This window comes from Mesorhizobium sp. CNPSo 4661, assembly GCF_057784215.1.
On record NZ_JBWGIO010000009.1, the window covers coordinates 109,853 to 166,255 of the forward strand.

Consider the following 56,403-nt stretch of genomic DNA (forward strand, 5'->3'; position numbering starts at 1 on the left):
AAGAGAACTGTCATTCCATATTTGAAAAAATGGAAACTTTATTCCGGGAGGAGGAATGGAGGTTCGTCTTGACGGCAAGGTGGTGCTGGTCACCGGCGCGACGCAAGGCATCGGCCGGGCGATCGCGGAGACGCTTGCGCGCTCCGGCGCTGAAGGTCTCGTCATTACCGGCCGTGACAAGTTGCGCGGCGCAGAGGCTGCGGCGGCTATTTCGCGGATGGGCACCCCGACAGTCATTGTTCCGGCCGATCTCGCCGACCCCGCTGCGCCGGCGCGGCTGGTGGAATTTTGCATTTCCCACTTCGGCCGCATCGACGGCCTGGTCAACGCCGCCGGCCTGACCGATCGCGCTTCCTTCGTCGATGCCACGCTCGACGATTGGTCGTCGCTGTTTGCCGTCAACGCCCGCGCGCCCTTCTTCCTGATGCAGGCGGCGATCGCCGACATGACGAAGCGTGGTCAGGGCGGCTCGATCGTCAACATCCTGTCGATCAACGCACATTGCGGCTCGCCGGAGTTGGCCGTCTATTCCGCCACCAAGGGCGCGCTGGCGACGCTGACCAAGAACGCCGCCAATGCCCACCGCTTCGACCGCATCCGCGTCAACGGCATCAATGTCGGCTGGACCGACACGCCGGCCGAACGCGTCATGCAGGCCGAGACTCTCGGCCAGGGTCCGGGCTGGCTCGACTCCGCAAACGCGACACAGCCCTTCGGCCGGCTGTTCTCCGTGACCGACATAGCCAATCTTGCCGTCTTCCTGCTTTCCGACGCGGCCGGCCCGATGACCGGCGCGCTGATCGACCAGGAGCAATGGGTGATCGGAGCCAACCGGTGAGCGCCGAGAACCTCAGCCCAGCCCTGCTGGAACGTTTGCCGTCGGAGGTCCGCAGGCCGGCTTACGATCGCGCCGCGCTGAAGCCGGGCATCGCCCATATCGGCGTCGGCGCTTTCCACCGCTGCCATCAGGCCGAATACACCGACGACCTCCTGGCCAAGGATTTCGGCCGCTGGGGATTGGTAGGCATCAACATAAGGCCGCCTTTGCTTGACGACACGCTCGGCAAACAGGACGGCCTCTACACGCGGCTCATTCGTCAGGACGACGAGGTCGAGGCGCGCATCATCGGCAGCATCGCGCGCGTCGTCGACAGCCAGGACAATGCGGCGCCGGCGCTGGAGGTGCTCGCCTCGTCCGACATCGAGATGGTCACCATGACGGTGACCGAGAAGGGCTATTGCCACATCCCGTCGAATGGCGCGCTCGACCTCGACCATCCCGATATCGTCCACGATCTCGCCAATCCCGAAACGCCGCGCAGTGTCCCCGGCATCCTGGCAAGAGCGCTGGAACTGCGCATGGCCACGCATCGCCGGCCGGTGACGCTGCTGTCCTGCGACAACATCCCGACCAACGGCATCATCCTCGGCAACGTCGTGCGCACATTCGCCGAGCGGCGCGGCAGGAGGCTGGCGGACTGGATCGAGGCCAATGTCGCCTTTCCCTCGGCCATGGTCGACCGCATCGCACCGGCGACGACCGAGGCCGATATCGATACGGTCGAGCAACGCTTCGGCTACCGCGACGGCGCCGTGGTGGTGGGCGAGCGCTTCCGCCAATGGGTGATCGAGGACCGCTTCGCCGGCTGTGTGCCGCGCTGGGACCGCGTCGGCGCCACCTTCGTCGACGATGTCACCCCGTTCGAGCATCTCAAGATGCGCGTGTTGAACGGCGCCCAGACGACGCTGAGCTATCTCGGCGTTTTGGGCGGCTTCGAGCACACGTTCGAAGCGATCGCCGATCCGCTGCTCGCAACCTTCGTCCGCCGCATGCTGACCGAGGAAACCCTGCCGACACTGATGCCGGTGCCCGGCATCCAGCCGACGGCCTATATCGAGCAAAGCCTGTCTCGTCTCGCCAACACCGCGATCCGCCATCGCAACCACCAGATCGCCACCGACGGCTCGCAGAAGATCGTCCAGCGCCTGCTCAATCCAATCCGCGACCGCCTGGCGAAGCGCGAGAGCATTACGCTGCTCTCGGTCCCCGTCGCCGGCTGGATGGCCTATCTCATCAAGGCATCCGCGCGTTTCGGCCGCGCCTGGCAGGTTTCCGACCCCTTTGCCGACAAGATTGCGGCGATCGCCGACCGCATCGGTTCGGACAGCAAGGCGCTTGTCGATGCGATCCTTGCGATCGACGCCATTTTCGACCCGTCCCTGGCCGTCAACGCGACATTCCGGGCCCATGTCGTCGCTGGGCTCGACGGCCTGCTTTCGGGCGATCCGATGGGCTTTGTCGGACAAGTCTGCGCTGGGCCAACCGATGCGCGGTTGAAGCAGCCGGCTCGATCTGCATAGTTGGGAATTGGGAGGGAACATGAAGCTTGGACTGCTGACAGCACCGTTTCCGGATACGCCGCTCGGCGAGGTCGTCGACTGGGCGCGCTCTGTCGGTTTCGAGGCACTGGAAATCGCCTGCTGGCCGAAGACGTCCGGCGCCAGCCGCCGCTATGCCGGCACCAGCCATATCGACGTAGACATCTCGGCGGCACAGGCCAAGGACATCGCCGCCGAGCTCGCTGGCCGGGGCATGACCATCTCCGGTCTCGGCTTCTACCCCAATCCATTGCATCCCGATCAAGCGCATCGCCAAGCGGTGATCGACCACCTGAAGAAGGTGATCGTGCTGGCGAGCCGCATGGGTGTGCCGCTCGTCAATACCTTCTGCGGCGGCGACGCCTCGAAGACTATCGACGCCAACTGGGAAGACGCCCAAAAAGTCTGGCCGGCGATCATCGCCCATGCGCGCGAGCATGGCGTGAAGCTCGCCTTCGAGAACTGCCCGATGATCTTCAGCTATGACGAATGGCCGGGCGGGCACAACATTGCCTACTCGCCCTATGTCTGGCGCCGCATCCTCGAGGCCTGGGGCGGCGACGTCGGCATGAATTTCGACCCCTCGCACCTCGTCTGGCAGATGATCGACAAGGAGCGCTTCATCCGCGAGTTCGGCAAGAACATGCTGCATGTGCATGCCAAGGACCTGATGATTGATCATGATGGTTTGTACGAGCGCGGAATCCTTTCGGCTGGCATAGGCTGGCAGGTGCCGCGCATGCCGGGGCTTGGGGATATCGACTGGAGCAGGATTTTTTCGGGCCTCTACCGGGCCGGCTATGACGGGCCGGTCATCATCGAGCATGAGGACCGGCGCTTCGAGGGGACGGATGAAAAGGTCAAGCGCGGCTTCCTGCTTGCCCGCGACGTGCTGCGCCCCTTCATCAAATGACGACAGCTTGGCGCCGACCGCGTCGGCGCCCAGGAATTGAACTGAAAAAATTGAACTGAACGGAAAAGATCAATGTGGAGGAGTACTGAAATGAAAAGACATCTGACCGTGGCCACGCTCCTTGCCGGCGCCGCCTTGCTTGCCTCGGTGGGCGCCTCGGCAGCCGCCGGCAAATACACGATCGGCATTTCCAACACGGTGCAGGGCAACGGCTGGCGCGAGGAGATGATCTGCGCGATGAAGGCGCAGGCGCTCGCTTCGGGCGAGGTGGCGAAGCTCAACATTGCCCACCGCAACACCGACGCCGCCGGCCAGCTCGAGGACATCCGCAACCTGATCAGCGCCAAGGTCGACGCCATCGTCGTCAACCCGGCCGATCCGGCCGGCATCAAGGCGGGCCTCGAGGAAGCCACCAAGGCCGGCATCGTCGTCGTCGCCGTCGACCAGGCAGTGACCGAGCCGTCCGCCTACATCATCTCCAACAACCAGGAACAATATGCCTATCTCGGCGCTAAGTGGCTGTTCCAGCAGATGGGCGGCAAAGGCGAAGTGTTCTATATGCGCGGCGCCGCCGGCGCTTCGGCCGACTCTGATCGCGACAAAGGCTTCAAGAAGGCGCTGGCCGAGTTCCCCGACGTGAAGGTCGCGCAGGAAGTGTTCACCGGCTGGCAGCAGGACCAGGCCAAGCAGCAGATCCTCTCCTTCCTCGCCACCGGCACCCCGATCAACGGCATCTGGACTTCGGGCATCGACAACGTCATCGTCGACGCGCTGGTCGAGCAGCAGGCGCCGATGGTGCCTGTGGTCGGCGCCGACAATGCCGGCTTCGTCGGCCAGTTGAGCTCCGTCAAGAGCCTGGTCGGCGCTGCGGTCACCAATCCCGGCTCGATCGGCGGTGCCGGCGTGACGCTGGCCCTGCAGATCCTCGACGGCAAGAAGCCGGCGCAGCAGACCGTGCTGGTCAATCCGGAGCTCTGGGAGAACGCCACCGACGCAGGCAAGGCCAAGCTGAAGAGCGTCGTCGACCCCTCGCTCAGCCCCGAATGGCCGGTGTCGATCTCGATCCCGGACTGGACGACCTACACCAAGGACCAGATCATCGCCTGCAAGGGCCCGGGCGAATAAGCGCCTGATCCGAACGCAAGCGCGAGGACGCCGGACCAAGGTCTGGCGTCCTTGCCATTTGATTTGGCACGCATAATTTGAGCCGTTAGACCGAGAACGCTTTGACCACTAACCCTCTCCTCGACGCCACCGGCGTAGCGAAGAACTACGGCGCGGTTGCCGCGCTGCGCAACGCCTCGCTATCCGTTTTGCCGGGCGAAGTGCATGCGCTGATGGGCGCCAACGGCGCCGGCAAGTCGACGCTGGTGAAGATTTTGACCGGCGCGCTCAAGGCGGACGCCGGGCGCATCCTGATCCGCGGCCAGCAGCTCGACGTCCGCTCGCCGGCCGCCGCCCGCCGCGCCGGTCTGCTGCCGGTCTACCAGGAACCGGCGCTGATCCCCGACCTCGATGTCCTGTCCAACCTACGCCTGACCGGCACGCCGGTGGAACCCTTCCGCGCCTGGGTACGCGAGCTCGGCATTCCCGACCTCGATATCCGCGAGACGGCGCGTCACATCCCCTTGGCCATCCTGCGCGTGCTCGACCTGGCGCGAGCTCTTGCCGTCGAACCCGACGTGCTTCTGCTTGACGAGATGACCGCGGCGCTGCCCGCGAACCTCGCCGAGAAGGTGCTGGAAGTCGTGCGCCGCCAGGGCGACGCTGGCCGTTCCGTCATCTTCATCTCGCATCGTTTCGTCGAGATATCGGCGCTCTGCGACCGCGCCACCGTTTTGCGCGACGGCTCCACGGTCGGTGTCGTCGACATCGAGCCGGGCGTCGAGGAAAGAATAGTCGAGATGATGCTCGGCACCCGCATCGAGAAGACACGCGTCGCCGCGCGCGCGGCAAACGATGTGGCGGTTGCCGCCGGCGGCCGCCCGCGCCTGTCGGTCCGCAACCTAGAGCTCGGCACCAAGCTCAACGACGTCTCCTTCGATCTCGCCAATGGCGAGGTCGTCGGCGTGTTTGCGCTCGAGGGCCAAGGCCAGGACGAGCTCTTCGCAGCGCTTGCGGGCTCGATCCGTCCGACCGGCGGCACGATCGACGTCGACGGCGCGCCGGTGAAATTCTCGCATCCGAGCGATGCCATCCAGGCCGGCATCGCCTATGTGCCGGGCGACCGCGCCGAGGCCTTGGCCATGCAGCGCTCGGTACGCGAGAACATTGCGCTTCCCTTCAGCGCCGCGCTGCGCAAATGGGGACCGATCCGCATGCGCCGCGAGCAGGTGGTGGTTTCCAGCGCCATCGCCAGATTGCAGATCGATACCCGCGCCCAGGGCGAAGTGCAGCGTCTTTCCGGCGGCAACCAGCAGAAGGTGACGGTTGCCCGCTGGATCGCGGCCAACGCCCGCACCATCCTTTGCTTCGACCCGACGCGCGGCATCGATGTCGGCACCAAGCAGGAGATCTACAAGCTGCTGCGCGAGCTCGCCGGCCAGGGCAAGTCGGTGCTGTTCTACACATCCGAGATGGAGGAGGTGCAACGTGTCTGCGACCGGGTCATCGTCATCTTCGGCGGCCGCGTCGTCGACATTTTCCCGGTCGAGCAAGCCGACGAGCCTGCGCTGATGCGCGCCGCTTACGGCCTGCCGCGCGGCGCCAAGGCCGATGTCGGCATCCTTGCCGACGTCAAACCCGGTTCGAGCGCCGAGGCCACGCCATGAGCCGCTTCTTGCGTAACCAGGGTTGGGTCGCAGGCCTCTTCGCCCTGCTGATCTTTCTGTTCGTCGTCACCAAGCTGATCCAGCCAGGCTATGGCAGCGGCGACTTCGGTTCGCTGGCGCGGGCGGTTCTGCCTTACGCCTTTGCCGTCGCGGCCCAGACCGTCGTCGTCATCGCCGGCGGCATCGATCTCTCGGTCGCCGCCATGATGGCGCTGACCAGCGTCACCGCCGCCTCGATGATGAATGGCGCCAGCGAGGAATATGCGCTCTTCGTCGTGCCTTTCGTGCTGGCCATGGGGTTCGTGCTCGGCGCGTTGAACGGCGTCCTCATCGTCGTCACCCGGGTGCCCGACATCGTCGTCACCTTGGCCATGCTGTTCGTGCTGCAGGGCGCGGCGCTGCTTGTGCTTGAAGCGCCCGGCGGCGCGGCTGCCGAATGGCTGAAGGCAAGCGTCATCGGCACCGTGCCGATCCCCGGCCTGCCGGATTGGGCCGATGCCTGGGTTCCCAAGGCGCTGGTGCTGCTCGTCGTCTGCCTCTGCATCGTGTGGATTCCGCTCAGGCGCTCGCGCCTCGGCCTTTCCATCTACGCCATCGGCAGCAATGAGCTCGCCGCCTTCCGCAGCGGTGTGCCGGTGGCGCGCACCAGGATCGTCGCCTATGCGCTGTCCGGCCTGTTCGCGGCGCTCGGCGGCCTGTCGCTCACCGTAAGCACCGGCATCGGCGCGCCCATCCCCGGGCCCTACCTGCTCGCCAGCGTCGCCGCGGTGGTGCTGGGCGGCGTCGCGCTTGGCGGCGGCAAGGGCGGCCTGCTCGGACCGATCATCGCCGTCTTCGTGCTGCGGCTGGTGCGCACCGACCTGACGCTTCTGGCCATCGATCCGAACGTCACTGCGATCATCGAAGGCTTGATCATGGTCGCGGTCGTGATGTTCGGCGCCTTCATCACCATGCGGAGCCGCCCGGCGGGAGCAACGCCATGACCGACATCGCGACCATGCCCCAGCCTGTCTCACTCGGCCGCCGCATCAAGCGCTTCATGGCGGACCGGCCGCTCATCCCGCTGATCATCCTTTTGATCATCCTCGTGGTGATCCTGCAGGTGCTGCGCCCCGGCATCGTCAACGAGCGCTGGCTCGCCAACACGGCGAAGTTCGCCATTCCGCTGGCGATCCTCGCCGGCTGCCAGACCATGACCATGCTGACCGGCGGCATCGACCTTTCTGTCGGCACTGTGGCGACGATGAGCGCCTTCATCATGGCGACGCAGATCGTCAACCAGGATCCGACGGTGGCTTTCCTGCTGGCCATGCTGCCCGCCGTGCTGATCGGCCTCGTCAACGGCATCGGCGTCGGCGTGTTCCGGGTCCATCCGCTGATCATGACGCTCGGCACCAGCCTGATCGGCACCGGCTTCCTGCAGGTCTACCAGCGCACCGTGATCGCATCGGGCGCCAAGATCCTGGATTTCCTTAACTGGCTGGGCACCGGGGTGACCTACGGCTTCCCGAACGCCCTGTTGCTGTTCGTGCCCGTCGCCGTGCTGATCGTCTTCATGCTGAACCGCACCGGCTTCGGCCGGCTGCTCTACGCCGTCGGCGACAATGAGCGCGCGGCGCGCCTCTCCGGCGTCCGCTACTGGCAGGTGATCACCGCGCTCTACATCCTCTCCAGCCTGCTCGCCGGCATCACCGGCCTGCTCTATATCGGCCTGATCAAGGCGCCCTCGCTGTCGCTCGCCGAACCGCTGGTGCTGCCTTCGGTGGCCGCCGCCGTCATCGGCGGCACCTCGATCTTCGGCGGCCGTGGCGGCTACACGGGCACCATCATCGGCGCGCTGATCCTGACCGTGCTGACGACGCTGCTCACCATCCTGCAGATGCCCGAAGGCGGCCGCCGCATCCTGTTCGGCTTCATCGTGCTGTTCGTGACCGCGGCCTATCTGCGGATCGTCGAAGACCGGTAGAACCGGGCGAATGTGCGGGCACGGCTCACTCCGCTGCCTGCATCTGGCCGGCATCGATGATCGCCCTGATCTCGGAGCGGCATGAACCGCAATTGGTGCCGGCACGCAGCGTCGAGCCGATCGCCTCCAGACTGTCGCATCCGGCGGCGACCGCGGAAGCGAGCTGGTTGGCGCCGACATGGAAGCACGCGCACACGACGCGCCCGATGGCAGGCATGGGCACCGGCGAGCGGCCGGATAGAAGCGCATGGCGATCGGTCGCCGACAGCGGCTGGCGCTTGGCGAGCAGCGACACCAGCCAATCGCGCGCCGGCAGCTGGTCCGGGGCGGCAATCAGCAAGGCTTCCGCCATGGCACCGCCATCGTCGATGGCAGCCGCTCGATAGGCGAGCCCGCGCCGGTCAGTGTATTCCAGGAGCTGATCCCGCCGCTGGACGCCGAGCAGCTTGCGCGCCAGAAGAATGCCCTGGTCCGGCGGCTCGGTTCCGGTCAGCTCGTAGACCCAGCCGCCCTCGACCGCATGCCGGCTCCAGTGGACGAAACCCGTTGGCCTGAGATCGCGGCGGGTGATCAGCACGCCGGCCCATCCGGTCTCTTCCCGCACGATCCTGACCGGAACATGCTTGAGCTCCGGCTGACCGGAATGCGGATCGGTGACCGGTGAGGACAAAAGGCCTGCCGCGGCCTTCGCCGCGAACTGCCCGCTCCAATGCATGGGCAGGAAAGCCTGGCCGCGCCGCTGGGCCTCGGTCACGCGCACCCTGGCGCGGACGAAGCCGAAGCGGGTTGAAAGACGAGCGAGGTCGCCGTCCTTGAGACGGTGCGCGGCCGCATCGGCCGGATGGAGATCGACCGCCGGTTCCGGCGCGTTCGCCATCAAACGCGGCACGGTCCCCGTTCGCGTCATGGTGTGCCACTGGTCGCGCAGCCGGCCGGTGTTCAGGGCGAGCGGATAGTCGCCATCGACGGCGAAAGCCGTAGCCTCCTGCCGCACCGGCACGAAGCGCGCGCGGCCGTCAGGTGTAGGGAAGCGGCCATCGGCGAACAATCTTGTCTGCTGCTCGCCCCGCTCCGACACGGGCCAGTGGCGCGGCGCAAAGGTGGTGTAGTCCGCGTCGCTGAGATCAGCCAGGTCGCCGAGATCGAACAGGCGCTCGCCACTGTTCTCGAACGCCGAAAGCGCGGCATGCTCGCGGAAAATCTCGACCGGCGATTGGTAGCTGAAGCCATCGCCAAAACCCATGCGCGCGGCAACCTCGCAGACAATGCGCCAGTCGGCCTTGGCCTCGCCCGGCGGCGGTTGGAACGGCCGCTGACGCGAGAGGCGCCGCTCCGAATTGGTGACCGTGCCGTCCTTCTCGCCCCAGCCGGCGGCCGGCAGCAGCACGTCGGCATAGCGCGTGGTATCGGTGCGCGTCACATCCGAGACCGCGACGAACTTGCATTTGGACAAAGCGGCTCGTACGCGCGAAGCGTCCGGCATCGAGACGGCGGGATTGGTGCCCATCACCCACAGCGCCTTGATGCGCCCGTCGGCGACCGCCTGGAACATGTCTACCGCCTTCAGGCCGCCGCGCCGCGCGATGTTGGGCGCCTTCCAGAAGCGCGAGACACGGTCGATGTTGGCCGGATCCGCGAAGTCCATATGCGCGGCGAGCTGGTTGGCGAGACCTCCCACCTCGCGGCCGCCCATGGCGTTCGGCTGGCCGGTGATCGAGAACGGCCCCCTACCCGGCTTGCCGATGCGGCCGGTGGCGAGATGGCAGTTGATGATGGCATTGACCTTGTCTGTCCCGTGCGCCGATTGGTTGACGCCCTGGCTGTAGACGGTGACGGTCCGCTCGGTCCCGACGAAGAGATCGTAGAAGGCCTGGACATCGGCGGCTGCCAGCCCGCACCCTTTGGCGACGCGGGCGATCGACGGCGCGTCGGCGCCAGCGAGCGAAGCCGCGGCATCGAAGCCCGATGTATGGTCGCGAACGAAGCCGGCATCGATCTTTCCGGCCTGCGCGAGATGCGCCAGCAGCCCGTTGAACAACAGCACATCCGTGCCCGGATCGAGTGCCAGATGCAGATCGCACTCGCCCGCCGTGGCGGTGCGGCGGGGATCAATGGCGACGATCCTGGTACCGCGTTCGCTGCGCGCCGCGAGCATGCGCTGGTAGAGCACCGGATGGCACCATGCGGTGTTGGAGCCGGTCAGCACGATGAGGTCGGCGTGCTCGAAATCCTCGTAGATGCCGGGAACGATGTCCTCGCCGAAGGCGCGGCGGTGGCCGGCGACGGACGAAGCCATGCAGAGCCGCGAATTGGTATCGATGTTGCCGGAGCCGATGAAGCCCTTCGTCAGCTTGTTGGCGACGTAATAATCCTCGGTGAGCAATTGGCCGGAGACGTAGAAAGCCACCGAATCCGGCCCATGCTCGGCAATCGCCCGCGAGAACTTTTCGGCAACGAGGTCGAGCGCTTCGTCCCAACTCGCTTGCCTGCCGAGAACTTCCGGATGCATCAACCGGCCTTCCAGTCCGAGCGTCTCGCCAAGAGCCGAACCCTTCGAACAGAGCCGGCCGAAATTAGCCGGGTGCTCGGGATCGCCGCGGACGCTCGTCGTGCCGTCCGCGGCGACCTCGGCCAGCACGCCACAGCCCACCCCGCAATAGGGGCAGGTGGTCCTCACCTCGCGTGCCTCTTCCATGCCTCAGGCCGCTTTCGAAGCCAGCGCTTCGAGCGCGATGAAGAGCCGTTCGCCGTCGACCTTGACCGGGATCGTCCTGACCGAGCCCTCATCCGCGCCGAGCGCCTTGCCGGTTTCCAGCGAGATCACCCAATTGTGCAGCGGGCAGGTCACCGCCGCGCCATGGACGATCCCCTGGCTGAGCGGCCCGCCCTTGTGCGGGCAGTGGTCGTCTATAGCGAAGACCTGGTCGTCCGCCGTGCGGAAGACCGCGATCTTGCCTTGCGGAGTGGCCACGCAACGCGCGCCGCGGGATGGGATGTCCGAGAGGTAGCCTATGGCGATCCAGGTCATGCGGCATTCCTCGTCTTTGGCTGATAGGAATGCGCCCAGGCACCCCCCTCTGTCCTGCCGGCCATCTCCCCCGCAAGGGGGGAGATTGGCAGCTTGGGCGCTCCGCCCAATCCTGCAGCGTTGGAGATTGGCGAAAGCCGGGATGACATCCGATCTCCCCCCTTGCGGGGGAGATGGCCGGCAGGCCAGAGGGGGGTGCCTCGCTCAGACCTCTCCATCATTCCGCCGCCTCCGCGAACCCGACCGACGCCATCGGCCGGAACTCGTGCTTGTCCTTGCCGGAAACGCGCTCGGACCAGGGATCGACCTGCGCGAATTTCTGGCTGAAGACGAAGCGCTCGAAATAGGCCTGGCGCTTCTCGGCATCGTCCAGGATCTGCCGTTTGATCTCGGCGGTGCCGATGCGCTTGGCCCATTTATAGATGCGCTCCAGATAGCGGGCCTGCTCGCGATACATCTGGACGAGCGCCACGATCACCTCCAGCGCCTCATCCTCGCCCTTCACCAGGCCGAGCACTTCCGTGCCTTTGATATCGAGCCCCGCGGCACCGGCGAAATGGATCTCGTAGCCTGAGTCGACGCAGACCACGCCGACATCCTTGCAGGTCGCTTCGGCGCAATTGCGCGGACATCCCGACACCGCCATCTTCACCTTGGCCGGCGTCCAGGAACCCCACATGAATTTCTCGATGCGGATGCCGAGGCCGGTCGAATCCTGCGTGCCGAAACGGCACCAGTCGGTGCCGACGCAGGTCTTCACCGTGCGCAGGCCCTTGGCATAGGCATGGCCGGAGACGAAGCCGGCCTTGCCGAGATCGGCCCACACCGCCGGCAGGTCCTCCTTGCGGATGCCAAGCATGTCGATGCGCTGGCCGCCGGTCACCTTGACCATCGGGATCTCGAACTTGTCGACCACGTCGGCGATGGCGCGCAATTCGCTGGCGCTGGTCACGCCGCCCCACATGCGCGGCACCACCGAATAGGTGCCGTCCTTCTGGATGTTGGCGTGCACTCGCTCGTTGATGAAGCGCGACTGATAGTCGTCGGCATATTGGTCCGGCCAGTCGCAGACCAGATAGTAGTTCAGCGCCGGCCGGCATTTGGCGCAGCCGCAGGAGGTCTTCCATTCGAGCTCCTGCATGACGGCGGGGATCGTCTTCAGCCCCTTCGCCTTGATCAGGCGCCGCACGTCGTCATGGCCGAGGCCCGTGCAACCGCACATCGGCTGCACCGCCGCCGGATTGTAGGCTTCGCCCAACGTGAGCTTCAGGAGCTGCTCGACGAGGCCCGTGCACGAGCCGCACGAGGACGAGGCCTTGGTGTGGGCGCGCACGTCGTCGAGCCCGGTCAGCCCCTTGGCTGTGATCGCGCCGGTGATCTTGCCCTTGCAGACGCCGTTGCAGCCGCAGATTTCCGCATCATCCGCCAGTGCCGCAACGGCCGCCAAAGGGTCCGAGGAAGCGCCTCCCTGGAACGCCTGTCCGAAGATCAGCGTGTCGCGCATCTCCGATATGTCGGTCGCCTTCTTCTTAAGGTCGTTGAACCAGGCGCCGTCGCCCGTCTCGCCGAAGAGCACCGTGCCGATGATGCGGTTGTCCTGCAGCACGAGGCGCTTGTAGATGCCGGCGGATGCATCGCGCAGGATGATCTCCTCGCGATCCTCGCCATCGGCGAAGTCGCCCAGCGAATAGAGGTCGATGCCGGTGACCTTGAGCTTGGTCGGCGTGTCGGAATGGACGAAGCGCCTGTCTTCGCTGGCCGCCAGCCCTGCCGCCGCCACGCGGGCCATCTCGTAGAGAGGCGCGACCAGCCCGTAGACATGACCGCCGACCTCCGCGCATTCGCCGAGCGCCATGATGGCGGGATCGGAGGTGCGCATGCGGTCGTCGACGACGATGCCGCGATTGACCTCCAGCCCGGCGTCCTTGGCGAGCGCGGTGCTCGGCCGGATGCCGACCGCCATCACCACCAGCGTCGCCGGGATGGTCGTGCCGTCCATCAGCTCGACGCCCTCGACCTTGCCATTGCCGACAATGGCCTTGGTGTTGGCCTTGGTCATGACCTTGATGCCGCGCGCCTCGACCGCCTTCTGCAGCAGGTAGCCGGCGGCCGGGTCGAGCTGGCGCTCCATCAGCGTCGGCATGACGTGCAGCACGGTGACGTCCATGCCGCGTTCCTTCAAGCCGGCCGCGGCTTCGAGCCCGAGCAGGCCGCCGCCGATGACGATCGCCTTGGCGCGCGACTGCGCGGCAAGCAGCATGGCGTTGACGTCGTCGAGATCGCGATAGCTGAGCACACCGGGCAATTCCTTGCCCGGCACCTGGATGATGAAGGGAACCGAACCGGTGGCGATGATCAGACGGTCGTAGCTTTCGGTCACGCCGTGGTCCGACGTGACGGTCTTCGCGTCCCTGTCGATTGCGACGATCCGGTGGCCCTTGTAGAGGGTGATGCCGTGCTTGATGTACCAGCCGTCGCCATGGATGACGATCTCCTCGAACGCCTTCTCGCCCGACAGCACCGGCGACAGCATGATGCGGTCGTAGTTCACGCGCGGCTCGGCGTTGAAGATGGTGACGGCGTAGCGGTCGGGCGCTGCCTCCAGCAGGTGCTCCAGCATCCTGCCCGGCGCCATGCCGTTGCCGATGACGACGAGTTTTTCGGTCATGTCCGGTCTGCTCCGATCTATTCGGCGGCGTAGGAAAGGGACGCGTTGTCGACGGCGGCGGCGCGCTCCATCCGGCGGATGGTGAAGTGCATCCAGACGAGGCACGAGCCGACGATCAGGAAAAGCAGCATGAAGCAGCTCGACCAGACGCCGGTGAGGTCGTTCAGCACGCCGAAGGCGATCGGCAGGATGAAGCCGCCAAGGCCGCCGATCATGCCGACGACGCCGCCGACCGCGCCGACGCTCTGCGGATAGTAGACGGGGATGTGCTTGTAGACCGCGGCCTTGCCGAGGCTCATGAAGAAGCCGAGCACTGAGGCCACCGCGATGAAGGCGAGCGGGCCGATCTCGAAATGGAAGGGGATCGGCCCGCTTATGCCGCGCACGACATAGTCTGCCGAGGGGAGAGATAGAACGAGCGTCGCGACGGCACAAACGCTGAAGGTCCAATAGAGCACGGTGCGGGCGCCGATGCGGTCGGACAGCACGCCGCCATAGGCGCGGAAGATGCTGGCCGGGATCGAATAGGCGGCGCCGATCATGCCGGCGGTGGCGATGCCGAAGCCGTAGACGCCGATCAGGTAGCGCGGCAACCACAGCGACAGCGCCACGAATGCGCCGAAGCAGAAGAAATAGTAGAAGGCGAAGCGCCAGACCTGCAGGTTCTTTAGCGGTGCGAATTCCTGCCAGAAGCTTCTCGCCGGCATCGCCTTGCCGGCGCGACGCTCGCGGATGACCGGGTCGTCGCCGGTGGTGAACCAGAAGATGATCGCCATGACGACGAGCGCGGCGGCCCAGACCAGCGCAACCGACTGCCAGCCCCAGGCGAGCAAAACGAGCGGTGCCAGGAACTTGGTGACCGCGGCACCGACATTGCCGACACCGAAGATGCCGAGCGCGGTGCCTTGTTTTCCTGCCGGGAAGAAGCGCGACACATAGGCGACGCCGACGGCGAAGGAGCCGCCCGCGAGCCCGACGCCAAGCGCGGCCAGCAGCATCTGCGCGTAAGTGTGGGCGAAAGCGAGCAGGAAGGTCGCGACCGCCGCGGCGAGCATGGTGGCGGTGTAGACCAGGCGGCCGCCATAGCGGTCGGTCCACACGCCGAGCACCATGCGCACGAGCGAACCTGTGAGGATCGGCGTGCCGACCAGCAGGCCGAACTCGGTCTCGTTCAGCCCGAGTTCCTGCTTGATGCGAACGCCGATGATGGAAAAGATCGTCCACACCGCGAAGCAGACGGTGAAGGCGATGGTGGACATGACGAGCGCCTGCCGGGAAGCACTGTCCTGGCTGGGCGCGGCTGGGAGGTTTGCGGTCATGGTCGGCTCCGGTTTGCGGTGTGGGAGGCACCGCGTGTTGTGTTGATCAAAAATCGCGGCATCGGTCAGCGCGACGGGGCTTGCGCGGTCACTTGCGAACCCTCGCCTTCGGCCTCGTGGCTGGCGGGAAACAACAGCAGCGCGGCGATGAACAGCACCGCCGTCAGCGCGCTGCTCGCCAGGAAATCGCGGCGGGTGAAATCCTTGAGCGAAGGTCCGATCCGTTTCGTCATCGTCGTCTCCGGTCCAAAACGAAAAAAGCTGCCGTCCAGGCCCTCTCGCGTCCGTACATCCGGGATCGCGTGGTGACCTGAGCGGCAGCTTTGCCTGTGGCGCCCGCCATTGGACGCCTGTTCAATTGCCCACGAGGGGCCTGGTGATTTCAAAGCACGAAGCGTGCCAGTTTTACGCGGAAGCTGAATCTCAAGAAAAATCAATGCGGTATAAGTTTTGACCTTCGACCGCGCCGAGCGGCAACCCGGTCAAACATTGATCAATGGCTTAGACATGCCGCATAAATTTTGTGCAACGCACAAGATTGACGCGCAAATGATCAGGCGCGTTTCTGGTCGTCAATATAGGCGTCGATCCTATCCGGATCGAAGATCTGGCCGTCGAAGAATCCGTCAGGACCAAGCACGAGACTTGCCCCGGCGGAACCGACCGGCGTCGCGACCTTCAGCGCGCCCTCGACTTTGGCATTGGCGCCGGGCAGCGCGACGCCGAGCGGCTTCAGCGCCGAGCGGTAGAGGTCGGGCCGGTAGCAGTCGCGGGCAATGGCGAGGTTTTGCGGCGTGTGCGGCAACTGCCCCCAGCGCACCATCTGCGTGTAGAACCAGAGCGCGTGGCTCTTCCAGGGAAAATTCGCCGCCTTGTCGAAGGGCAGGAAGAAATCCTCGACGCGCCGTTCCGCGCCGCCGCCAAGCTGAAGCTGCCCGGTCAGGACAGGCATCTGGATCGTCTCCGGCTGCCCGAGAAAGGCGGGCCTTGCCATCAGCGCGGCCAGTTCGCCGCGGTTCGCGGGATCCTGGCACCAGCGGGCGGAATGATGCAGCGCTCTCAGCAGCGCCGCCAGCGCCTCCGGGTTTTCCTCAGCCCAGGCTCTGCGCGCGCCGATCACCTTTTCCGGGCTGTTGCGCCACAGCAGCGCCTTGACGGTGACGATGTGGCCGGTGCCCGACGCGACCGCAGCGCTGTTCCAGGGCTCGCCGACGCAATAGCCGTCGATGCGGCCGGCGACCAAAGCATCGGCCATGAAGGGTGGCGGTACGATGACGATCTCGATGTCGCGGTCGGGATCGATGCCGCAGGCGGCGAGCCAGTAGCGCAATTCGTAATTGTGCCCTGAATGCGGATGCACGACGGCAAAGCGCAGCGGCTCGCGGTCGGCGCCCGCCCGTTCGCGGATCAGCGCGCCGAGCGCCGCCCCGGCGCGCGCGGGATCGAGGTCAGGCACAGCGCCGCGTGCCGCCATGCCTTCCCACACGGCGTTGGAAACGGTGACGCAATTGCCGCCGAGCCCGAGCGAGAACGGCACGATGGTCTCGGAGGCAAGAGGCGTGAGACCTAGGCTGCAGGCGAGCGGCATCGGCCCCAGCATATGCGCGATATCGAAGTGGCCGATGGCGATGCGGTCGCGGATGTTGGCCCAGGAGGTCTCGCGTTGCAGCTTGAGCTCGATGCCCTCGCGAGCGGCAAAGCCCATCTCGGCGGCGACGACCAGGACGGCGCTGTCGAACAGCGGCATGAAGCCGGCGGTAATCTCGTGCGCCATGCTCATTCGCCCTCCAGTGGATCCAGCAATCCCGCCGCGGTCACCAGGCTCTGGGCGATATCGGCGATCTTGCGGTTCTGGTTCATGGCGGTCTTGCGCAAGAGCGCGTAGGCCGCCTCCTCGCTCAAGCCGCGCGACTTCATCAAAATGCCCTTGGCCCGGTCGATGACCTTGCGGTTCTCGAGCTCGCTGCGCGCCTCCTCCAGTTCGCGCGCCATGCGCGAGAAGGCGTTGAAGCGGCTGATCGCCATGTCGAGGATCGGCTTGATGCGTTCCTTCTTCAGCCCGTCGACCACATAGGCGGACACGCCGGCATCGACGGCAGCCTCGATCGAGGCCTGGTCGGAGCGGTCGACGAACATGGCGATCGGCCGCTTCACCGCGCGCGAGAGCTGGAACATGTTCTCCAGCATGTCGCGGTTGGGGTTTTCGAGGTCGATGACGATGACGTCCGGCTCGATCTCGGCAATGCGCCGGGCAATGCCAGCCACGTCATGGACCAAAGTAACATGGCGATGGCCGGCGTCCCGCAATCCGGCCTCGATGATCGAGGCGCGGATGCGGTTCTCGTCGATAACAAGGATGGTCAACGAACCGGCGGACATGCGCCTATTGTGCAGGTGGGCCGGATTTGTGCAATGCGGTAGTCGACTGGAGGGGGATTCCAGCCGCCCTCAGGGTGTGAACTGCGACGCTATCGCGCCCAACCCTGCGTTGCCGCTGCCGGCCGGGAATATTATAGGTGTTCCATCGTGCGCGAGGATATTCACACGACGGGCGTCCCAGTGCTCTGCGCTTCATGCGAGGCGCGGCACCGCGGCATATGCGGAGCGCTCAATTCCGAGCAGCTCGCTGCGCTCGCCAAATCGACGAAGCGGCACAAGGCCGAGGCCGGCAAGGAACTGGTGGGCGATTCCAGGAGCGTCGAGCGTTTCTCGAACGTGCTTTCAGGTGTCGTGAAGCTGACCAAGACGCTTTCCGACGGCCGCCAGCAGATCGTCGGCCTGCAATTTGCTCCCGATTTCCTCGGCAGGCCCTTCCAGAGCGAAAGCACGCTCACCGCCGAGGCCGCGACCGATGTCGAACTGTGCTCCTTCCCGCGCCAGACGCTGGAGCGCATGATGAAGGAACAGCCTAACCTCGAGCATCGCCTGCTCGAGCAGAAATTGCGCGAGCTCGATCAGGCGCGCGACTGGATGGTGGCGCTCGGCCGCAAGACGGCCGCCGAGAAGATCGCGAGCTTTCTCTTGATGATCGCGCGCAACATCGATCCTGCGGTCAGCCCGGAAGGCCGTGGTGCGGCTTTCGACCTGCCGCTGTCGCGGGCGGAGATCGCGGATTTCCTCGGGCTCACCGTCGAGACGGTGAGCCGGCAGATCACCCGGCTGCGCGGCGAGAAGATTATCCGCGTCGAGAACAACCGCCACGTCATCATCGACGACATGTCACGCTTGGCCGCGCGGGCCGGAGACTGACCCAGAGCATCCCTTTACGGATCGCCGAGCACCTCGGGCAGCACATGGTCGCGTTCGAAGGCGATATGGCGGCGCATCGATTCGAAAAAGGCGCGCAACATATAGCCGAACGCCTCGGGATTCTCGATCGGCCGCCCGTGGCCGTGGACCAGCAGTGCCTCGCTGAGATCGGCCGCGGCGCTTTCGTCTTCGAGATGCTCGAGCTTCAGCCGCTCGACGGTATCTTCCTCGCCGGTTCGCCGCGCAAAGACCGGGAAGACGACCTCTTCCTCAAAGCGGTGGCATTCACGCAATAGCGGCAAGAGGTCGGCCGCCACGGCGAGACACTGGAGCCGGTCGACGCGCGACGGCAAATCGTCAGCGATGCCTTCGAGTATGTGGCAGAGCGCAAGTTTCTGCACATGCGCCCGCCTCATATCCGCCGGGCTGCGCAGCGGTTCCGACCTTTCGCCCGTCATGATCGCTCCTCCGCTACGCTCGCTCAGGGTGTGGGCAAGGCGAGGGTGTCCTTGACGGGTTCTTCACGGACGGTGCGCAGCTCGTACCAGAGCGCGTTGAGGATGCCGACGGATGCGGCCAGTCCGAGGCCGAGGATCCAGGAAAAATACCACATGGTCAGAAACTCCTTTTGGATCAGTAGGCCGACGAGCCCGCTTTTTCGATGCTCTTCTCGCCGACCTTGCCCCACAGCACGCTGTAGACCCAGGCCGTATAGGCAAGGATCAGCGGCATGAAGATCGCCGTGGCGATCAGCATGTTGCGCAGCGTGGCGCGGCTCGACGAGGCGTCGAAGACCGCGAGCGAATGGCCGGGATTGCTGCTCGACGGCAAAAGGATCGGGAACATTGCCAGGCCTACCGTGGCGATGATCATCGCCACGCCGAGCTTCGAGGCGATAAAGGTCCACCCTTCGAGCCGCGCCTGGAAACCGGCGGCGGCAAGCAACGGCGCGACGACGCCGAGCCCGGGCACGATCCAGAGCAGCGGGTGGGCATGAAAGTTCGCCAGCCAGGCGCCGCCGTCAACCACCACCGTTTTCAGGAGCGGATTGGACGGCCCATCCCAGACGATCGGCGACGTCACGCGGTAGCCGCCGAGCAGGCCGAGCGAGACCAGCCCGCCGCCGCCGGCAAAGAGCGCCGCCGTGACGATTGCCGAGCGTGCGCCGATGGCGCGGGCGCGGTCGGCGACGCTGCCTTCCGCCTTGAAGGTCAGCCAGGCCGCGCCATGCGTCACCAGCATGGCGAGCGAGACCAGGCCGCAATAGAGCGCCAGCGGATTGAGCAGCCCGAAAAGGCTGCCTTCATAGATCGGGCGCAGGTCCGGCGTGAAGTGGAACGGGACACCCTGCAACGTGTTGCCGATGGCGACGCCGAAGATCAGCGCCGGCACGGCGCCGCCCACGAACAACGCCCAGTCCCAGCGCGTGCGCCAGGCGGGGTCTGGTCGCTTCGAGCGGTATTTGAAGGCCACCGGGCGCATGATCAGCGCCAAAAGCACCAGGAACATGGCGAGATAGAAGCCAGAGAAGCTGATCGCGTAGAGCGCCGGCCATGCGGCGAAGATGGCGCCGCCGCCGAGGATGAACCACACCTGGTTGCCTTCCCAGACCGGGCCGATGGTGTTGATCGCCACGCGCCGCTCGGCGTCCGTCTTGGCGACGAAAGGCAGCAGCGCGCCGACGCCCATGTCGAACCCGTCGGTCGCGGCGAAGCCGATCAGAAGCACGCCGAGCAATATCCACCAGATCACGCGCAGCGTTTCATAGTCGAAGAGAAATTCGATCATGCTCGTGATCCTTTCACTCTGCCGGTTGCATTGCAGGGTCGGCGCTCGGGCGCAGGTCATCGATGACCTTCGCGACCTCCGGCCCCTTGCGGATGGCGGCCAGCATCAGCCTGACCTCAATGACGGCGAGCACGCCGTAGACGAGCGTGAAGCCGGCGATGGTGAGCAGGAGGTCGCTCACGCCGAGCTCCGACGTGGCCAGGAAGGTCGGCAGCACACCGTCGATGATCCATGGCTGGCGGCCGAACTCGGCCACGAACCAGCCGACCTCGATGGCGATCCATGGCAGCGGCATGGCGATGAGCGCGGCGCGGAACAGCCAGCGCGGCGCTTCGGTTTCCCGCGTCGTGTGCCACAGCGACACCGCGAACAGCGCCAGCAGCGCGAAGCCGCAGGCCACCATCAGGCGGAAGCCGAAGAAGAGCAGCGGCACATAAGGCACCATCGACCAGGCCGCGTCCTTGATCTGCTGTTCGGTCGCCTGCCGCGGATCGGGCAGGTAGCGCTTGAGCAGCAGCGCGTAGCCGAGATCCTTGGAGCTGGCGTCGAAGGCGGCGCGGGCGGCGGTATCGTTGCGGTCCGCCTTGACCTTCTCCAGCGCGTCATAAGCGACCATGCCGTTTCGGATGCGGACTTCCGCGTGGGCGACGAGCTCGTCGATGCCGGCGATCTGCTTGTCGAACGAGCGCGTGCCGATAACGCCCATCACCCATGGGATGTGGATGGCGAAATGCGTTTGGCGATCGCTCTGGCTCGGGATGCCGAACGCCGTGAACGACGCCGGCGCCGGCTCGGTCTCCCACATGGCCTCGATGGCCGCGAGCTTCATTTTCTGGTTGTCGGTCAGCGCATAGCCGCTCTCGTCGCCGAGCACGATCACCGACAGCGCCGATGCCACGCCGAAAGCCGATGCGATCGCGAAGGAGCGCTTGGCGAGCTGGACGTGGCGTCCCCTCAGCAGGTACCAGGCCGATACGCCGAGCACGAAAGTGGCGGCGCAGACATAGCCGGCGGAGACGGTGTGGACGAACTTCGCCTGCGCCACCGGATTGAAGATCACCGCCACGAAGTCGGTGACTTCCATGCGCATCGTGTCCGGATTGAAGGCCGAGCCGACCGGGTTCTGCATCCAGCCATTGGCGATCAGGATCCACAGCGCGGAGAAGTTGGTGCCGAGCGCCATCAGCCAGGTGACGATCATATGCGCGCGCGGCGAAAGCCGGTCCCAGCCGAAGAAGAACAGCCCGACGAAAGTGGCCTCGAGGAAGAAGGCCATCAGCCCCTCGATGGCCAGGGGCGCCCCGAACACGTCGCCGACATAGTGCGAGTAATACGCCCAGTTCATGCCGAACTGGAATTCCATGGTGATGCCGGTGGCAACGCCGAGGGCGAAGTTGATGCCGAACAGCACGCCCCAAAACTTCGTCATGTCGCGCCAGATGGTTCGACGGGTCATCACATAGACGGTCTCCATCATGGCGATCAGGATGGAGAGGCCGAGTGTCAAAGGCACAAACAGGAAATGGTAGAGGGCCGTCAGCGCGAACTGCAGCCGCGACAGGTCGACGAGAAGAAAGTCGGACATGGGAGCATCCCTTCTGGATATCGCCTCATAGCGCCGATCGAAGATCGGTGACTTGATCTGGATCAATTCCTTTCCTCCCCGCATGTGCGAAAAACCCGGCCATGAGACCGCCCGCCGTTTCCGTGTCAGCCCGTGATCCTGCCGCCTCGACAGTGGGGCGTTTCCACGCGCTCGCCGCGGCCCGACAACTGGCAAAGCCAGGTTTGCGCCGGCTGCTCGCCCTCCAGATCGCCCGCACCGCGCTACGACTTGGCTTCGCCGCCATGGCGGCCATGGCGGTGGGCCGGCTCGTCATGGGGCAGCCCGTTGCCTCCTGGCTGGTCCCGGTCACGATTGCCCTTCTCGTGGCGGCCTGCCTCGCCGGGTTTGTCGCCGACCGGGCGCAGGCCTCTGGGGAGACTGCCGTGTCGATCGGCCTGCGCGAGCTGGCGGGCAAGCGGCTGGACGAGATGCCGGCGCGTCAGCTGCAGTCGCTTTCGGTCGGCGGCGTCATCATGTCGATGCAGCGCCACCCCGAAGCCATCGCCGCCCTTGTCGTCGGCCACCGCGCGGCAAGCGCAATGATGGCGGCCGGGCCGCTGCTTGCGGTGGCAACACTTTTCCTCGTCTCATGGCAGGCGGCCCTGCTGGTCGTCTGCCTGACGCCGGTGATGATCGTGTTCTTCGCGCTGATAGGCGACGCCATCCGCCGGCGCGCCAACGCCCAGGAACGCGCCTTCGGCCAGCTGGCCGGCCAGTTCGCCGACCGTATCCGCACCTTGCCCACGATCCTTGCCAATCATGCGATGGCCAGCGAGGAGGCAAAGCTCGCCCAACGCCTCGAAGCCTATGCGGGCAACACGATAGGCGTACTGCGCATCGCTTTCGCCAATGCCGGCATCATCGATTTCTTCGCCTCGCTCTCGATCGCGATCCTGGCCGTCTTTCTCGGTCTCGGGCACCTGAAGCTCGCGACGATCCCCGGCTTCTCCAATCTCGAACTCTGGCAGAGCCTGTTCATCCTGATGATCGCGCCGGAATATTTCGCGCCATTCCGGCGCTTCTCCGAGCAGTACCATGCCAAGGCCGAAGGACTGGCGGCGGCCGCGGCATTGGACCGGCTGCTCGACGCCGAGCCGGTCGCAGCGAAGTCCTTGCCGGTGCTCGACCAGTTGCGCCTGACGCTGCCGGCGCACGGCCTCGTCGCCGTCGTCGGTCCCAGTGGGTCAGGGAAATCGACCTTGCTGCGCCGCCTCGCCGGCCTCGAACGGGACGGCAAGCCGATACCGGGAACCCACCCGTTTGCAGCCAGGGAAATCGCCTGGGTTTCGACGGACGCCTATGTGCCTGAAGGAACGCTGGCCGGGGCCATTTCGTGGAACGCCGGCGCGCCGGACCGGACCCGGCTGGAAGATGCCGCCCGCGCGATCGGGCTGCTCGACGACGCGCTGCTTCCCGGTGGCCTCGATGCCAGGCTGGACAGAGGCGGCGCCAATCTTTCGGGCGGCCAGCGGCTGCGCATCGCAGTCGCCCGCGCGCAGCTTTGTGGACGAACCGTGCTGGCCGACGAGCCGACGGCCAAGCTCGACCGCGAGACGGCCGAGGCGGTGCGGCACATGCTGCTTGAGATTTCAGGTGCGCGACTGGTCGTTGTGGCGACGCATGACCGGGACCTTGCCGCGGCGGCGGACATCATGGTCGATCTCACCCGCGACGATACCGTCGAGGTGGCGGCATGAGCGCTGCATATCAGTCATCGAGTCGGACGTCATGGCGGCTGGCGACGGGCTTTGCCTTCGCCGCCCTGGCCTGCGCGATATTGCTCGGCGGGGTTTCGGCCTGGCTGCTCGGATCGGTGGCGATCGCCGGCCTGTCCGCCGCCGCCTTCACCTTCAACTTCCACATCCCTGCGGCTTTGATCAGGATGTTCGCGGTCGGCCGTACCGCGGCGCGCTATGGCGAGCGGCTGACCGGTCATAAGGCGGCGCTCGCCGATCAGGTGGCGCGGCGCGTCGAGCTCTTCGCCGCCATGGCGGCGGCGCCGGCCGTGCGCCGGGCCGGATGGCAGCTCGGCGACGATGCGCGCCTCGCCGACTATCTCGACGACGTCGAGGACCTCGACTACGCCAGGCTGCGCGCCGGGTTGCCGGCGCTGACGCTTGGCTGCGGCCTTACCGTCCTGATCGCGGGCTCGGCGGTGCTGGCGCCTTTGTCCCTGCTGCCGATCACCCTTTTGCTGCTTGCCGTCCTGTTCGCTGGGAACCGGGTGGCCAAGGCTGGCGCCATGGCATGGGAGCAGACCAGGTCGCGGCGTCGCGGAGGCGCAGGCAGGCTTGGCGCGGCCATGGCGTCAGCCATCCCGCTGAAGGCGGAAGGCGCTTGGAGCAGCGAATGCACTGAGGCCCTTGCCGCGCTCTCCCGCGCCGATGGTGCGCTGCTTGCGCTTCGCCGGTTGCAGGCCCTGCTCGACATGATAGCGGCGGCCTTCGGTCCGGTTGCCGGCATCAGCGTGATGGCGGCCGCATGGCATGTCGGCAGGCAGGGCAGCGAGCTTCTTCTGCCCATGCTGCTCGCCTTCTCCTGGCTGGCGCTGGGCGAAGCCATGAATGGCGCGTCGCGCATGCTGGTTGCCGTGCTTCGCCGCAACGCCGCCGGCGCCGAGATCGGCCAATGGACGCGCGGCGCCACGGCCGACAGACGCGAATTCGCGCCGGATGACATCAGGCCCGGCCTGCTTCGGCACGGCGCGATGCAGCGCCGAGCACCTGACGGCCGGGCGATCGGGGCGCCCATCTCCCTGCTTTTCGGAACGGGTCAGCCAACGATGCTGGTCGGGGCGAGCGGCTCGGGCAAGACCAGCCTGCTCAAGCAGATCGCCGGCTGGATCGGCGACGATGCCCTTGCCGCCGGCGACTGCATCCTGTCGGCGAGCGAGCGTCGGGCGCAAGCAGCGCTCGTCCTGCACGACGCGGTCATCCTCGAAGACACCGTCCGCGCCAATCTCTTCGCCGGCGACGTCCCGGACGCGGCACTCTGGCAGGCGCTGGAAGCCGTCGAGATGGACGGTCGTATCCGCGAGGCCGGCGGGCTGGACGCCTGGATCAGGCAGGACCGGTTCTCGCTCGGCGAGGTGCAGCGCATCAATCTCGCCCGCGCCTGGCTGTCGACCAAGCCGCTCATGCTGCTCGACGAGCCGACCGAGCACCTCGACGATACGCAGGGAGCGCGCATCCTCGAGCGGCTGCTCGCCCGCTCCGGCGATCGGATCGTCGTCGTCTCAACCCATCGGGCACCGCCGCTTCGCGGAGCCCGCACAATCGCATTGCGGCCGTGAATGCGATCCCCAGCAATCGATCGACAGAACGTGCTTGAAGCGCCTGATCCTCAGCCGCGCAGTTACCCTGCCGCCAGCTGTCAGGCCGCCGAGCTGCCCTGCTCCGCGTCCACGGCGTTCGGGTCGCCGGGCGCCGTCGCCCAGGCGAGCTCGACCAGCGTCACGGTGCGCCGTCCGGTGCCGTCGACCTGGCAGACGATCAGACCCTGTTCCTCGATATAGTCGAGCAGCCGCCGCGCGCGGCGCAGCGAATGCGAACCGTAGGCGCGCGCGATCGCCGCATCGCTCGGGCATGGCCAGCCTTCCTTGGCGGCGCGGGCGATCATCATGAACACGCCCTGCATGTCTTCGGGCAGCAGTGAAGCGCGCACGGACACGTCGCGCCAGGCGTCGTCCTCGGCCATGTCGGAGCCGACGCCGGCACGCGCCCGCGTCAGCATGCGGCGGAATTCCGAAAGATCGGGCACCACCGAGGCCAGCCCTTCGATGCGGCAGCGGACCACGAATTCCTGGTAGAGCACGCCGATGACGCGGAACCCGGCATCCGGCTCGGCCAGGATGGCGCGCAGGATGCGGTCCATCCGCTCGCGCCGCTCGGCGAGGTCCTCGGCGCTGGGCTGCGGCTCCGCCGGCTCGGGGCGGATGTCGAGAGGCGCGGCCTTGGCCGCCATCAGTTGGTCGAGCAGGTCGGGCGAAGGCCGCCGCTGCGGCCTGACCGTCTCCGGCGGCGGTGCCGCGAGGATGATCGAGCGCGCATCCTCCAGCATCGCTTCCGGCAGCGGCATCAGCCGCGGCGTGCCGTTGCGCGGGCTGGTTTCGGTCTGGCCGATGCGCACGCTGAGCGGACGGCGCGACAAGGCGGGCCCAAGCGCCATGAAGTGCCCGCGCTCCAGGTCGCGGAAAGCTTCGGCCTGGCGCCGCTCCATGCCGAGCAGGTCGGCCGCGCGCGCCATGTCGATGTCGAGGAAGGTGCGGCCCATCAGGAAGTTGGAAGCTTCCGCCGCGACGTTCTTGGCGAGCTTCGCCAGCCGCTGCGTGGCGATGATGCCGGCAAGCCCGCGCTTGCGGCCGCGGCACATCAGATTGGTCATGGCGCCGAGCGAGAGCTTGCGCGCTTCGTCTGAAACCTCGCCGGCGGCGGCGGGGGCGAAGAGCTGCGCCTCGTCGACCACCACCAGCATCGGATACCAGTGGTCGCGCGCGACCTCGAACAGCCCGCCAAGGAAGGCCGCGGCGCGCCGCATCTGGTTCTCGGCGTCGAGCCCTTCGAGGTTGAGCACCGTCGAGACGCGGTGGATGCGCGCCCGCTCGCCCGCCGCCTGCAGGCCGCGCTCGGTATGCTCCTCCGCATCGATCACCAGATGCCCATAGCGCTCACCCAGAGATACGAAGTCTCCTTCGGGGTCGATGATGGTCTGCTGCACCCATGGCGCGCTCTGTTCGAGCAGCCGGCGCAGCAGATGCGACTTGCCGGAGCCCGAATTGCCCTGCACCAGCAGGCGGGTCGCCAGCAGTTCCTCAAGGTCGAGGCCCGCCGGCGCGCCTGCGCTCGTCTGCCCCATCTCGATTGCAACCGTCATATTTCGACTCAGAACGCCTCCATGCGCGCAAGGGGCTTATCAACCGAAGTCCGGCGCGTCGAGGATGGCCGCGCATGGCTGGGGCGGTGTTCCACACCTATGGGCGGGTCAGGTCGTCCCACGGGCGGGCGTCAGTCCCTCCTTATGTGGCGAATGGCGGCAGGCTGTCGGCAATCACTCTGGTCGGACCACCATTTCTGTGGCGCCGGTCAGCCATTGGGGTATCATCTTGCCGGGACAGGGTTCATGGCAGGAGGAGGCCGATGGACGTTGCTGCCGAAATGCCCGTTGCTGCGTCGACGGTGCAAGACCTTGTAACGTTTGCCCTTTCGAAATTCCGCGCCGGCGACACCGTCTCGACGCGCGCCATGCTCGATGCCATCCGTCGTTCCGATCCGGCCTGCGACGAGAGCGACGATCACCTCGTCGAGCTAATCGTTATGGCGGCAATTGGTAAGACCATGGGCGTCGTCTTCGACCACCGCTCGCCGGACGAGCGGCTGCCGCTTTCTGAAGGTATTTCCCTGCGGGCCTAGGTGGTGGTGAGCGCTAGATCTGTTAAGATTCAGGTCTGAATCTCAACAGATTTAGCTGCCCAATGGATGCGGCATATAACCGACGAAACCGGCGATCTTCCAGCGTCCGCCGACCTTGCGGCAGAAATAGAGCGTCTGCCATTTGAGCCGGTCGACGCCGCCATCGGCCTTGGCGACCGAACCGTCGAACTTCTTGTGCAGCACCGCGCGGTCGCCGTCGACATCGATGTCGCGCATGTTGGTGGCACGGAAAAGCGCCTCGCGCAGCGGTTCGGCGAATTTGGTCGCCGCAGTTTCCTTGGCCTGCCGCAGCCATTCGTCGCGATAGACCTCCAGCCTCGGGAACTGCAGCCGCCAGGCGTCGGCATTGGCGAGGAAATGCGCATGCATGCCGAAGAAGCTCTCGGCGATGAAATCGTCCTCGACCATCGGCCAGTCCTGACCGAGGAAGGCATCGATGTCGCGCCGCACCAGCATCTCCCAAAGCGCATGGCGGTCGGCGTCGCCTTCCGGGAACGGATTCTTGTCGAAGGTCATGCTGAATCTCCCCTCACATGTGCACCGAACGGAAGCGGCGTCGAGCGCAGGATGCTCAGGCTTCTGTAATAAAGCAACATGGATTTCGAAAAAATGTTGCTTTCCGACATTGCCTCTATGAGGATCATGCCGACAAGCGTAGACGGCTATATCAACGGTCCCGCTCGATCGCCAAGAGGAGGCTCACTTTGCCCAAGCAATGTTTCGGAAAATCGCATGTTCCGCTCTCGCCCGCCGTGCGCGCCGGCGATTTCGTCTATATCTCCGGCCAGGTGCCGGTGGGCAGCGACGGGCTCGTGGTGAAGGGCGGCATCGCCGAGCAGACCGAACAGGTGCTGCAGAACGTCACGGCGGCGCTGGCGCTCGCCGGCTGCACCATGGACGATGTGGTGAAGACCACCGTCTGGCTGGAGGACGCGCGCGATTTCGGAACCTTCAACACCGTCTACGCAAAGCATTTCCCCAAGGATCCGCCGGCGCGCACCACGGTCGAGTCGCGCCTGATGATCGACATCAAGATCGAGGTCGAGGCCGTCGCCTATCGGCCGGTCTGATCGCCGGTCGGATCGCTTGGAGCAATTCCAGGAAAAGTGCTTAGCGGTTAGGTTCGGCGGCTTCGCCGTAGCCTTCCGTCCGCAATTGCGTGAAACAAACAGCAGGGAGAGCACCGATGCAGTTCGATCTCCTGATCAAGGGCGGGCGCGTCATCGATCCCGCATCGAACCTCGACGCGCAGCGCGATGTCGCCATCGCGGATGGCCGCGTCGCCGCAATCGACGCCGCCATCGATGCCGAGTCGGCTGGTGAAGTCGTCGATGCCAGGGACTGCATCGTCACGCCCGGCCTCGTCGACCTGCACAGCCATGTCTACTGGGGCGGAACCTCGCTCGGCGTCGATGCCGACCGGCTCGCCGCCAAGGGCGGCACCACCACCTTCATCGATGCAGGCAGCGCCGGCGCCGGCAATTTCCTGGGCTTTCGCCGCCACGTCATCGAACGCTCGAAGGTCCGCATCCTCGCCTACGTCAACATCTCCTTCGCCGGCATATTTGGCTTCGCCAAGACCGTGTCCGTCGGCGAATGCAGCGACCTCAGGCTTTGCGAGCCGCGCGAGACGGTTGCCGCGGTGCGCGAACACGCCGATGTCGTCGTCGGCGTCAAGGTGCGCTCCGGCAAGCATGCCGGCGGCTTGAGCGGCATCGCGCCGGTCGACCTCGCGCTCGAAGCCGCCGACAAGGTCGGCCTGCCGCTGATGGCGCATATCGATGAGCCGCCGCCCGGCCGCTCGGAAGTGCTGCCCAGGCTGCGGCGCGGCGACATCCTAACCCACTGCTTCCGGCCGTTCCCCAACGCGCCGGTCTTCGCCTCCGGCGCGGTGCGGCCGGACATGCGGCTGGCGCGCCAGCGCGGCGTCATCTTCGACATCGGCCACGGCATGGGTTCGTTCGATTTCGAGGTGGCGAAGGCGATGCTCGCTGAGGGTCTGGCGCCCGACGTCATCTCGAGCGACGTGCATCTCTACTGCGTCGACGGCCCGGCCTTCGACATCCTGGTCTGCATGTCGAAGCTGATGGCGCTCGGCATGCCGCTGGTCGAGGTGCTGCGCACGGCGACCGTGAACCCCGCGCAGGCGATTGCCCGGCCCGAGCTCGGTACGCTGAAGGTCGGCGGCATAGGTGACGTCGCGGTGCTGAAGTTGCAGCCCGGCCGCTTCACCTTCGTCGATGCTGTTGGAGCGTCATTGGTCGCGGATCAGCGCCTGGTCTCCAACGGCATCGTCATCGGCGGCAAATGGTGGACGAACGACGCGCCCGACCACAATGAGACCGAGCGCTTCGAGGCGCATGCGCATCACACCCATGTGGATGTGGCCGCGAGGCATTTTGGGCGGTGATTGGCCAATCTCCCCCCTCGTGGGGGAGATGGCCGGTAGGGCAGAGGGGGGCGCGAAGGATCGCGGCGGCCCAGGATCAAGGTTCCTCGCCCCACGAAGTGGGGAGAGGTGGCTCGGCAAAGCCGAGACGGAGAGGGGAGCGCCCTACGAAGGCTCCCTCTCCGTCCGCTTCGCGGACACCTCTCCCCCGCCCTTGGCGGGGGCGAGGAACCTCAGTTTTGAAACGCTGGCGGACAGCGCCCCCTCTGGCCTGCCGGCCATCTCCCTCACAAAGAGGATTACCCACGTCACCGCCTTGCATTACTCGGCTCCCCATAGACAGGCGTCGCAATCCCTTCCATCCGCGCCTTGAGCTGCAGCGCCACATATTTCGAGTAGAACCTCGACAGCGCCAGATTGCCGCCGTGGAACCACAGCGCTTCCTGCGCCGTCGGCTTCCACATGTTACGCAACTCGCCCTGCCACGGCCCCGGGTCGCCCTTCACGCCGGAGCCGAGGCCCCAGCACGGGCCGACCTTGTCGGCGACCTCGCGCGAGACAATCGCAGCCACCGTCTCGTTCATCGACTGGTAACCGGTGCAGCAGACGATCGCATCGACTTCCAGTTCGCTGCCGTCCTCGAACAGGATGCCGCTCGGCGTTAGCGATTTGATGCCGATGCCGCCCTTCACCTTGATCTCGCCGTTCAGGATCAGCTCGCAGGCGCCGACATCGATGTAGTAGCCTGAGCCGGTGCGGTAGGCCTTCATCAACAGCCCGGTCTCGTCCTCGCCGAAGTCGATGGCGAAGCCGCTGTCGCTGAGGCGCTGGTAGAAATCCGCGTCGCGCGCGCGGATGACGTCGTAGAGCGCGCGCTGGCCCTTCGGCACCAGCGCGAAGGGCGTGGAGGCGACGATCATGTCGGCCTTGTCGGTGGTGATGCCGCGCGCCAGCGCCTTTTCCGAGAAGATCTCGAAGCCGACATCCATCAGCGTGTCGGATTTCACCACGGTCGTCGGCGAACGCTGGACCATGGTGACCTTGGCGCCCGCTTCCCACAGATCGACGCTGACATCGTGCCCCGAGCTTGCAGCACCGATCACCGCGACGCGCTTGCCGCGGAACTTCTCGCCGGTGGAATACTGGCTGGAATGCAGAAGCTCGCCCTTGAAGCTTTCCGCTCCCGGCAATTCGATCTGCCGCGGCGGACCATAGGCGCCGGTGGCGAAGACGATGTGCTTCGGCTTCAGCGTGATGCGCTGGCCGACCCGGTCGACCACGACGGTCCAGATCTTCTCGGCCTCGTCATAGGCGGCGCTGATGCATTTGGTGGCCACCCAATAGTTCAGCTCCATGACGCGGGTATACATTTCCAGCCAGTCGCCCATCTTGTCCTTGGGCGTGAACACCGGCCAGTTTTCCGGAAACGGAACATAGGGCAGATGGTCGTACCAGACCGGGTCATGCAGCACGAGCGAGCGATAGCGGTTGCGCCAGGAATCGCCGGCGCGCGCATTCTTCTCGATGACCAGCGTGGGCACGCCGAGCTGCCGTAACCGGGCACCCAGCATGATGCCGCCCTGCCCGCCGCCGATCACCAGGCAGTAGGGCTGCTCATGCACGCCGAGATCGCGCGCCTCGCGCGCTCGTGCTTCCGCCCAGGTCTCGCGCTTGGGGTCGGCCTTGTGGCGGATGCCGAGCGGCCGCGCAGGTCCCTTCTGCTCTTCGAAACCCTTGAGCTCGCTCATCGCCGTGAACAGCGTGCGGCAGCGGCCATCCTTGAGCCGCAGGATGCCCTCGCCCCGCGCCACGGTCGTCTCGAACGTGAACCAGGCTTCGACGGTGCCGTCGTCAACGCCTGGGTCTCCAGACAGATGCCAGTGCGACGGCCGCGCTAGGTGGAGCGTGGCCTTCAGCATCTCGCGTATCGCCGCCTGCCCCTCCATGGTCTTGATGTTCCAGGTGAAGGTCAAAAGATCGCGCCAGTAGCAATCCTCCGCGAACAGGCCGGTCGCCGCTTCGATATCGCCGGCCTCGAGCGCCCGGCCGAATGCGCCGAGCCAGGTTGCCGCCTGTTGCGATGGTGCGATGTCGAGCATTTTTTTCCTCTCTGTTCGAATTTTTATCGAAGCCGGTGGCCGGTCCTCCCCTTCTCCCCTTGTGGGAGAAGGTGGATCGGCGCGTCAGCGCCGAGACGGATGAGGGGTGCTCCAGCGGAGTGAGACGCCGGCTTTCCCTGGAACACCCCTCATCCGACCTCGCTTCGCGAGGCCACCTTCTCCCGCAAGGGGAGAAGGGATAGTCGCTAATCTCCCAGCGGCTCCATCTCCTTACCCGTCCGATGGATCTGGGCGTTGTATTTGATCCGGCGCACCGTCTCGCGCGCCGGGCCGTCGATCCTGTAGGCGGTCGCCACCGCCAGAAGGTCGATGGCCGCCAGGAAAGCATAGCGCGACGCCGTCGGCTTCAACGTGTCGGGATATTCGGGAACAGCCATCGTCAGCCGCACGTCGCAGACGCGCGTCAGCTCGGTGTCGGGCGCCGTCACGCAGATCGCGTTGGCGCGGTAATGCTTGGCGAGCTCCACCGCTTCGATCACTTCCCGGGTACGGCCGGTTGCCGAAATCGCGATCACCAGGTCGCCAGGCTTCAGCGTCGAGGCAGTCATGCGCATCAGATACGGATCGCATTGCGCGCTGATCGTGATGCCGTAGCGGAACAGGCGGTATTGTGTCTCTTGCGCCAGCGCCGACGAGCTGCCGCCGAGGCCGAACACCGTCACCTGCCGCGCCTTGGCGATCAGTTCCGCCGCCTTCTGCAGCTGTCCCGGATCGATCTGCCGCTCCGCCTCCTGCAGCGCGCGCCGCGCCTCGCCGAACACCGCGTTCCAGAACGGCATGCCGCTGTCGCTGTTCGCGGGTTGTGGTTTGGTGCTCAGATAGAGCGCGCCGACGACGAGGCTCTGCGCCAGCTTCAGCTTGAAATCGCGCACGCCGTCGCAGCCGATGGCGCGGCAGAAGCGGGTGACCGTCGGCTCGCTGACCCCTGCGCGCTGGGCAAGCGCGGCGTTGGAAGCGCCGACTGCATATTTGACATCGTCGAGCACGACATCGGCGACGCGGCGCTCGGCCGGCCGCAGTTCCGCATAGCTGTCCTTCACCTGCGAGATGATATCGGGAAAGCGCCGGACATGGTCGTGTCGGTCGCCGTCCTCGTCGGTCGTTCGCAACGTCTGGCTGTCAGCTTCGGTCATTGGCCAGTCCTCCCCAGCCCGCTTCGGGACCTATCATCTTCGCGATTATCCGCCCGCTGGCCATAGGCAATCAACCGAAGCGAGTATGTAGGAAAGTAACACATATCGCAAGCGATCATAAAAGATCGATAAATCATACACTTAAATAAAGACTGATTGAAGCTGATTGCTTCCGTTCTTCGCCGCCGCTTGACAGTAAAGTAGGATAGTTACAGACTGATTTTGCGGACAGATGGGGCCTCGGCAACACATCGCGCAGTCTCCGAGGGGGAGCATGAGTACGGCAAGCGCAAGAACGCCGAAGCTCGGCGTGCAGGCAGCGACCAAGGTCTATCAAACGGCCTCCGGCGATCTTCTGGCGCTGGACCGCTGCAGCCTGGATATTCAGCCCAACGAGATCGTCTCGATCGTCGGCCCCTCCGGTTGCGGCAAGACCACGCTGTTGTGGTCGATGTCGGGCCTGCATCGCCTGACCGCGGGCGCGATCCTGCTCGACGGCAAGGAGGTCACCGGCCCGCGCCCCGAGATCGGCATCGTCTTCCAGGAGGCGAACCTTTTGCCCTGGCGCAATCTCGACGCCAACATCAACTTCCCCTTCGAGATCAAGGGCGAGAAACCCGACCGCGCCTGGATCGCGCATCTGCTCAATCGCGTCGGGCTCGATGGCTTCGGCGGCAAGTTCCCGCGCGAGCTTTCCGGCGGCATGCAGCAGCGCGCCGCGATCGTGCGCGCGCTGGCGCTGAAACCTTCGGTGCTCTTGATGGACGAGCCCTTCGGCGCGCTCGACAGCTTCACCCGCGAGGAGATGAACCGCCTCGTCGAGGAGATCTGGCTCGACACCCAGACCACCATCGTCTTCATCACCCACAGCATCGAGGAGGCGATCTTCCTCTCCGACCGCGTGGTGGTGCTGACGACAAGGCCCGGGCGCGTCGCCAAGGTCTACGACGTGCCGTTTCCGCGGCCGCGATCGCTGGAGATCATGGCGACGAAGGAAGTCTTCGACCTCACCAACAAGATCAAGATGGACATTGTCGGCGAGCGCGTCCGGCCGATCGCACCGGAGCGGCCGTCGGCCGAAATCGTGAGGATCAGGCCGTGAGCGGAGGTGACGCCATTCCGGAATTCTCGAAGGCCAAATCGGGAGATGGGCAGGACGTCAGCCTGACCAATCTTTCGGCCTTCGCCAGCGGCCCCGGCATCAAGTCCGGCGCCGAGGTGGCGGCGATCCTCGCCGTCGCGGTGGTGATCATCGGCGGCATCGAGCTGGCGCTGCGCATCTTCCACGTGCCGCAATACATCATGCCGCCGCCGAGCTCGATCGCCTATGCCTTGTTCGACGAGTTCCCGCTGATCGCGCCGCATCTCGGCTATACGCTGGTCGAGCTCGTCTCAGGCTTCGCCATCGGCGCCATCGTCGGCCTGGTGATGGCGGCGGTGATCACCCAGTTCCCCTTCGCCGAAAAGATCGTCGCGCCGTATATCCTGATCCTCGTCACCACGCCGATGCTGGCGCTGGTGCCACTGCTCATCCTGCGCTTCGGCTTCGGCTACACGCCGCGCATCATCGCCGTGGCCCTGGCCGCCGGCCCGATGGTGATGATCAATGCCGCGACCGGCTTCCGCCGCGTCGACAGCGCCAAGATCGCTTTGGCCCGTTCCTATGGCGCCAGCACCTTGCAGATCTTCTGGAAGATCCGTGCGCCGATGGCGCTGCCGATGATCCTGGTCGGCCTGATGATCGGCGCGATCTTCGGCCTGCTCACCGCCGTCGGCGCCGAGATGGTCGGCGGCGGCTTCGGCCTCGGCAACCGGCTCACCTCCTATTCGTCGATGATCCAGATGCCGCAATTCTTCGCGGTGGTGCTGATCCTGTCGACGCTCGGCATCCTGATCTACGTGCTCTTCTTCCTGATCGGCAAGAAATGGGCGAGCTGGGAGACGTGAGCGCGAAAGGATGAAGTCGCCCGGGAGGCGGGCGAAGGCAAGCAATCAACAAAAGGGGAGTGCCATGACCAACGACAATCCGATCCATTCCAACGTTCCGGCCGGCATCAGCCGCCGCTACTTCCTGCAGGTGACGGCGGCAGGCGTCGTGACCGCCACCGCGCTCGGAGCGTCCGGCCTGAAGGCCAGGGCGGCGGGCTATGAGAAGTTTACCTGGATCTCCCCGCGCGGCACGCTCGAAGTGTTGGACGACTATCCCTATTGGTCGGCCAAGAAGGCGGGCTATTTCGGCGACCTTAACACCGACATGCAGCCGGGCCCGTCGGATGGTACGGCGACGGTGAAGTTCGTTGATGTCGGCCAGGCCGACATGGGCTTCCCCTCGCCCGGCGTCTTCTCTTTCGCCATCCAGAACGGCATGAAGCTGAAGTCCGTCTTCCATATGGGCGCGCGCGACACCTTCAGCCTCGCCTTCCGCAAGGGCCAGGGCACCAACAACCTCAAGAACCTCGAAGGCAAGACCATCCTGCTCGGCTCCGCCGCCTGGCAGGCGATCGTCGATCCACTGCTTGCCGCCCAGGGCGTCGACATCAAGAAGGTGAAATATGTCGAGGCCGGCTGGCCGACCTGGGGCACGGCGCTCGCCGGCGGCCAGGGCGACGCGGCGCTGTCCTGGGAGGGGCTGCGCGCCGAATGGATCGCCAAGGGACTCGACTTCGAATACTGGCTGGGCGTCAAGAATTCCAAGCTGCCGGCCAACACTTTCGTCGTGCGCGCCGCCGACCTCGAGGACGCCGACAAGAAGGCCTTCCTGGAGAAATACCTGCGCGGCTGGGCGATGGGCCTCGAATTCGGCTACCAGAACCCGCGCGCCGCGGTCGAAGCGGTGTTCGAGCAGTTCCCGACCTTGGCCAAGAACCTCGGGCCGGAGCTTGGCACCACCTCGATCCTGCAGCAGATCAACGTGTTCCGCGGCGACATGGACAAGCGCGGCGGCTGGGGCTCGCACGACATGGCGAGCTGGCAGGGCTTCTTCGACGAGATCCTCAAGATCGGCCAGATCACCGCGCCGGTGAAGGCCGAGGACGTCTGCACCAACGACCTCATCCCGGCCGCCAACGACTTCGACAAGGCCAAGGTCAAGGCCGATGCCGACGGCGCAAAACTGTCGGAGGGCTTTGCCGCGCTCGACGTCGACAAGATCAAGGCGCACCTGTTCGACTCGGCGGTGAAGTGAGCAGACGCAATCGCGTAGGGTGGCGCATCGCGCCGCCCGCATCATCTTTCCGAAGAGCATGGGGAGGCTGACATGGCCGACAAGGTAAGTGTTCTGGTGGTTGGTCTGGGCAATATGGGCGCTTCGCATGCCAGCGCCTATCACCGCTCCGACGGTTTCGAGATCGTCGGCATCATGAGCCGGACCATCAAGAGCAACAAGAAGATCCCGAAAGAGCTTGCCGGCTACCCGCTCTATGAGGACTTCGACCTGGCGCTGAAGGAGACCAGGCCGGACGCGGTCTCGATCAACAGCTGGCCGAACACGCATGCCGAATACGCGCTGAAGGCGATCGCCGCCAACTGCCACGTGTTCATGGAAAAGCCCTTGGCCACCAACATCGCGGATGCCGAGAAGGTGGTGGCCGCGGCGCGGGCGAAGAACCGCAAGCTGGTGCTGGGCTACATCCTGCGCGTCCACCCGTCCTGGATCAAATTCATCGAGGTCGGCAAGACGCTCGGCAAGCCTTTGGTGATGCGCCTCAACCTCAACCAGCAGAGCAGCGGCACCGCCTGGCATTGGCACAAGAACCTGATCGACTCGCTGATCCCGATCGTCGATTGCGGCGTGCACTATGTCGACGTCATGTGCCAGCTGACCGGCGCCAAGCCGGTGCGCGTGCACGGCATCGGCGCAAAACTCTGGGCCGAGGCCGACAAGCAGAATTACGGCCATTTGCACGTCACCTTCGATGACGGCTCGGTCGGCTGGTACGAAGCGGGCTGGGGCCCGATGATGAGCGAGACGGCCTATTTCGTGAAGGACGTGGTAGGCCCCAAGGGCGCCGTCTCGATCGTCGCCGGCCAACAGGCAGGCGGTGCCAAGGATACCGAGGAGGTCTCCGATTCCGCCGACATCGACCGCCACACCAAGACCGACGCGCTGAAGATCCATTACGCGCAGGTCGATGGCGACAAGAACTTCTCCAAGCCCGACGAGATCGTCAGCATGGAGGACGAGCCTGGACATCAGGAGCTTTGCGACCGCGAGCAGGCCTTCTTCTTGCGCGCCATCCGCGAGGACCTCGATTTGACCGAGCAGATGGATGCCGCGGTCAACAGCCTGCGCATCGTGCTGGCGGCCGAGCAGAGCATCGCGGAAAAGCGCACTGTCGAGCTGGCCTGAGGGTTCTCGGTCAAGGGAGCGCCACGCCCCCTCATCCGGCCGCTTCGCGGCCACCTTCTCCCCGGTGGGGAGAAGAGATTGGCGCCGGCGCCGACAATCTCCTCTCCCCACCGGGGAGAGGTCAGCCGAGCGAAGCGGAGGCTGGGTGAGGGTGAGTCCGCCAAGCCATCCTTAGCCTTCAGCGAGAACCTAACGGGAGGAACACATGGCCGCGGTCTCGAAGAGCTTGCTCGAAACCTACACCCAGTCCGACGCGCTGGCACTCGCCGGACTGGTGAAGCGCGGCGAGGTTTCCCCGGCCGAGCTTGTCGAAGCTGCGATCACCACGATCGAACGCCTCAACCCACAACTCAATGCCGTCATCCATCGCCTCTATGACATGGCACGCGCCCAGGCCACGACGGTAGACAGGGATGCGCCCTTCGCCGGCGTCCCCTATCTGCTCAAGGAGCTCGCTTCGTCCTGGACCGGCGCGCCCCTCACCAATTCCTGCCGCTATCTCAAGGATTTCGTCGCCGATTCCGACAGCGAGGTCGTGCGCCGCATCAAGGCGGCGGGCCTTATCCTCGTTGGCAAATCCAACGCGCCGGAGAATGGCTGGTCGATCACCACCGAGCCAAAACTCTACGGCACGACGAAGAACCCGTGGAAGGAAGGCATCACGCCGGGCGGCTCGAGCGGCGGCGCCGCGGCCGCGATCGCCTCGGGCATGGTGCCGATCGCCGAGGCCAGCGACGGCGCCGGCTCGATCCGCGTGCCGGCTTCCTGCTGCGGCATTGTCGGCCTGAAGCCATCGCGCGGCCGCGTCAGCCTGGCGCCCTTCGGCGATTATTGGTATGGCGGCGCCTATTTCCTCTGCTGCTCACGCACCGTGCGCGACACCGCCGCCTATCTCGACGCGGTGGCCGGCGCCCTGCCCGGCGACGCCTACACGCCGCCGGTGCCGGCGGACAGCTGGCTCGGCCTCTCCGCTCGGGCGCCCAAAAAACTGCGCATCGGCTTTACCGTCACGCCGCCTAACGGCACGGCGATCGATCCTAACGTCAAGGCGACCGTGCTCTCCACGGTCGCCGCGCTCGAGCGCCTCGGCCATGATGTCGAGGAACACGACATGCCGCTCGACGCCGATGCCGCGTGGAAAACCTACACCGACATGACCAACGTGCAGACGGCCGCCACTTTCGGCTTCCTCGAAACGCTGGTCGGCCGGCCGGTCACGCCGAACGATGTCGAACCGTTGACCTGGGCGATCATCCAGCGCGGCCGCGCGACCAGCGGAATCAAGCATATTTCCGATGTCGAGCAGTTGAGGCTGATCGGCCGCGACATCGTCGGCGACCTCAACCCCTATGACATCTTCATTACCCCGACGCTGACGCAGTTGCCGCGCCCGCTCGGCTATTACGACATGTCGGAAACCGATCTCGATCGCTACAACGCCAAATGGAGCGACGCGGTCTTCAACTTCCCCTTCAACATCTCCGGCCTGCCGGCAATCTCGCTGCCGCTCGGGCAGTCGGCCGGTGGGGTGCCGATCGGCGTGCAGCTCGTCGGCCATTACGGCGACGAGGCGACGGTGCTCGCGCTTTCCATGCAGCTGGAAGACACAATGCCGTGGAAGGATCGGGGGCCGGCGCTGTAGGCGATCACCTTGTCGGGCAAGGTTATCAACGTCCGTTGGGGGTAGTCGGCGCAAACGCTGGCGATGAGCTGAAGGCTCCTGGACCTCGTCATTCCAGGGCGGAGCAAGGAGCGTAGCGACGCGCGCAGACCCTGGAATCCATTCCGTTACCTGGACCGAAGGGTGCAAGGGTGCAGAATTTCTGGACCGCCGCGGCGCTTCCAAGTCACGGCATGGATCCTCGGGTCTGCGCGCGTCGCTACGCTCCTTGCTCCGCCCGTGGATGACGATCGCGATAGGCGTCTCGGTCAATCGCCAAGGCATGGGATCTGCCAACGCACATTAAAGCATGTCTCCCGAAAGTGGTCCCGGTTTCGGGACAAAGACATGCTTAAGATCAAAGACTTAAAGCAGGTTGCGTGAATCCTTTTTCACGCGACCTGCTTTAGCCAACCGGAGCTGGCGGGCCGGGCCAGCCAAAACCCCTATAAAATTCCTATATCTTTCCCACCCGCTCCGTCTCGAACCTTTATGGCGATCGGGTCCATATTTCCCTTCGAAAAGCGCTTTGATCGCCGTCGCCGCCAAAGGTGACGTGCGTCCGCGTGCAGTTTTATCTCGCCGGCATCAGGCAAGAAAAACACAAGTGGAAAACAAGGAACACCTGCAATGGACCTCATCGTTCTCGGGATCGGGATTTTATTCTTCGCCCTGTCCTTAGCCTACGTCAAAGCCTGCGACAGAATCTGAGAAAGGGCCCTTCCATGCTTTTCGACTACATCCTCGGCGGCGCGGTGACCTTGTTCCTGCTTGCCTACCTCACCTACGCGCTCATCCGCCCAGAGCGCTTTTGATCGGTACCCGGAGAGCCCATCATGACTATAAATGGCTGGATACAGATCATCATCTATTGCGGGATCCTGCTTTTGCTCGTGAAGCCGCTCGGCGGCTACATGTACCGCGTCTTCAGCGGTGATCGTACCTTGCTGTCGCCGGTGCTCGTCCCCATCGAGCGTGGCCTCTATCGCCTGGCCGGCACAAGCGACAGGGAAGAACAGCACTGGGCCGTCTATGCGACGGGCATGCTGCTCTTCAACCTCGTCGGCCTGCTGGTCCTTTACGCGCTGCAGCGGCTGCAGGGCGTTCTGCCCTACAATCCGGCCGGCATGAGCGCGGTCGACCCTGAGCTAGCCTTCAACACCGCCGCCAGCTTCGTCACCAACACCAACTGGCAGAACTACGGCGGCGAAAGCACGATGTCCTATCTCGTGCAGATGGCCGGCCTCACCGTCCAGAACTTCGTCTCGGCCGCCACCGGCATCGCCATTGCGGTTGCCTTGATCCGCGGCTTCGCCCGCGCCTCCGGCAAGTCGATCGGCAATTTTTGGGTCGATCTGACCCGCTGCACGCTCTACCTGCTCCTGCCTATGTGTATCGTGCTGACGCTGGTCTATGTTTGGCTGGGCATCCCGCAGACGCTTGGTCCGTATGTCGATGCCACCACGCTGGAAGGCGCCAAGCAGACCATCGCGCTCGGACCGGTCGCATCGCAGGTCGCCATCAAGATGCTCGGTACCAATGGCGGCGGCTTCTTCAACGCCAATGCCGCGCATCCGTTCGAGAATCCGGACGCGATCTCCAACCTGATCCAGATGCTGACGATCTTCGTGCTGGGCGCTGGCCTCACCAACGTCTTCGGCCGCATGGTCGGCAGCGAGCGCCAGGGTTGGGCGATCCTGGCCTCCATGGGCGTGCTGTTCATCGCCGGCGTCATCGTCTGCTACTGGGCCGAGGCTGCCGGCAACCCGCTGGTTCACGCGCTGGGCATCGACGGCGGCAACATGGAAGGCAAGGAGACGCGCTTCGGCATCGCCCTGTCGACACTGTTCGCGGTCATTACCACCTCCGCCTCCTGCGGCGCGGTCAATGCCATGCATGACTCGTTTACCGCGCTTGGCGGCATGATCCCGATCATCAACATGCAGCTCGGCGAGGTCATCGTCGGCGGCGTCGGCGCCGGCTTCTACGGCATCCTGATGTTCGTCGTCGTCGCCGTCTTCGTCGCCGGCCTCATGGTCGGCCGCACGCCGGAATATCTCGGCAAGAAGATCGAAGCCAAGGAGGTCAAGATGGCGATGCTGGCCATTCTGTGCCTGCCGCTGGCGATGCTCATCTTCACGGCAATCGCCGTGGTCCTGCCGAGCGCGGTGGCCTCGATGGCCAATGGCGGCCCGCACGGCTTCTCCGAGGTCCTCTATGCCTACACGTCGTCGGCTGCCAATAACGGCTCCGCCTTTGCCGGCCTCACCGGCAACACGCCCTGGTTCAACCTCACGGGTGCTATCGGCATGCTGATGGGCCGTTTCCTGGTCATCATCCCGGCTTTGGCCATCGCCGGCTCGCTGGCCGCCAAGAAGACCGTGCCCGCCTCCGCCGGCACCTTCCCGACCGACGGCACGCTGTTCGTCGGCCTCCTGGTCGGCGTCATCGTCATCGTCGGCGGCCTCACCTTCTTTCCGTCGCTCGCCGTCGGTCCGATCGTCGAGCATCTGGCGATGATCCACGGACAGACCTTCTGAGATGACCATGCCCTGGTTCAACCAGATACGTCGGGATGACCGTCCCCAGACCGGTGACGGAGCCCCCGACAACGGAAGGGACGAGAAGCCTCGTCCTTTTCCGACGCTTTCAACCTTTCTCGGCATGGCGGCCGTGCTGTTCGTGCTGTGGCTGCTGGCCACCGGCCTTCCGCACCTGTTCCCGAAGACCGAACACCCGGCGCCGTCCAACATAACCGATACCGGAGCCCGAAAATGAGCCAGTCCAAATCCGCGAGCATTATGGATGCCCGCATCCTGGTGCCCGCCATCGGCGGCGCCTTCCGCAAGCTTGATCCGCGCACGCTGGTCAGGAATCCGGTGATGTTCGTCGTTGCGGTCGTCTCGCTGCTCACCACAGTGCTTTTCATCCGCGACCTGGTCACCGGCAGCGGCGATCTCGGTTTCACCTTGCAGATCATCATCTGGCTGTGGTTCACCGTGCTGTTCGCCAATTTCGCCGAGGCCGTAGCCGAGGGCCGTGGCAAGGCGCAGGCCGACTCGCTGCGCAAGGCGCGCACCGAGACCCAGGCCAAGCTGCTCGTCAACGGCGACCGCACCAAATTCAAGCTGGTCCCCGGCACCAGCCTGAAGGTCGGCGATGTCGTGCTGGTCGAGGCCGGCGACATCATCCCGTCCGACGGCGAGGTGATCGAAGGCGTGGCCTCCGTCAACGAAGCCGCGATCACCGGCGAATCCGCGCCCGTCATCCGCGAATCCGGCGGCGACCGCTCCGCCGTCACCGGCGGCACCCAGGTTCTGTCGGACTGGATCCGCGTGCGCATCTCAGCCGCATCCGGCCACACCTTCCTCGACCGCATGATCTCGCTGGTTGAGGGCGCCGAGCGCCAGAAGACACCGAACGAGATCGCGCTCAACATCCTGCTTGTCGGCATGACGTTGATCTTCGTGCTGGCCACCGCGACCATTCCGAGCTTCGCTTCCTATTCCGGCGGCTATATCCCGGTGACGATCCTCGTTGCGCTCTTCGTCACGCTGATCCCGACCACGATCGGCGCGCTGCTGTCGGCCATCGGCATCGCCGGCATGGATCGTCTCGTGCGCTTCAACGTGCTTGCCATGTCCGGCCGCGCCGTCGAGGCCGCCGGCGACGTCGACACGCTTCTCCTCGACAAGACCGGCACCATTACGCTCGGCAACCGCCAGGCAACCGAGTTCCGTCCGGTCAAGGGCGTCACCGAGCAGGAATTGGCTGATGCGGCACAGCTCGCCTCTTTGGCCGACGAGACGCCGGAAGGCCGCTCCATCGTCGTGCTGGCCAAGGAGAAATACGGTATCCGTGCCCGCGACATGGCCACGCTGCATGCGGCTTTCGTACCCTTCACCGCGCAGACCCGCATGAGCGGCGTCGACATCGACGGCTCGTCCGTGCGCAAGGGCGCCGTCGACGCGGTGCTCGCCCATGTCAGCCAGGCGACGACGGCCGCTCACGGAACCCGTCCGACCAGCGACACCATCCGCGATCTGCAGGCCATCGCCGCCGAGATCGCCAAGGCCGGCGGCACGCCGCTCGCCGTCGAGCGCGACGGCCGCCTGCTCGGCGTCGTCCACCTCAAGGACATCGTCAAGGGCGGCATAGCCGAGCGTTTCGCGGAGCTGCGCAAGATGGGCATCCGCACAGTGATGATCACCGGCGACAACCCGCTCACCGCCGCGGCCATCGCCGCCGAAGCCGGCGTCGACGACTTCCTCGCCCAGGCCACGCCCGAGAACAAGCTGTCGCTGATCCGCGAGGAACAGGCCAAGGGCAAGCTGGTCGCCATGTGTGGCGACGGCACCAACGACGCGCCTGCGCTCGCCCAGGCCGATGTCGGCGTCGCCATGAACACCGGCACCGTCGCCGCGCGCGAGGCCGGCAACATGGTCGACCTCGACAGCGACCCGACCAAGCTGATCGAGATCGTCGAGATCGGCAAGGCGCTGCTGATGACGCGCGGCTCGCTGACGACCTTCTCGATCGCCAACGACGTGGCCAAGTACTTCGCCATCATCCCCGCGATGTTCGCGGTCTTCTACGTCGCGCCCGGCCAGTCCACCGGTCCGCTGCAGGCGCTCAACATCATGCATCTGGCGACGCCGCAAAGCGCAATCTTGTCGGCCATCATCTTCAACGCGCTGATCATCATCGCGCTGATCCCGCTGTCGCTGAAGGGCGTGAAATACCGCGCCATCGGCGCCGGCTCGCTGCTCACCCGCAACCTGCTGGTCTACGGCCTCGGCGGCATCGTCGTGCCGTTCGTCGGCATCAAGGCGATCGACCTGATCGTCACGGCCCTCGGCCTCGCATAAGGATTGACCCTGATGTTCAAGCAACTCAGACCCGCTTTTGTCATGATCGTCTTCTTCACGGTGCTGACCGGCCTCATCTATCCGATCGGCATGACCGGCATCGCCCAGGCGCTGTTTCCGGCCCAGGCCAATGGCAGCCTCATCCAGAAAGATGGCAAGGTCATCGGCTCCAGCCTGATCGGCCAGGCTTTCGCCGGCGACCGCTATTTCCATGGCCGGCCGTCGGCAGCCGGCGACGGCTACAACGCCGCCTCCTCAGGCGGCTCGAATCTCGGCCCGACAAATCCCAAGCTCATCGAGCGCATCAAGGGTGACGCCGGGAAGCTGAAGGCCGAGAACCCGAACCAGCCGGTGCCGATGAACCTCGTCACCACCTCGGGCAGCGGCCTCGATCCCGACATCAGCCCGGAGGCCGCCTATTTCCAGGTGCCGCGCGTCGCCAAGGCCCGCGGTGTGGACGAGGCCAAGGTGAAGGCGCTCGTCGACAGCCATGTCGAGGATCGCGAGCTCGGCATCCTCGGCGAGCCGGTGGTCAACGTGCTTGCGCTGAACCTGGCGCTGGACGAGCTGAAGTAATCCCGCCCGCGCCGGGGATCGACACGATCCCCGGCGCAATTCATGATTGGACCTGATGCCGGACGACAGGACCGACCCGAAGAACCGACCCTCCCCCGACGCGCTCCTCGAGCATGCCGAGCGCGAGGGCCGTGGCCGTCTGCGCATATTTCTCGGCGCCGCGCCCGGCGTCGGCAAGACCTACGAGATGCTGATGGCGGGCCGCGCCCGCCGCGCCGACGGCACCGATGTCGTGATCGGCATCGTCGAGACGCACGGCCGCAAGGAAACCCAGGCCCTGGTCGACGGCTATGAGGTGATCCCGCGCCGCCTGGTCGAGTATCGCGGCCAAACCCTCGACGAGATGGACATCGACGCCATCCTGAAGCGGCGCCCTGCGCTGGTCCTGGTCGACGAGCTTGCCCACACCAACGCGCCCGGTAGCCGGCATCCCAAACGCTATCTCGATGTGCAGGAGATCCTTGCGCAAGGCATCGACGTCTACACCACGCTCAACATCCAGCATGTCGAAAGCCTGAACGACGTCGTCGCCCAGATCACGCGCGTCCGGGTGCGCGAGACGGTTCCCGATTCCATCCTCGACGAGGCCGACGACATCGAGATCATCGACCTCACTCCCGACGACCTGATCAAACGGCTGCAGGACGGCAAGGTCTATTTCCCCAACACCGCGCAGCGCGCGATCGAGAATTACTTTTCGCCGGGCAATCTGACGGCGCTGCGCGAGCTGGCCTTGCGCCGCACGGCCCAGCGCGTCGACGAGCAACTGCTCAACCACATGCAGTCGCACGCCATTCCGGGGCCTTGGGCCGCCGGCGAGCGGGTTCTCGTCTGCGTCGACTCGCAACCTGGCGGAGCGGCCCGCATCCGCTATGCGCGCCGGCTCGCCGACCGGCTGCGCGCGCCCTGGACGGCGCTGCATATCGACACGCCACGCCTGGCAGGCCTATCCGAGGACGACAAGGACCGCCTGGCGATGAACCTGCGCCTTGCCGAGCAGCTCGGCGCCGAGGTGACGACCATCCCCGGCCAGAACGTCGCCCAGGACATCGTGCACCACGCGACGGCGAACAACTTCACCCATATCGTCATCGGCAGGCCGACCCGCTCACGCTGGCGGGAACTGATCGAGGGCTCGCTCACCTATGATCTAATCCGCAATGCCGGCGACATCAGCGTTCACGTCATTTCGGGAACCGAGCGAAATAAAGAGGCGCCGTCAAGGAGGGTCGGCACGGCGACGGAACAGAGGCCGTTTGATGTCTGGCCTTACCTGCTTGCCACCGCCTATGTCACAGGTTCGTTGGCGGTCAGCACGGTTCTCGATCAGTTTCTCGACGTTCGCAATCTAGCGATCGTCTTTCTACTGGCGGTGCTGACATCGGCCGTGACCTCAGGACTCTGGCCGGCGCTGTACGCCTGTCTCGTCAGTGCCCTTGCCTTCAACTTCTTTTTCCTTCCGCCGCGTTACACGCTGACGATCAGAGATCCAGAGAGCATCGTCGCATTCTGCGTCTTCCTCGTTGTCGCCGTCATCGCCAGCAATCTGACCGCGCGCGTGCAGCGCCAGGCGGTCGCCGCGCGTTCGCGCGCACGCGCAACGGAGGATATCTATTCCTTCTCGAAAAAGCTCGCGGGCGCCGGCACGCTCGACGACGTGTTGTGGGCCACCGCCTTCCAGATCGCTTCGATGCTGAAAGTCCGCGTGGTGCTGCTGCTGCCCGAAAACGGCACGATCACCGTGAAGGCCGGCTATCCGCCCGACGACACGCTGGCCGAGGCCGACATCGCGGCGGCCCGCTGGGCCTGGGAGCACAACCGCGCCGCCGGCCGCGGCGCCGACACCTTGCCGGGCGCAAAACGTCTCTACCTCCCCTTGCGGACGGGGCGGACCGCGATCGGCGTGGTCGGCCTCGACAACGACAAGCAAGGGCCGCTGCTGACGCCCGAGCAGCAGCGGCTGCTCGACGCCCTGGCCGACCAGGCAGCGGTCGCCATCGAGCGCGTCCAGCTCGTCGCCGATGTCGACCGCGCCAGGCTGGCCGCCGAAGCGGACCGGTTGCGCTCGGCGCTGCTCACCTCGATCTCGCATGACCTCAAGACGCCGCTTGCCGCGATCCTGGGCGCGGCCGGCACGCTGAAGGAATTCGCGCCGGCGCTGCCCGAGAAGGATCGCGATGAGCTTCTATCGACCGTCGTCAGCGAGGCGGAACGGCTGAACCGCTTCATCGCCAATCTGCTCGACATGACCAGGATCGAGTCGGGCGCGATGGAGCCGAACCACGCATTCCACTATGTCGGCGACGTCGTCGGATCGGCGCTGAACCGGGCGCAGAAGATCACCGCCGAGCACAGAATAGAGACCGACATTCCGGCCGACCTGCCGATGCTGCGGCTTGATCCGGTTCTGTTCGAGCAGGCATTGTTCAACCTCCTCGACAATGCCGCCAAATACGCCTCGCCCGGCTCGGCCATCCGGCTGCAGGCCTGGGTCGACAATGGCGCCGTCATCCTGCAGGTGATGGACGAGGGACCGGGCATCCCGCCGGATGATCTGGAACGGATATTCGACACCTTCTACCGCGTGCGCAAGCGCGACCAGGTGCGCGCCGGCACGGGTCTCGGCCTTTCGATCAGCCGTGGCTTCATCGAGGCGATGGGTGGCACGATCGCGGCCGCCAACCGCACCGATCGTCCGGGCGCGATCTTCACCATCCGCATGCCGGTGCCGGCTGAGTTGCCAGCGCTGGGCACGCCCCTTACGGACGATGCGGCATGACAAATCAGACCGTTTCCTTATTGGTCGTCGACGACGAACCGCCGATCCGCAAATTGCTGCGCGTCGGCCTCGGCAGCCAGGGCTACACGGTCTCCGAGGCGCCGAACGCCAAGGCGGCTATCGAACTCATGCAGATCGAACGGCCCGACCTTATCCTGCTCGATCTCGGCCTGCCCGGCATGACCGGCCTCGAGCTGCTCGGCAAATGGCGCGCCGACGGCCTCGACGTTCCGGTCGTCATCCTGTCCAGCCGCACCGACGAGGCCGGTATCGTCTCGGCGCTAGAGCTCGGCGCCGACGACTACGTGACCAAGCCTTTCGGCATGAACGAGCTGATCGCGCGCATCCGCGTGGCGCTGCGCCACAAATTCCAGCAGCAGGGTGAGAAGCCGGTATTCCATACCGGTGACCTCTCCGTCGACCTGGTCAAGCGCATCGTCAAGGTCGAGGGCAAGGAAGTGAAACTGTCGCCCAAGGAATACGACATCCTGCGCATGCTCGTGCAGTATGCCGGCAAGGTGCTGACGCACCAGTTCCTGATGAAGCAGATCTGGAACGACTCGACCGATGTCCAGTATCTCAGGGTCTATGTGCGCCAGCTGCGCCAGAAGATCGAGAAGACCCCGGACCAGCCACGCTACATCATCACCGAGACCGGCGTCGGCTACCGCCTGCGTGAGGTGGACGGAAACGAATAAGGCGACCGGCTTTCGCCGATCGCCCTCAAAACGAATATCCTCGTTTCGCCGATCAATCCGCCGATAAATCCGCCGTCCGGGCGAGCGCGCTGCCGAAGCCGTTGAGCGAGATGGTGAAGGAGATCGGCTGCGTCGTGTCGGCCGCCGTGGCGTTCAGCGTGGTGCCGTTCTGCATGAGCGGCGTGGTATCGGCATCGAACGCCACCGGCACCAGGCAACCCACCGCCTGGCAGTTGTTGAATTGCAGCGTGCCGTCCAGCTTCTTGTCGTCGATCTCGAGCGAAATGCCATTGGCCAAGGCAAGCCCGAAGGGCAGCGCCAGCGTGCCGGTTGAGTCCTGGCCGGTCTTGGTCGTCAATTCGACTGCCAGCAGCCGCTGGCCGCTCTGCTTGTTGAACTGCTGATGCGACAGGCTGCAGACCTTGTTGGCGCCGGTGACCTGGCAGTTGACCGTCCAGTCGCCATGCGTTTCCGAAAGCGCCGAGGGCCGCCAGGCAGCTGCGGCTTGACCGCGCCGGCGGACTGGGCCGCGGGCGCCACCTTGTCGCCCTTGTTCTGCGCGGCAAGCGCAGGCATGCCTGCGATACCCGCAGCAACCGCCAATATTGCGACGGTCAAACTATACCTGCTTGTCATGCAAACCCTCTTCACCAACCGGCCAGTCACGCACACGGGACGGAGCCGCGCGATAGAGCCGCCATTCCAGCACCGCCATCAAGTGCGATGCTGGATCACGCGCCGGATTTTCTTTGGCATGACAATCGATCAACTGACCATGGCACATCCCCACACACGTCCTATATCATGGGGAGGTTTTCATGCGGGTAAGGAAGCGATGTCGCGGTCTCGCCTATCGGCATTTCTGCTATTGGCTGTCCTGGCGAGCGCTGGCTTGGTGGGTATGATTTCCTGCGCCTCTGCGCAGGTCGTCATCCCGACGAATCGCAACGCATTGGTGCAGCAGAACCAGCTGCAGCAGTTGCAGAACCAGCTGCAACGGCAGCAATACCAGCAGCAACAGCAATTGTATCGCGAGCTTGACCGGCAAAGCGTGCCCAAGCCCCGGCCCGATGTGCCGGTGTATGGCCAGACATGTCGAATGGAAGCAGTCGGCAACACGATTTCACGGGTTTGCCGCTGACATTTCGCTTTTTTCAGTTTATTAGCCGACTTACTTGCTGGCAAAATGCCGGATTGCAAGGGCGGTGGTTCTGGAGCAATTCCCGGAAAAGTGTGACACGGTTTTCCGTCAGGAATTGCGTCAAAACTAAAGAGATAGAGCGGTTCGCCGTTTCCGTGAAACGGTGAAACGCTCTAGGGTTTGCAGAGGGAAGGTTTTTGCCCGCGCGGATAGCGTGTGCGGCAGGGATGCTGCTCTCACCGGAATTTGGGATGGCAACAACCAAGAAGAAAGCAGTTCGCAGAGCCAAGAAAGGCCAACGGATCCGCCAGGTGGCGGCCATTCCGTATCGGGTGCGAGAGGACGGCAGCCTCGAAGTGTTGCTGGTCACCTCACGCACCACGCGGCGCTTCATCGTGCCAAAGGGTTGGCCGATGAAAGGCAAGAGCGGGCGCAAGGCGGCAACGATCGAAGCCCAGGAAGAAGCCGGCGTTCTCGGCAGGACGCTGAAGCAGCCTGCCGGCACCTATTCCTATTGGAAACGTATGACCAACGGCTTCATTCGCGTGGACGTTGCGGTCTATCTGCTTGAGGTAACCGAGGAGCTGGCCGACTGGCGGGAAGCCGCGAACCGGCACCGCGCATGGCTGCCGCCGACGGATGCTGCCTTGCTCATCGACGAGCCGGAGCTTTCGACGCTGCTTAGGGATTTGACTGTTCCGGCGGCCGATCCGGCATAGCGGCTTCGCCGGCTCGGCGTCGCGGTTCCGCCTGATGCCCACATTCGCGGCTTGACTCATACATATCCCGGCGGTTATACGTCAATCAATAGCCAACGGGTTATTGATTGTGATGACCACCGCGCACGATATGCTGTTCAGGACGCTTGCCGATCCGACCAGGCGCGCCATCTTCGAACGTCTCTGCCGTCAGGGCGAGCAGACGGTTGGAGCGCTGACCGCGCAGGCCGGCGTATCGCAGCCGGCGGTGTCGAAGCATCTGGGCGTCCTCAAGGAGGCGGGACTGGTGCGAGACCGCCATGAAGGGCGCCAGACCCATTACAGCGCCCAGCTCAAGGCGCTGGCGCCGTTGATGGACTGGACGCGCGACATGGCGGGGTTTTGGGAAAGCCGGTTTGACGATCTGGAAGACCTGCTCAAAAGGATGGATCAATGAATGAAGCCGCAACGCGCTCCGTCATTGTCGAGCGCGAGATACCTTTTCCGCCGGAAAAGATCTGGCGCGCGCTCACCCAACCGCATCTCATCGAGGAGTGGCTGATGAAGAACAGCTTCAAGCCGGTCGTGGATCATCGCTTCAGCCTGAACGCCGAATGGGGCGGTGTCGACTGCCAGGTGCGGACGGTCGAGCCCAACAGGACCCTGTCCTACAGCTGGGACACCAAGGATCTCGAGAGCGTCGTCACCTGGACGCTCACCCCGACGGGCAAGGGCACGCTTCTGCGCATGGAGCAGGTCGGCTTCCGCACCGACCAGGAGCCGTACTACCGCGGCGCCACGGTGGGCTGGAAGCGCAACTTCGCGGCCCTGGAGCAGCTGCTTTCGCGGATCGACTGACCTCCGCCGAAGCTTCAAAGGACAGACACGGTCCTGGCGGGGCGGCAAACCGCGGGCGTAAGCAATGGAGACACGAAAATGAAGATCAAGCTGACCAGCATCTATGTCGACGACCAGGAAAAGGCTCTTAGTTTCTATACCGAAATTCTGGGCTTCACCAAGAAGGCCGACTTCACCAATGGACCGTTTCGCTGGTTGACGGTCACCTCGCCTGACGATCCGGACGGCACCGAGCTGCAGCTGGCGCTCAACGACAATCCGGCGGCAAAGACCTATCAGCAGGCCATCTTCAAGCAGGGCCAGCCGGCGCTGATGCTGTTCACCGATGACATCCAGGCCGACCATGAGCGCATCAAGGCCAACGGCGGCAGCTTTGCCATGGCGCCGACCGCAGTGACCGGCGCCACCATCGCTCAGCTTAACGACACCTGCGGCAACCTCATTCAGCTTTCGCAGCTGGCGCGCTGGTAGGCAGCTCGATCCGTCTCGTCATTTAAGGGAGGTTAGATTGAACTGGAGCAAATGGATCAGGCAGCTTCATCGCTGGCTGTCGATCATCTTCACCGTCACCGTCATTGCCAACTTCGCCGCCATGGCCATGGGCCCGCCGCCCGCCTGGATCGTCTATTCGCCGTTGATCCCGCTTTTCCTGCTGCTGTTCAGCGGGCTCTACATGTTCGTGCTGCCTTATGCCGCCGACCGGCGCGGCGAGCCGGCGGGCGAGCGCACGGGATCGGCCTGATGGCGAAGGCGAAAGCAAAGACTGCCGCGTCTCCGGACAAGGAGCCCGTCCTGCTTTCAGGCGGCAACCCGCAGATCGCCAAGGGCTATGGCGACGCGCCCGTGCAGGCCTATATCGCTGCGATGCCGGGCTGGAAGAGCGAGGTCGGGCGCCGGCTCGACCAGCTTATCATGCAGGCCGTCCCCAATGCGCAGAAGGCCGTCAAATGGAACTCTCCATTCTACGGCATGGAGGGCGAGGGCTGGTTCCTCGGCATCCATTGCTTCGCCAGATACATCAAGGTGGCGTTCTTCCGTGGAATGTCGCTGAAGCCCGTGCCCCCCGTCGAATCCAGGAGCAGGGACACGCGCTATTTCCACATCCATGAGGACGACCGGCTTGACGAGGAGCAGTTCGTATCCTGGGTCAAGCAGGCGAGCCAGCTGCCTGGCGAGCGGATGTAAGCGCACGAAAGATCAAGCGCCGTCTCCCTGAAAGGGACATGGTGGCGATCTCTTATCCAACTTCAAGGGAGAAACGGACATGCAACAAGGCGACACGCAGGACGGCAAGTCTCCATCCGAGCTGATCGACGCAAGGATCGAGGAGCTCGGCGACTGGCGGGGCGAGACGCTTGCCCGGCTCCGCGCCCTGATCAGGCAGGCCGCGCCGGAAGCCGTCGAGACATGGAAATGGCGCGGCGTGCCGGTCTGGGAGGACGCCGGCATGATTTGCACCGGCGAGACCTACAAGGCCGTCGTCAAGCTGACCTTCGCCAGGGGCGCGGCGCTGCCCGATCCCAAGAAGCTCTTCAACTCCAGCCTCGAAGGCAACACCCGGCGCGCCATCGATTTCAAGGAAGGCGACAAGATCGACGCTGATGCCCTGAAGGCGCTCGTTCGCGAAGCCGTGGCCCTCAACAAATCCAGGACCAAGCGCTGAGGCGGCTGCCCCTCGGCGCTATCGGATTGATGTTGCCGGCTTTTTCTTCTGTGTCCTCGCACTGCGGACCGATACTATGCACAAAATATCGGCATCACGCAGCGTAAGCGGCCTTCTGTAGCTGAGCAATAACTCATGAAACAAATACTGGACAAATTTATCGGCTGTTAAGCCAGGCGCGTTATCTGGATTGGTGTCGCCAGTAACTGGACGACATGCGGGGAAGAACATCGTCTCAACCGACGGATGAGCCAGTCGGACAGACACCGAGGGAGCCAGCGCAAGCTCCATGGGAATGGGATGAAGCTCTCATCGACCGATGCCGGCCAGCGTCTCGTCGGACTGGTCTGGCCCTTCGTCGCGGTCGTCCTGATCCAGGCGCTGGTTGCGACCCTCAGTCTCCACACGCTGTCAGCCGTCCGCGCCTATGTCGGCGGCGAAAGCCAATGGTCAAAGGGGCAGAAACACGCCATCTATTTCCTGAGCCTCTATGCCGACACCGGCCGGGAAGAGTATTTCAGCGAGTATCGTCAAGCCATCGCCGTGCCGTTGGCCGACCGCGCCGCGCGGCTGGCGCTCGACCAGGCCGAGCCCGACACGAATGCCGCCCGGCTCGGCTTTCTCGGTGGCAACAACCACCCCGACGATGTCGCCGGCCTGATCTGGCTATACCGGAATTTCCGTGGCGTGAGCTATCTCGATACCGCGATCCGCCACTGGACGGCCGCCGACGAGATGATCCTCGCCATTGAAAGCCTCGGCGACGACATGCATCGAAATCTCGAAAAGGGGCCGGCATCCGCGGCCGAGATCAGCCTCTGGAAGGCGCAGATCCACCAGCTCGATCGCCGGATCGGGCCGCTCTCCAAGGCCTTTTCCGACAGTCTCGGCGAGGGATCGCGCTTCATCAAGATGGCGCTGACGGCGGCCAATCTCGCCACCGCCGCCCTGCTTATCGTGCTCGCCGTCTGGCGCACGCGCAAGCTGATGAAACAGCGCCAGGCCTTCCAGAACGCCCTCAACGCCGAGCGCGAGCGTGCCCAGATCACATTGGCCTCGATCGGCCAGGCCGTCATCAGCACCGATGCCGAGGGACGGCTGGACTATATGAATGCCGGAGCGGAAAGGCTGCTTGCCTGTTCGCTCGCCGCCGCCAAGGGCAGGCCGGTCGCCTCATTGTTCCGGCTCGTCGACAAGGACAGCGGCGTCGAGGAGACCGATCTGGTCCCGCGCCTGCTGGCGGGCGAGCCGCGCCGCTCCAATGTGCGCCCGCAGCTTCTGGAGCGTCCCGACGGTTCGGTCGTGCCGGTGGCGCTGAACGGCGCGCCGCTGATCGTCTCCGGCGCGATCCTCGGTTGCGTCTTGGCCCTGCACGACATGACGCGCGAGCAGGATTATATCGAGCGCCTGTCGTGGCAGGCGTCGCATGATGCGCTGACCGGTCTCGTCAACCGCCGCGACTTCGAGAACCGTCTGGCAGGCGCGATCTCCGGGGCGCCGGAAAGCCCGCGCCGGCACGCTCTGATGTATCTCGATCTCGATCAGTTCAAGCTGGTCAACGATACGTGCGGCCATGCCGCCGGCGACCAGTTGCTGCGCCAGATCTCGGTGCTGCTCGCCAATGAGCTGCCGCCCGGCGACATACTGGCGAGACTGGGCGGCGACGAGTTCGGCGTCCTGCTCTTCAACTGCGATGCCGATTGCGCCGCCGCCACGGCCGAACGGTTGCGCGCCACGGTCCAGGACCTGCATTTCTCCTGGGAAGGGCGTCCCTTCAACATCAGCGTCAGCATCGGCATGGTCGAAATCGCTAATGTCGGCATGACGCTGGAGGAGGTGCTGCGCGCCGCCGACGTCGCCTGCTACATGGCCAAGGAAAAGGGCCGCAACCGCGTCCAGCTCCACAGCGACGGCGACTCGGCACTTCGCGAGCGCTTCGGCGAGATGGCCTGGGTGCAGCGCCTGCATGCCGCGCTGGACGAGAACCGCTTCAGGCTGCATGCGCAGGAGATCGCGCCGCTGCGGGACGATATCGCCGAGCCGGGCGCGCATATCGAAATCCTGCTCAGGCTGACCGACGAGGACGGCAGCTTCATCACCCCCCAGAGCTTCATCCCGGCGGCGGAGCGCTACGGATTGATGCCGGCGATCGATCGCTGGGTGGTGCGCAACGCCTTCGCCACACTAGCGGCCAGACGCACCGATCCCCGCGCGACCCCGATATCCACCTGCGCGATCAATCTCTCCGGCGCCACTTTCGGCGACGAGACGTTCCTCGGCTTCATGCGCGAGCAGTTCGCCGCGCATGCCATTGCGCCCGAAACGATCTGCCTGGAGATCACCGAGACGAGCGCCATCGCCAATCTCACCGAGGCCATGCGTTTCATTGCCGACCTGCGCGGGCTGGGCTGCCGCTTCGCGCTCGACGATTTCGGCTCCGGCATGTCGTCCTTCGCCTACCTGAAGCATCTGCCGGTCGACTATCTCAAGATCGACGGCGGCTTCGTCAAGGACATGCTCGACGACCGCATCGATCGCGCCATGGTCGAGATGATCCATCATATCGGCAAGGTGACGGGGAAACGCACCATAGCCGAATTCGTCGAAAGCGACGGCATCGTCGAAGCCTTGAAAGCGATCGGCGTCGATTACGCGCAGGGCTATGCCATAGCCAGGCCGCAGCCATTCGATGCGACGACGGTTCTGGGCACCCGGCCGGGTGCAAAGGCGGACGCGTGGGAAGGCGTGGCGCGGGCCTTGCGCCGCAAGGCGGGCTAAAGCATGTCTCCCGGAAGTGGTCCCGGTTTCGGGACAAAGACATGCTTAAGATCAAAGACTTAAAGCAGGTTGCGTGAATCCTTTTTCACGCGACCTGCTTTAAGCGCTTCCCTTCCCGGATCCGGCCTGCCGTTCCAACAGGATCGTCGGCTTCTCGTGATAGGTGGTGCGCAAGATTTCGCGATAGCCGTTCTTCTTGGCCACCTTCTGCGAAGCGCCGTTTTCCGGATCGATGATGCAGACGGTTCTCGCCTGTCCGAGCGCCTCGTCGCTCCAGGCGACGATCCGCCCGACGACCTCGCTCGCAAGCCCCTGGCCATGCGCCTCCGAGGCCAGCGCCCAGCCCGCCTCCGGCACGCCTTCGATCGACGGCTCGATCTCACGCTTCAGATCGTGGAACCCGGCCTCGCCGATGAAACGCCCCGTCTTCTTGTCCTCGATCGCCCAGAATCCATAGCCGATCAGCGACCACAGGCCGGCATGGCGCAGGAAGCGCATCCAGCTCTCCTCCCGCGTTCGCGGCTTGCCGCCGATGAAGCGGGTGACGGCAGGCTCGGCCCACATGGCGGCATAGGTCTCGAAATCGTCCAGCCTGTGCGGCCGCAGAACGGTGCGCGCCGTCTCGAGGATCGGCACGCCGGCTTCCGTCTTGATGCTCATGGCATTCCCCTCCATTGAGGCGGCAGCGCTTAAGGCAATTCCAGGAAAAGTGTGAGCGGTTAGGCTCGGCGACTTCGCCATTAGGCTTCCGTCCGGAATTGCATAAAAACAAAAGGCGAGTGCGTTTCACCGTTTCCGTGAAACGCACTAGCAAACCAGCGCGCTCGAACAAGGGCCAGGATAATGCAGTGGCTCTTCCAGCCATAGCGGCCATGGCGCGGCTGCGTCGCTATGGCTTTTCGCCTGGCGATGCTAGTTTGCGCGCAACCAACCCAGAAACGCAATTCGACCGGAGAAGAATCATGGACACCGCCGACCTTCTGCTGGCCATCGTCCATCACCTTCTGGTGTTCTCGCTGGCCGGTATCATCGGCGCCGAGTTCGTGCTGGTGCGCGGCGATCTGGCGTCGCCGACGCTGAAGCGCCTTGCCGGCATCGACCGCCATTACGGCATCATCGCCGCGCTGATCGTCATCGTCGGCGTCTGCCGTGTGTTCTTCGGCCTGAAAGGCTGGGAATTCTACGTCTACAATTGGGTGTTCTGGGCAAAGATGGTGGCCTTCGCCATCGTCGGCCTGCTGTCGATCGTGCCGACCATGCGCTTCATCTCCTGGAACAGGCAGGCGAGCGGCGATCCGTCTTTCGCGGTGCCCGCGGCGGAACTGGCTTCGGTGAAGAACTATGTCCGCGCCGAGGGTTTCATCTTCCTGCTCATTCCGGTTTTTGCCGCGGCCATGGCCCGTGGCTACGGCTATTAGAGCAATCCCAGGAAAAGTGTGAGCGGTTAATGCATGTCGCGCAAAAGTGACCTCGGTTTTGCGGCAACGACATGCATCAAACAAAGGACCTAAAGCGCGTCGACTGAATCCGTTTCAGCGCGACGCGCTTTAGGCTCGGCGACTTCGCCGTAGCCTTCCG

Annotated in this window: 52 protein-coding genes; 35 read left to right on the top strand and 17 right to left on the bottom strand. The window is 64.9% G+C overall.

What is annotated here, in order from left to right; all coding sequences use genetic code 11:
• Positions 1-55 precede the first annotated feature (55 nt).
• The 7 genes from AC0YKC_RS15060 to AC0YKC_RS15090 all read left to right on the top strand — a co-directional run bounded on the left by AC0YKC_RS15060 (position 56) and on the right by AC0YKC_RS15090 (position 8,029).
• Positions 56-838, top strand: coding sequence for an SDR family oxidoreductase (locus AC0YKC_RS15060; RefSeq protein ID WP_488511600.1), 783 nt, complete (start codon positions 56-58; stop codon positions 836-838).
• Entirely contained in the window at positions 835-2,361 is a 1,527-nt protein-coding gene (locus AC0YKC_RS15065; protein WP_488511601.1) for a mannitol dehydrogenase family protein, read from the top strand. The genes AC0YKC_RS15060 and AC0YKC_RS15065 overlap by 4 nt, the downstream gene beginning before the upstream one ends.
• A gap of 19 nt (positions 2,362-2,380) precedes the next feature.
• Positions 2,381-3,292, top strand: coding sequence for a sugar phosphate isomerase/epimerase family protein (locus tag AC0YKC_RS15070; RefSeq protein WP_488511602.1), 912 nt, complete (start codon positions 2,381-2,383; stop codon positions 3,290-3,292).
• 72 nt (positions 3,293-3,364) lie between these two features.
• Positions 3,365-4,417 (top strand): ABC transporter substrate-binding protein, encoded by a 1,053-nt coding sequence (locus AC0YKC_RS15075; protein ID WP_488511603.1) that lies wholly within the window; start codon positions 3,365-3,367, stop codon positions 4,415-4,417.
• Positions 4,418-4,518: 101 nt separating this feature from the next.
• Positions 4,519-6,063: a sugar ABC transporter ATP-binding protein gene (locus tag AC0YKC_RS15080; protein ID WP_488511604.1), complete on the top strand. Its 1,545-nt coding sequence runs from the start codon at positions 4,519-4,521 to the stop codon at positions 6,061-6,063.
• On the top strand, positions 6,060-7,046 hold the full coding sequence (locus tag AC0YKC_RS15085; RefSeq protein ID WP_434723967.1) for an ABC transporter permease: 987 nt from the start codon (positions 6,060-6,062) through the stop codon (positions 7,044-7,046). Before AC0YKC_RS15080 ends, AC0YKC_RS15085 begins: the two co-directional genes overlap by 4 nt.
• A complete protein-coding gene (locus tag AC0YKC_RS15090; RefSeq protein ID WP_488511605.1) occupies positions 7,043-8,029 on the top strand; it encodes an ABC transporter permease in 987 nt (328 codons plus the stop codon). The genes AC0YKC_RS15085 and AC0YKC_RS15090 overlap by 4 nt, the downstream gene beginning before the upstream one ends.
• Before the next feature lie 25 nt (positions 8,030-8,054).
• Here the strand turns inward: AC0YKC_RS15090 and AC0YKC_RS15095 are convergent, their stop codons facing one another.
• The 7 genes from AC0YKC_RS15095 to AC0YKC_RS15125 all read right to left on the bottom strand — a co-directional run bounded on the left by AC0YKC_RS15095 (position 8,055) and on the right by AC0YKC_RS15125 (position 17,423).
• Positions 8,055-10,724 (bottom strand): nitrate reductase, encoded by a 2,670-nt coding sequence (locus AC0YKC_RS15095; RefSeq protein ID WP_488511606.1) that lies wholly within the window; start codon positions 10,722-10,724, stop codon positions 8,055-8,057.
• Between the two features lie 3 nt (positions 10,725-10,727).
• A complete protein-coding gene (gene nirD, locus AC0YKC_RS15100; RefSeq protein WP_488511607.1) occupies positions 10,728-11,057 on the bottom strand; it encodes a nitrite reductase small subunit NirD in 330 nt (109 codons plus the stop codon).
• Between the two features lie 217 nt (positions 11,058-11,274).
• Complete coding sequence (gene nirB, locus AC0YKC_RS15105) at positions 11,275-13,725, bottom strand: nitrite reductase large subunit NirB (protein ID WP_488511608.1); 2,451 nt, start codon at positions 13,723-13,725, stop codon at positions 11,275-11,277.
• A gap of 17 nt (positions 13,726-13,742) precedes the next feature.
• Entirely contained in the window at positions 13,743-15,044 is a 1,302-nt protein-coding gene (locus AC0YKC_RS15110; RefSeq protein WP_488511609.1) for an MFS transporter, read from the bottom strand.
• Positions 15,045-15,109: 65 nt separating this feature from the next.
• A complete protein-coding gene (locus AC0YKC_RS15115) occupies positions 15,110-15,277 on the bottom strand; it encodes a twin-arginine translocation signal domain-containing protein (RefSeq protein WP_320296832.1) in 168 nt (55 codons plus the stop codon).
• Positions 15,278-15,597: 320 nt separating this feature from the next.
• Positions 15,598-16,824: a CmpA/NrtA family ABC transporter substrate-binding protein gene (locus tag AC0YKC_RS15120; RefSeq protein ID WP_488511610.1), complete on the bottom strand. Its 1,227-nt coding sequence runs from the start codon at positions 16,822-16,824 to the stop codon at positions 15,598-15,600.
• Positions 16,821-17,423, bottom strand: a complete 603-nt coding sequence (locus AC0YKC_RS15125; protein WP_434723975.1) for an ANTAR domain-containing response regulator — start codon at positions 17,421-17,423, stop codon at positions 16,821-16,823. The genes AC0YKC_RS15120 and AC0YKC_RS15125 overlap by 4 nt, the downstream gene beginning before the upstream one ends.
• A 147-nt stretch (positions 17,424-17,570) precedes the next feature.
• Between AC0YKC_RS15125 and AC0YKC_RS15130 the strand changes: the two genes are divergently transcribed.
• The gene (locus tag AC0YKC_RS15130) at positions 17,571-18,293 is read left to right on the top strand and encodes a Crp/Fnr family transcriptional regulator (RefSeq protein ID WP_434723976.1); all 723 of its coding nucleotides are present in this window, start codon (positions 17,571-17,573) and stop codon (positions 18,291-18,293) included.
• A gap of 14 nt (positions 18,294-18,307) precedes the next feature.
• Here AC0YKC_RS15130 and AC0YKC_RS15135 read toward each other — a convergent pair whose 3' ends face one another.
• From AC0YKC_RS15135 to AC0YKC_RS15150, 4 genes are read right to left on the bottom strand one after another with little or no spacing between them, the layout of a single operon-like run.
• Positions 18,308-18,751 carry a hemerythrin domain-containing protein gene (locus tag AC0YKC_RS15135; RefSeq protein ID WP_434723977.1) on the bottom strand — a complete coding sequence of 148 codons (444 nt, stop codon included), beginning with the start codon at positions 18,749-18,751 and terminating at the stop codon, positions 18,308-18,310.
• 23 nt (positions 18,752-18,774) lie between these two features.
• Positions 18,775-18,906 carry a cytochrome bd-I oxidase subunit CydX gene (gene cydX / locus AC0YKC_RS15140; protein WP_488511611.1) on the bottom strand — a complete coding sequence of 44 codons (132 nt, stop codon included), beginning with the start codon at positions 18,904-18,906 and terminating at the stop codon, positions 18,775-18,777.
• Between the two features lie 20 nt (positions 18,907-18,926).
• Entirely contained in the window at positions 18,927-20,081 is a 1,155-nt protein-coding gene (gene cydB / locus AC0YKC_RS15145; protein ID WP_488511613.1) for a cytochrome d ubiquinol oxidase subunit II, read from the bottom strand.
• A gap of 13 nt (positions 20,082-20,094) precedes the next feature.
• Positions 20,095-21,666, bottom strand: coding sequence for a cytochrome ubiquinol oxidase subunit I (locus AC0YKC_RS15150; RefSeq protein ID WP_488511614.1), 1,572 nt, complete (start codon positions 21,664-21,666; stop codon positions 20,095-20,097).
• 101 nt (positions 21,667-21,767) lie between these two features.
• On the opposite strand from AC0YKC_RS15150, the gene AC0YKC_RS15155 reads away from it, so the two are divergent.
• Both AC0YKC_RS15155 and AC0YKC_RS15160 read left to right on the top strand, forming a co-directional pair.
• Entirely contained in the window at positions 21,768-23,384 is a 1,617-nt protein-coding gene (locus tag AC0YKC_RS15155; RefSeq protein WP_488511615.1) for an ATP-binding cassette domain-containing protein, read from the top strand.
• On the top strand, positions 23,381-24,979 hold the full coding sequence (locus AC0YKC_RS15160; protein WP_488511617.1) for an ATP-binding cassette domain-containing protein: 1,599 nt from the start codon (positions 23,381-23,383) through the stop codon (positions 24,977-24,979). The genes AC0YKC_RS15155 and AC0YKC_RS15160 overlap by 4 nt, the downstream gene beginning before the upstream one ends.
• A gap of 80 nt (positions 24,980-25,059) precedes the next feature.
• On the opposite strand, the gene AC0YKC_RS15165 is transcribed toward AC0YKC_RS15160, so the two are convergent.
• A complete protein-coding gene (locus tag AC0YKC_RS15165) occupies positions 25,060-26,559 on the bottom strand; it encodes a helicase HerA domain-containing protein (RefSeq protein WP_488511618.1) in 1,500 nt (499 codons plus the stop codon).
• A 263-nt stretch (positions 26,560-26,822) separates the two neighbouring features.
• Here AC0YKC_RS15165 and AC0YKC_RS15170 point away from each other — a divergent pair, with 263 nt between their 5' ends.
• Entirely contained in the window at positions 26,823-27,095 is a 273-nt protein-coding gene (locus AC0YKC_RS15170; protein ID WP_488511619.1) for a hypothetical protein, read from the top strand.
• 51 nt (positions 27,096-27,146) lie between these two features.
• Here AC0YKC_RS15170 and AC0YKC_RS15175 read toward each other — a convergent pair whose 3' ends face one another.
• Positions 27,147-27,632, bottom strand: coding sequence for a hypothetical protein (locus AC0YKC_RS15175; RefSeq protein ID WP_488511620.1), 486 nt, complete (start codon positions 27,630-27,632; stop codon positions 27,147-27,149).
• A 188-nt stretch (positions 27,633-27,820) separates the two neighbouring features.
• Between AC0YKC_RS15175 and AC0YKC_RS15180 the strand changes: the two genes are divergently transcribed.
• Both AC0YKC_RS15180 and AC0YKC_RS15185 read left to right on the top strand, forming a co-directional pair.
• Positions 27,821-28,186, top strand: a complete 366-nt coding sequence (locus AC0YKC_RS15180; protein ID WP_320296845.1) for a RidA family protein — start codon at positions 27,821-27,823, stop codon at positions 28,184-28,186.
• 116 nt (positions 28,187-28,302) lie between these two features.
• Positions 28,303-29,526 carry an amidohydrolase/deacetylase family metallohydrolase gene (locus AC0YKC_RS15185; RefSeq protein ID WP_488511621.1) on the top strand — a complete coding sequence of 408 codons (1,224 nt, stop codon included), beginning with the start codon at positions 28,303-28,305 and terminating at the stop codon, positions 29,524-29,526.
• A 287-nt stretch (positions 29,527-29,813) separates the two neighbouring features.
• Here the strand turns inward: AC0YKC_RS15185 and AC0YKC_RS15190 are convergent, their stop codons facing one another.
• Positions 29,814-31,604: an NAD(P)-binding domain-containing protein gene (locus tag AC0YKC_RS15190; RefSeq protein WP_488511622.1), complete on the bottom strand. Its 1,791-nt coding sequence runs from the start codon at positions 31,602-31,604 to the stop codon at positions 29,814-29,816.
• A 206-nt stretch (positions 31,605-31,810) separates the two neighbouring features.
• Positions 31,811-32,758, bottom strand: a complete 948-nt coding sequence (locus AC0YKC_RS15195; RefSeq protein WP_320296848.1) for a MurR/RpiR family transcriptional regulator — start codon at positions 32,756-32,758, stop codon at positions 31,811-31,813.
• 274 nt (positions 32,759-33,032) lie between these two features.
• Between AC0YKC_RS15195 and AC0YKC_RS15200 the strand changes: the two genes are divergently transcribed.
• The 12 genes from AC0YKC_RS15200 (at position 33,033) to AC0YKC_RS15255 (ending at position 47,687) form a co-directional block, all read left to right on the top strand.
• Complete coding sequence (locus tag AC0YKC_RS15200) at positions 33,033-33,860, top strand: ABC transporter ATP-binding protein (RefSeq protein ID WP_488511623.1); 828 nt, start codon at positions 33,033-33,035, stop codon at positions 33,858-33,860.
• On the top strand, positions 33,857-34,705 hold the full coding sequence (locus tag AC0YKC_RS15205; RefSeq protein WP_320296850.1) for an ABC transporter permease: 849 nt from the start codon (positions 33,857-33,859) through the stop codon (positions 34,703-34,705). Before AC0YKC_RS15200 ends, AC0YKC_RS15205 begins: the two co-directional genes overlap by 4 nt.
• A 64-nt stretch (positions 34,706-34,769) precedes the next feature.
• Positions 34,770-35,942, top strand: coding sequence for an ABC transporter substrate-binding protein (locus AC0YKC_RS15210; protein ID WP_488511624.1), 1,173 nt, complete (start codon positions 34,770-34,772; stop codon positions 35,940-35,942).
• Positions 35,943-36,014: 72 nt separating this feature from the next.
• On the top strand, positions 36,015-37,106 hold the full coding sequence (locus AC0YKC_RS15215; RefSeq protein WP_488511625.1) for a Gfo/Idh/MocA family protein: 1,092 nt from the start codon (positions 36,015-36,017) through the stop codon (positions 37,104-37,106).
• A 205-nt stretch (positions 37,107-37,311) separates the two neighbouring features.
• A complete protein-coding gene (locus AC0YKC_RS15220; protein ID WP_488511626.1) occupies positions 37,312-38,748 on the top strand; it encodes an amidase in 1,437 nt (478 codons plus the stop codon).
• A gap of 743 nt (positions 38,749-39,491) precedes the next feature.
• Positions 39,492-39,581 carry a K(+)-transporting ATPase subunit F gene (locus AC0YKC_RS15225; RefSeq protein WP_036257910.1) on the top strand — a complete coding sequence of 30 codons (90 nt, stop codon included), beginning with the start codon at positions 39,492-39,494 and terminating at the stop codon, positions 39,579-39,581.
• 21 nt (positions 39,582-39,602) lie between these two features.
• Positions 39,603-41,306 carry a potassium-transporting ATPase subunit KdpA gene (gene kdpA, locus AC0YKC_RS15230; RefSeq protein WP_488511627.1) on the top strand — a complete coding sequence of 568 codons (1,704 nt, stop codon included), beginning with the start codon at positions 39,603-39,605 and terminating at the stop codon, positions 41,304-41,306.
• Positions 41,307-41,313: 7 nt separating this feature from the next.
• The gene (locus tag AC0YKC_RS15235) at positions 41,314-41,544 is read left to right on the top strand and encodes a hypothetical protein (protein WP_488511628.1); all 231 of its coding nucleotides are present in this window, start codon (positions 41,314-41,316) and stop codon (positions 41,542-41,544) included.
• Positions 41,541-43,634: a potassium-transporting ATPase subunit KdpB gene (gene kdpB / locus AC0YKC_RS15240; protein ID WP_320296856.1), complete on the top strand. Its 2,094-nt coding sequence runs from the start codon at positions 41,541-41,543 to the stop codon at positions 43,632-43,634. The genes AC0YKC_RS15235 and kdpB overlap by 4 nt, the downstream gene beginning before the upstream one ends.
• A 12-nt stretch (positions 43,635-43,646) precedes the next feature.
• The gene (kdpC, locus tag AC0YKC_RS15245; protein ID WP_488511629.1) at positions 43,647-44,210 is read left to right on the top strand and encodes a potassium-transporting ATPase subunit KdpC; all 564 of its coding nucleotides are present in this window, start codon (positions 43,647-43,649) and stop codon (positions 44,208-44,210) included.
• A gap of 55 nt (positions 44,211-44,265) precedes the next feature.
• Positions 44,266-46,989 (top strand): DUF4118 domain-containing protein, encoded by a 2,724-nt coding sequence (locus AC0YKC_RS15250; RefSeq protein ID WP_488511630.1) that lies wholly within the window; start codon positions 44,266-44,268, stop codon positions 46,987-46,989.
• Positions 46,986-47,687 carry a response regulator transcription factor gene (locus AC0YKC_RS15255; protein WP_488511631.1) on the top strand — a complete coding sequence of 234 codons (702 nt, stop codon included), beginning with the start codon at positions 46,986-46,988 and terminating at the stop codon, positions 47,685-47,687. Before AC0YKC_RS15250 ends, AC0YKC_RS15255 begins: the two co-directional genes overlap by 4 nt.
• Positions 47,688-47,739: 52 nt before the next feature.
• Here AC0YKC_RS15255 and AC0YKC_RS15260 read toward each other — a convergent pair whose 3' ends face one another.
• Positions 47,740-48,291, bottom strand: a complete 552-nt coding sequence (locus AC0YKC_RS15260; RefSeq protein WP_488511754.1) for an invasion associated locus B family protein — start codon at positions 48,289-48,291, stop codon at positions 47,740-47,742.
• On the opposite strand from AC0YKC_RS15260, the gene AC0YKC_RS15265 reads away from it, so the two are divergent.
• From AC0YKC_RS15265 to AC0YKC_RS15305, 9 genes are all read left to right on the top strand, one after another.
• Positions 48,193-48,828: a hypothetical protein gene (locus tag AC0YKC_RS15265; protein WP_320296860.1), complete on the top strand. Its 636-nt coding sequence runs from the start codon at positions 48,193-48,195 to the stop codon at positions 48,826-48,828. The genes AC0YKC_RS15260 and AC0YKC_RS15265 overlap by 99 nt on opposite strands.
• Positions 48,829-49,079: 251 nt before the next feature.
• A complete protein-coding gene (locus tag AC0YKC_RS15270) occupies positions 49,080-49,547 on the top strand; it encodes an NUDIX hydrolase (protein ID WP_320297024.1) in 468 nt (155 codons plus the stop codon).
• 112 nt (positions 49,548-49,659) lie between these two features.
• Positions 49,660-49,983 carry an ArsR/SmtB family transcription factor gene (locus AC0YKC_RS15275; RefSeq protein WP_040990288.1) on the top strand — a complete coding sequence of 108 codons (324 nt, stop codon included), beginning with the start codon at positions 49,660-49,662 and terminating at the stop codon, positions 49,981-49,983.
• Positions 49,980-50,384 (top strand): SRPBCC family protein, encoded by a 405-nt coding sequence (locus AC0YKC_RS15280; protein WP_320296861.1) that lies wholly within the window; start codon positions 49,980-49,982, stop codon positions 50,382-50,384. The genes AC0YKC_RS15275 and AC0YKC_RS15280 overlap by 4 nt, the downstream gene beginning before the upstream one ends.
• A gap of 78 nt (positions 50,385-50,462) precedes the next feature.
• Positions 50,463-50,855 (top strand): VOC family protein, encoded by a 393-nt coding sequence (locus AC0YKC_RS15285; protein WP_488511632.1) that lies wholly within the window; start codon positions 50,463-50,465, stop codon positions 50,853-50,855.
• 37 nt (positions 50,856-50,892) lie between these two features.
• Positions 50,893-51,126 (top strand): hypothetical protein, encoded by a 234-nt coding sequence (locus AC0YKC_RS15290; RefSeq protein WP_488511633.1) that lies wholly within the window; start codon positions 50,893-50,895, stop codon positions 51,124-51,126.
• Positions 51,126-51,569, top strand: a complete 444-nt coding sequence (locus AC0YKC_RS15295; RefSeq protein ID WP_320296864.1) for a DUF1801 domain-containing protein — start codon at positions 51,126-51,128, stop codon at positions 51,567-51,569. The genes AC0YKC_RS15290 and AC0YKC_RS15295 overlap by 1 nt, the downstream gene beginning before the upstream one ends.
• Before the next feature lie 79 nt (positions 51,570-51,648).
• Positions 51,649-52,047 carry a DUF1801 domain-containing protein gene (locus AC0YKC_RS15300; RefSeq protein ID WP_320296865.1) on the top strand — a complete coding sequence of 133 codons (399 nt, stop codon included), beginning with the start codon at positions 51,649-51,651 and terminating at the stop codon, positions 52,045-52,047.
• A 300-nt stretch (positions 52,048-52,347) separates the two neighbouring features.
• Entirely contained in the window at positions 52,348-54,825 is a 2,478-nt protein-coding gene (locus tag AC0YKC_RS15305; RefSeq protein ID WP_488511634.1) for an EAL domain-containing protein, read from the top strand.
• A gap of 99 nt (positions 54,826-54,924) precedes the next feature.
• Here the strand turns inward: AC0YKC_RS15305 and AC0YKC_RS15310 are convergent, their stop codons facing one another.
• On the bottom strand, positions 54,925-55,485 hold the full coding sequence (locus AC0YKC_RS15310; protein WP_488511635.1) for a GNAT family N-acetyltransferase: 561 nt from the start codon (positions 55,483-55,485) through the stop codon (positions 54,925-54,927).
• Positions 55,486-55,787: 302 nt separating this feature from the next.
• Here AC0YKC_RS15310 and AC0YKC_RS15315 point away from each other — a divergent pair, with 302 nt between their 5' ends.
• Positions 55,788-56,243 (top strand): DUF2214 family protein, encoded by a 456-nt coding sequence (locus AC0YKC_RS15315; RefSeq protein ID WP_434723999.1) that lies wholly within the window; start codon positions 55,788-55,790, stop codon positions 56,241-56,243.
• Positions 56,244-56,403 lie beyond the last annotated feature (160 nt).

What these genes read in the sequence shown, in the direction of transcription:
- AC0YKC_RS15060 (WP_488511600.1), top strand. Translation starts at nt 56, where the DNA reads ATGGAGGTTCGTCTTGACGGCAAGGTGGTGCTGGTCACCGGCGCGACG.
- AC0YKC_RS15070 (WP_488511602.1), top strand. Translation starts at nt 2,381, where the DNA reads ATGAAGCTTGGACTGCTGACAGCACCGTTTCCGGATACGCCGCTCGGC.
- AC0YKC_RS15075 (WP_488511603.1), top strand. Translation starts at nt 3,365, where the DNA reads ATGTGGAGGAGTACTGAAATGAAAAGACATCTGACCGTGGCCACGCTC.
- AC0YKC_RS15085 (WP_434723967.1), top strand. Translation starts at nt 6,060, where the DNA reads ATGAGCCGCTTCTTGCGTAACCAGGGTTGGGTCGCAGGCCTCTTCGCC.
- AC0YKC_RS15090 (WP_488511605.1), top strand. Translation starts at nt 7,043, where the DNA reads ATGACCGACATCGCGACCATGCCCCAGCCTGTCTCACTCGGCCGCCGC.
- AC0YKC_RS15095 (WP_488511606.1), bottom strand. Translation starts at nt 10,724, where the DNA reads ATGGAAGAGGCACGCGAGGTGAGGACCACCTGCCCCTATTGCGGGGTG.
- nirD (WP_488511607.1), bottom strand. Translation starts at nt 11,057, where the DNA reads ATGACCTGGATCGCCATAGGCTACCTCTCGGACATCCCATCCCGCGGC.
- nirB (WP_488511608.1), bottom strand. Translation starts at nt 13,725, where the DNA reads ATGACCGAAAAACTCGTCGTCATCGGCAACGGCATGGCGCCGGGCAGG.
- AC0YKC_RS15110 (WP_488511609.1), bottom strand. Translation starts at nt 15,044, where the DNA reads ATGACCGCAAACCTCCCAGCCGCGCCCAGCCAGGACAGTGCTTCCCGG.
- AC0YKC_RS15115 (WP_320296832.1), bottom strand. Translation starts at nt 15,277, where the DNA reads ATGACGAAACGGATCGGACCTTCGCTCAAGGATTTCACCCGCCGCGAT.
- AC0YKC_RS15120 (WP_488511610.1), bottom strand. Translation starts at nt 16,824, where the DNA reads ATGAGCATGGCGCACGAGATTACCGCCGGCTTCATGCCGCTGTTCGAC.
- AC0YKC_RS15125 (WP_434723975.1), bottom strand. Translation starts at nt 17,423, where the DNA reads ATGTCCGCCGGTTCGTTGACCATCCTTGTTATCGACGAGAACCGCATC.
- AC0YKC_RS15135 (WP_434723977.1), bottom strand. Translation starts at nt 18,751, where the DNA reads ATGACGGGCGAAAGGTCGGAACCGCTGCGCAGCCCGGCGGATATGAGG.
- cydX (WP_488511611.1), bottom strand. Translation starts at nt 18,906, where the DNA reads ATGTGGTATTTTTCCTGGATCCTCGGCCTCGGACTGGCCGCATCCGTC.
- cydB (WP_488511613.1), bottom strand. Translation starts at nt 20,081, where the DNA reads ATGATCGAATTTCTCTTCGACTATGAAACGCTGCGCGTGATCTGGTGG.
- AC0YKC_RS15150 (WP_488511614.1), bottom strand. Translation starts at nt 21,666, where the DNA reads ATGTCCGACTTTCTTCTCGTCGACCTGTCGCGGCTGCAGTTCGCGCTG.
- AC0YKC_RS15155 (WP_488511615.1), top strand. Translation starts at nt 21,768, where the DNA reads ATGAGACCGCCCGCCGTTTCCGTGTCAGCCCGTGATCCTGCCGCCTCG.
- AC0YKC_RS15160 (WP_488511617.1), top strand. Translation starts at nt 23,381, where the DNA reads ATGAGCGCTGCATATCAGTCATCGAGTCGGACGTCATGGCGGCTGGCG.
- AC0YKC_RS15165 (WP_488511618.1), bottom strand. Translation starts at nt 26,559, where the DNA reads ATGACGGTTGCAATCGAGATGGGGCAGACGAGCGCAGGCGCGCCGGCG.
- AC0YKC_RS15170 (WP_488511619.1), top strand. Translation starts at nt 26,823, where the DNA reads ATGGACGTTGCTGCCGAAATGCCCGTTGCTGCGTCGACGGTGCAAGAC.
- AC0YKC_RS15175 (WP_488511620.1), bottom strand. Translation starts at nt 27,632, where the DNA reads ATGACCTTCGACAAGAATCCGTTCCCGGAAGGCGACGCCGACCGCCAT.
- AC0YKC_RS15185 (WP_488511621.1), top strand. Translation starts at nt 28,303, where the DNA reads ATGCAGTTCGATCTCCTGATCAAGGGCGGGCGCGTCATCGATCCCGCA.
- AC0YKC_RS15190 (WP_488511622.1), bottom strand. Translation starts at nt 31,604, where the DNA reads ATGCTCGACATCGCACCATCGCAACAGGCGGCAACCTGGCTCGGCGCA.
- AC0YKC_RS15195 (WP_320296848.1), bottom strand. Translation starts at nt 32,758, where the DNA reads ATGACCGAAGCTGACAGCCAGACGTTGCGAACGACCGACGAGGACGGC.
- AC0YKC_RS15200 (WP_488511623.1), top strand. Translation starts at nt 33,033, where the DNA reads ATGAGTACGGCAAGCGCAAGAACGCCGAAGCTCGGCGTGCAGGCAGCG.
- AC0YKC_RS15210 (WP_488511624.1), top strand. Translation starts at nt 34,770, where the DNA reads ATGACCAACGACAATCCGATCCATTCCAACGTTCCGGCCGGCATCAGC.
- AC0YKC_RS15215 (WP_488511625.1), top strand. Translation starts at nt 36,015, where the DNA reads ATGGCCGACAAGGTAAGTGTTCTGGTGGTTGGTCTGGGCAATATGGGC.
- AC0YKC_RS15220 (WP_488511626.1), top strand. Translation starts at nt 37,312, where the DNA reads ATGGCCGCGGTCTCGAAGAGCTTGCTCGAAACCTACACCCAGTCCGAC.
- AC0YKC_RS15225 (WP_036257910.1), top strand. Translation starts at nt 39,492, where the DNA reads ATGCTTTTCGACTACATCCTCGGCGGCGCGGTGACCTTGTTCCTGCTT.
- kdpA (WP_488511627.1), top strand. Translation starts at nt 39,603, where the DNA reads ATGACTATAAATGGCTGGATACAGATCATCATCTATTGCGGGATCCTG.
- AC0YKC_RS15235 (WP_488511628.1), top strand. Translation starts at nt 41,314, where the DNA reads ATGCCCTGGTTCAACCAGATACGTCGGGATGACCGTCCCCAGACCGGT.
- kdpB (WP_320296856.1), top strand. Translation starts at nt 41,541, where the DNA reads ATGAGCCAGTCCAAATCCGCGAGCATTATGGATGCCCGCATCCTGGTG.
- kdpC (WP_488511629.1), top strand. Translation starts at nt 43,647, where the DNA reads ATGTTCAAGCAACTCAGACCCGCTTTTGTCATGATCGTCTTCTTCACG.
- AC0YKC_RS15250 (WP_488511630.1), top strand. Translation starts at nt 44,266, where the DNA reads ATGCCGGACGACAGGACCGACCCGAAGAACCGACCCTCCCCCGACGCG.
- AC0YKC_RS15255 (WP_488511631.1), top strand. Translation starts at nt 46,986, where the DNA reads ATGACAAATCAGACCGTTTCCTTATTGGTCGTCGACGACGAACCGCCG.
- AC0YKC_RS15270 (WP_320297024.1), top strand. Translation starts at nt 49,080, where the DNA reads ATGGCAACAACCAAGAAGAAAGCAGTTCGCAGAGCCAAGAAAGGCCAA.
- AC0YKC_RS15275 (WP_040990288.1), top strand. Translation starts at nt 49,660, where the DNA reads ATGACCACCGCGCACGATATGCTGTTCAGGACGCTTGCCGATCCGACC.
- AC0YKC_RS15280 (WP_320296861.1), top strand. Translation starts at nt 49,980, where the DNA reads ATGAATGAAGCCGCAACGCGCTCCGTCATTGTCGAGCGCGAGATACCT.
- AC0YKC_RS15285 (WP_488511632.1), top strand. Translation starts at nt 50,463, where the DNA reads ATGAAGATCAAGCTGACCAGCATCTATGTCGACGACCAGGAAAAGGCT.
- AC0YKC_RS15295 (WP_320296864.1), top strand. Translation starts at nt 51,126, where the DNA reads ATGGCGAAGGCGAAAGCAAAGACTGCCGCGTCTCCGGACAAGGAGCCC.
- AC0YKC_RS15300 (WP_320296865.1), top strand. Translation starts at nt 51,649, where the DNA reads ATGCAACAAGGCGACACGCAGGACGGCAAGTCTCCATCCGAGCTGATC.
- AC0YKC_RS15305 (WP_488511634.1), top strand. Translation starts at nt 52,348, where the DNA reads ATGAAGCTCTCATCGACCGATGCCGGCCAGCGTCTCGTCGGACTGGTC.
- AC0YKC_RS15310 (WP_488511635.1), bottom strand. Translation starts at nt 55,485, where the DNA reads ATGAGCATCAAGACGGAAGCCGGCGTGCCGATCCTCGAGACGGCGCGC.
- AC0YKC_RS15315 (WP_434723999.1), top strand. Translation starts at nt 55,788, where the DNA reads ATGGACACCGCCGACCTTCTGCTGGCCATCGTCCATCACCTTCTGGTG.